Annotated in this window: 52 protein-coding genes and 1 riboswitch (1 of these 53 running past the window's edge); of the genes, 31 read left to right on the plus strand and 21 right to left on the minus strand. The window is 62.7% G+C overall.

The features are described 5' to 3' along the window. From ACFVSI_RS16400 to ACFVSI_RS16430, 7 genes are all read left to right on the plus strand, one after another. Positions 1-381 (plus strand): 3-oxoacid CoA-transferase subunit A (locus ACFVSI_RS16400; RefSeq protein ID WP_387825828.1); only part of this gene is annotated, 381 nt, incomplete at its 5' end. A gap of 2 nt (positions 382-383) precedes the next feature. Continuing rightward, positions 384-1,052 carry a 3-oxoacid CoA-transferase subunit B gene (locus ACFVSI_RS16405; RefSeq protein WP_387825831.1) on the plus strand — a complete coding sequence of 223 codons (669 nt, stop codon included), beginning with the start codon at positions 384-386 and terminating at the stop codon, positions 1,050-1,052. 527 nt (positions 1,053-1,579) lie between these two features. Then, a riboswitch (SAM riboswitch) is annotated at positions 1,580-1,690 on the plus strand. A 39-nt stretch (positions 1,691-1,729) separates the two neighbouring features. After that, positions 1,730-2,851 (plus strand): NADH:flavin oxidoreductase/NADH oxidase, encoded by a 1,122-nt coding sequence (locus ACFVSI_RS16410; protein WP_387825834.1) that lies wholly within the window; start codon positions 1,730-1,732, stop codon positions 2,849-2,851. Between the two features lie 9 nt (positions 2,852-2,860). Further along, the gene (locus ACFVSI_RS16415; protein ID WP_387825836.1) at positions 2,861-3,952 is read left to right on the plus strand and encodes an LLM class flavin-dependent oxidoreductase; all 1,092 of its coding nucleotides are present in this window, start codon (positions 2,861-2,863) and stop codon (positions 3,950-3,952) included. Then, positions 3,949-5,340 (plus strand): NtaA/DmoA family FMN-dependent monooxygenase, encoded by a 1,392-nt coding sequence (locus ACFVSI_RS16420; protein ID WP_387825838.1) that lies wholly within the window; start codon positions 3,949-3,951, stop codon positions 5,338-5,340. Before ACFVSI_RS16415 ends, ACFVSI_RS16420 begins: the two co-directional genes overlap by 4 nt. Beyond that, a complete protein-coding gene (locus ACFVSI_RS16425; RefSeq protein ID WP_387825841.1) occupies positions 5,337-6,377 on the plus strand; it encodes an LLM class flavin-dependent oxidoreductase in 1,041 nt (346 codons plus the stop codon). Before ACFVSI_RS16420 ends, ACFVSI_RS16425 begins: the two co-directional genes overlap by 4 nt. Before the next feature lie 24 nt (positions 6,378-6,401). Beyond that, entirely contained in the window at positions 6,402-7,199 is a 798-nt protein-coding gene (locus ACFVSI_RS16430; protein WP_387825844.1) for an IclR family transcriptional regulator C-terminal domain-containing protein, read from the plus strand. Positions 7,200-7,219: 20 nt separating this feature from the next. Here the strand turns inward: ACFVSI_RS16430 and ACFVSI_RS16435 are convergent, their stop codons facing one another. Further along, entirely contained in the window at positions 7,220-7,564 is a 345-nt protein-coding gene (locus tag ACFVSI_RS16435) for an iron chaperone (RefSeq protein ID WP_387825847.1), read from the minus strand. Positions 7,565-7,604: 40 nt separating this feature from the next. Further along, positions 7,605-8,003 (minus strand): RidA family protein, encoded by a 399-nt coding sequence (locus ACFVSI_RS16440; RefSeq protein WP_144660636.1) that lies wholly within the window; start codon positions 8,001-8,003, stop codon positions 7,605-7,607. Positions 8,004-8,140: 137 nt separating this feature from the next. On the opposite strand from ACFVSI_RS16440, the gene ACFVSI_RS16445 reads away from it, so the two are divergent. Genes ACFVSI_RS16445 through ACFVSI_RS16475 form a run of 7 tightly spaced genes read left to right on the plus strand, consistent with a single transcriptional unit; the run spans position 8,141 to position 16,259 of the window. After that, positions 8,141-8,971 (plus strand): fumarylacetoacetate hydrolase family protein, encoded by an 831-nt coding sequence (locus ACFVSI_RS16445; protein ID WP_387825850.1) that lies wholly within the window; start codon positions 8,141-8,143, stop codon positions 8,969-8,971. Between the two features lie 30 nt (positions 8,972-9,001). Continuing rightward, positions 9,002-9,484 (plus strand): cupin domain-containing protein, encoded by a 483-nt coding sequence (locus tag ACFVSI_RS16450; RefSeq protein WP_387825853.1) that lies wholly within the window; start codon positions 9,002-9,004, stop codon positions 9,482-9,484. Positions 9,485-9,486: 2 nt separating this feature from the next. After that, positions 9,487-10,353 carry an acyl-CoA thioesterase gene (locus tag ACFVSI_RS16455; RefSeq protein WP_387825856.1) on the plus strand — a complete coding sequence of 289 codons (867 nt, stop codon included), beginning with the start codon at positions 9,487-9,489 and terminating at the stop codon, positions 10,351-10,353. Positions 10,354-10,399: 46 nt separating this feature from the next. Continuing rightward, entirely contained in the window at positions 10,400-12,070 is a 1,671-nt protein-coding gene (locus ACFVSI_RS16460; protein ID WP_387825859.1) for an AMP-binding protein, read from the plus strand. A 13-nt stretch (positions 12,071-12,083) separates the two neighbouring features. Then, a complete protein-coding gene (locus ACFVSI_RS16465; RefSeq protein ID WP_387825862.1) occupies positions 12,084-14,489 on the plus strand; it encodes a bifunctional salicylyl-CoA 5-hydroxylase/oxidoreductase in 2,406 nt (801 codons plus the stop codon). A gap of 2 nt (positions 14,490-14,491) precedes the next feature. Continuing rightward, the gene (locus tag ACFVSI_RS16470) at positions 14,492-15,850 is read left to right on the plus strand and encodes an MFS transporter (protein ID WP_387825865.1); all 1,359 of its coding nucleotides are present in this window, start codon (positions 14,492-14,494) and stop codon (positions 15,848-15,850) included. Between the two features lie 7 nt (positions 15,851-15,857). Further along, positions 15,858-16,259 (plus strand): acyl-CoA thioesterase, encoded by a 402-nt coding sequence (locus ACFVSI_RS16475; RefSeq protein WP_387825868.1) that lies wholly within the window; start codon positions 15,858-15,860, stop codon positions 16,257-16,259. Positions 16,260-16,316: 57 nt separating this feature from the next. On the opposite strand, the gene ACFVSI_RS16480 is transcribed toward ACFVSI_RS16475, so the two are convergent. Continuing rightward, complete coding sequence (locus ACFVSI_RS16480) at positions 16,317-16,850, minus strand: hypothetical protein (protein ID WP_387825871.1); 534 nt, start codon at positions 16,848-16,850, stop codon at positions 16,317-16,319. Between the two features lie 188 nt (positions 16,851-17,038). Between ACFVSI_RS16480 and ACFVSI_RS16485 the strand changes: the two genes are divergently transcribed. Next, positions 17,039-17,938, plus strand: coding sequence for a PaaX family transcriptional regulator C-terminal domain-containing protein (locus ACFVSI_RS16485; protein ID WP_387825873.1), 900 nt, complete (start codon positions 17,039-17,041; stop codon positions 17,936-17,938). Here ACFVSI_RS16485 and ACFVSI_RS16490 read toward each other — a convergent pair. The 3 genes from ACFVSI_RS16490 to ACFVSI_RS16500 form a co-directional block, all read right to left on the minus strand. Continuing rightward, the gene (locus ACFVSI_RS16490; RefSeq protein WP_387825876.1) at positions 17,935-18,717 is read right to left on the minus strand and encodes a VOC family protein; all 783 of its coding nucleotides are present in this window, start codon (positions 18,715-18,717) and stop codon (positions 17,935-17,937) included. The two genes, ACFVSI_RS16485 and ACFVSI_RS16490, sit on opposite strands and share 4 nt — an antisense overlap. 130 nt (positions 18,718-18,847) lie before the next feature. After that, on the minus strand, positions 18,848-20,425 hold the full coding sequence (locus tag ACFVSI_RS16495) for a phytoene desaturase family protein (RefSeq protein WP_387825879.1): 1,578 nt from the start codon (positions 20,423-20,425) through the stop codon (positions 18,848-18,850). Between the two features lie 120 nt (positions 20,426-20,545). Beyond that, complete coding sequence (locus tag ACFVSI_RS16500) at positions 20,546-21,190, minus strand: NADPH-dependent F420 reductase (protein WP_387825882.1); 645 nt, start codon at positions 21,188-21,190, stop codon at positions 20,546-20,548. 115 nt (positions 21,191-21,305) lie between these two features. Here ACFVSI_RS16500 and ACFVSI_RS16505 point away from each other — a divergent pair, with 115 nt between their 5' ends. Beyond that, positions 21,306-21,587, plus strand: a complete 282-nt coding sequence (locus ACFVSI_RS16505; protein WP_387825885.1) for a hypothetical protein — start codon at positions 21,306-21,308, stop codon at positions 21,585-21,587. Next, positions 21,577-22,260, plus strand: coding sequence for an HAD family hydrolase (locus tag ACFVSI_RS16510; RefSeq protein WP_387825887.1), 684 nt, complete (start codon positions 21,577-21,579; stop codon positions 22,258-22,260). Before ACFVSI_RS16505 ends, ACFVSI_RS16510 begins: the two co-directional genes overlap by 11 nt. Here ACFVSI_RS16510 and ACFVSI_RS16515 read toward each other — a convergent pair. The 6 genes from ACFVSI_RS16515 to ACFVSI_RS16540 form a co-directional block, all read right to left on the minus strand. Next, positions 22,257-22,664, minus strand: a complete 408-nt coding sequence (locus ACFVSI_RS16515; RefSeq protein ID WP_387825890.1) for a hypothetical protein — start codon at positions 22,662-22,664, stop codon at positions 22,257-22,259. The two genes, ACFVSI_RS16510 and ACFVSI_RS16515, sit on opposite strands and share 4 nt — an antisense overlap. Positions 22,665-22,785: 121 nt before the next feature. Further along, on the minus strand, positions 22,786-23,397 hold the full coding sequence (locus ACFVSI_RS16520; protein ID WP_387825892.1) for an NADPH-dependent FMN reductase: 612 nt from the start codon (positions 23,395-23,397) through the stop codon (positions 22,786-22,788). Positions 23,398-23,533: 136 nt separating this feature from the next. Continuing rightward, on the minus strand, positions 23,534-24,547 hold the full coding sequence (locus tag ACFVSI_RS16525; protein ID WP_387825895.1) for a hydroxyacid dehydrogenase: 1,014 nt from the start codon (positions 24,545-24,547) through the stop codon (positions 23,534-23,536). After that, positions 24,544-25,458, minus strand: a complete 915-nt coding sequence (locus ACFVSI_RS16530) for a carbohydrate ABC transporter permease (protein ID WP_387825898.1) — start codon at positions 25,456-25,458, stop codon at positions 24,544-24,546. The genes ACFVSI_RS16525 and ACFVSI_RS16530 overlap by 4 nt, the downstream gene beginning before the upstream one ends. Further along, positions 25,455-26,381: a carbohydrate ABC transporter permease gene (locus tag ACFVSI_RS16535; RefSeq protein WP_387825901.1), complete on the minus strand. Its 927-nt coding sequence runs from the start codon at positions 26,379-26,381 to the stop codon at positions 25,455-25,457. Before ACFVSI_RS16535 ends, ACFVSI_RS16530 begins: the two co-directional genes overlap by 4 nt. A 54-nt stretch (positions 26,382-26,435) precedes the next feature. Beyond that, on the minus strand, positions 26,436-27,749 hold the full coding sequence (locus ACFVSI_RS16540; protein ID WP_387825903.1) for an ABC transporter substrate-binding protein: 1,314 nt from the start codon (positions 27,747-27,749) through the stop codon (positions 26,436-26,438). Positions 27,750-27,960: 211 nt separating this feature from the next. On the opposite strand from ACFVSI_RS16540, the gene ACFVSI_RS16545 reads away from it, so the two are divergent. Together ACFVSI_RS16545 and ACFVSI_RS16550 are read left to right on the plus strand one after the other, a co-directional pair. After that, entirely contained in the window at positions 27,961-30,042 is a 2,082-nt protein-coding gene (locus ACFVSI_RS16545; RefSeq protein ID WP_387825906.1) for a PQQ-binding-like beta-propeller repeat protein, read from the plus strand. Positions 30,043-30,181: 139 nt separating this feature from the next. Beyond that, entirely contained in the window at positions 30,182-31,252 is a 1,071-nt protein-coding gene (locus ACFVSI_RS16550; RefSeq protein WP_387825909.1) for a substrate-binding domain-containing protein, read from the plus strand. Between the two features lie 53 nt (positions 31,253-31,305). On the opposite strand, the gene hisC is transcribed toward ACFVSI_RS16550, so the two are convergent. Then, entirely contained in the window at positions 31,306-32,430 is a 1,125-nt protein-coding gene (hisC, locus tag ACFVSI_RS16555; protein WP_387825912.1) for a histidinol-phosphate transaminase, read from the minus strand. Positions 32,431-32,522: 92 nt separating this feature from the next. Here hisC and ACFVSI_RS16560 point away from each other — a divergent pair, with 92 nt between their 5' ends. After that, positions 32,523-33,038, plus strand: a complete 516-nt coding sequence (locus ACFVSI_RS16560; protein ID WP_387825915.1) for an Lrp/AsnC family transcriptional regulator — start codon at positions 32,523-32,525, stop codon at positions 33,036-33,038. A 94-nt stretch (positions 33,039-33,132) separates the two neighbouring features. Continuing rightward, on the plus strand, positions 33,133-34,797 hold the full coding sequence (locus tag ACFVSI_RS16565) for a thiamine pyrophosphate-binding protein (RefSeq protein WP_387825918.1): 1,665 nt from the start codon (positions 33,133-33,135) through the stop codon (positions 34,795-34,797). A 215-nt stretch (positions 34,798-35,012) separates the two neighbouring features. Here ACFVSI_RS16565 and ACFVSI_RS16570 read toward each other — a convergent pair whose 3' ends face one another. From ACFVSI_RS16570 to ACFVSI_RS16585, 4 genes are read right to left on the minus strand one after another with little or no spacing between them, the layout of a single operon-like run. Further along, complete coding sequence (locus ACFVSI_RS16570) at positions 35,013-36,575, minus strand: ABC transporter substrate-binding protein (protein WP_387825920.1); 1,563 nt, start codon at positions 36,573-36,575, stop codon at positions 35,013-35,015. A gap of 21 nt (positions 36,576-36,596) precedes the next feature. Further along, entirely contained in the window at positions 36,597-37,445 is an 849-nt protein-coding gene (locus ACFVSI_RS16575; RefSeq protein WP_387825923.1) for an ABC transporter ATP-binding protein, read from the minus strand. Then, positions 37,433-39,325 carry a dipeptide/oligopeptide/nickel ABC transporter permease/ATP-binding protein gene (locus ACFVSI_RS16580; protein WP_387825926.1) on the minus strand — a complete coding sequence of 631 codons (1,893 nt, stop codon included), beginning with the start codon at positions 39,323-39,325 and terminating at the stop codon, positions 37,433-37,435. The genes ACFVSI_RS16575 and ACFVSI_RS16580 overlap by 13 nt, the downstream gene beginning before the upstream one ends. A gap of 4 nt (positions 39,326-39,329) precedes the next feature. Beyond that, on the minus strand, positions 39,330-40,334 hold the full coding sequence (locus ACFVSI_RS16585; RefSeq protein WP_387825929.1) for an ABC transporter permease: 1,005 nt from the start codon (positions 40,332-40,334) through the stop codon (positions 39,330-39,332). 191 nt (positions 40,335-40,525) lie between these two features. Between ACFVSI_RS16585 and ACFVSI_RS16590 the strand changes: the two genes are divergently transcribed. Together ACFVSI_RS16590 and ACFVSI_RS16595 are read left to right on the plus strand one after the other, a co-directional pair. Beyond that, a complete protein-coding gene (locus ACFVSI_RS16590; protein WP_387825932.1) occupies positions 40,526-41,653 on the plus strand; it encodes a mandelate racemase/muconate lactonizing enzyme family protein in 1,128 nt (375 codons plus the stop codon). A gap of 11 nt (positions 41,654-41,664) precedes the next feature. Then, positions 41,665-42,849, plus strand: coding sequence for an amidohydrolase family protein (locus ACFVSI_RS16595; protein ID WP_387825935.1), 1,185 nt, complete (start codon positions 41,665-41,667; stop codon positions 42,847-42,849). 47 nt (positions 42,850-42,896) lie between these two features. Here ACFVSI_RS16595 and ACFVSI_RS16600 read toward each other — a convergent pair whose 3' ends face one another. Further along, a complete protein-coding gene (locus ACFVSI_RS16600) occupies positions 42,897-43,634 on the minus strand; it encodes a transcriptional regulator (protein ID WP_387825938.1) in 738 nt (245 codons plus the stop codon). A 184-nt stretch (positions 43,635-43,818) separates the two neighbouring features. Between ACFVSI_RS16600 and ACFVSI_RS16605 the strand changes: the two genes are divergently transcribed. The 4 genes from ACFVSI_RS16605 to ACFVSI_RS16620 all read left to right on the plus strand — a co-directional run bounded on the left by ACFVSI_RS16605 (position 43,819) and on the right by ACFVSI_RS16620 (position 48,073). Beyond that, complete coding sequence (locus tag ACFVSI_RS16605) at positions 43,819-44,166, plus strand: RidA family protein (RefSeq protein ID WP_387825940.1); 348 nt, start codon at positions 43,819-43,821, stop codon at positions 44,164-44,166. Between the two features lie 122 nt (positions 44,167-44,288). Next, positions 44,289-45,641, plus strand: a complete 1,353-nt coding sequence (locus ACFVSI_RS16610) for a hypothetical protein (protein ID WP_387825943.1) — start codon at positions 44,289-44,291, stop codon at positions 45,639-45,641. A 146-nt stretch (positions 45,642-45,787) separates the two neighbouring features. After that, the gene (locus ACFVSI_RS16615; RefSeq protein ID WP_387825946.1) at positions 45,788-46,939 is read left to right on the plus strand and encodes an aromatic ring-hydroxylating dioxygenase subunit alpha; all 1,152 of its coding nucleotides are present in this window, start codon (positions 45,788-45,790) and stop codon (positions 46,937-46,939) included. A gap of 39 nt (positions 46,940-46,978) precedes the next feature. Further along, positions 46,979-48,073, plus strand: a complete 1,095-nt coding sequence (locus ACFVSI_RS16620; RefSeq protein WP_387825948.1) for a 2Fe-2S iron-sulfur cluster-binding protein — start codon at positions 46,979-46,981, stop codon at positions 48,071-48,073. Positions 48,074-48,147: 74 nt separating this feature from the next. On the opposite strand, the gene ACFVSI_RS16625 is transcribed toward ACFVSI_RS16620, so the two are convergent. The 3 genes from ACFVSI_RS16625 to ACFVSI_RS16635 are packed head-to-tail and all read right to left on the minus strand — an operon-like array spanning position 48,148 to position 51,841. After that, a complete protein-coding gene (locus ACFVSI_RS16625; protein WP_387825951.1) occupies positions 48,148-48,969 on the minus strand; it encodes a CPBP family intramembrane glutamic endopeptidase in 822 nt (273 codons plus the stop codon). Between the two features lie 53 nt (positions 48,970-49,022). Next, a complete protein-coding gene (locus tag ACFVSI_RS16630; protein WP_387825954.1) occupies positions 49,023-49,802 on the minus strand; it encodes a glucosamine-6-phosphate deaminase in 780 nt (259 codons plus the stop codon). A 23-nt stretch (positions 49,803-49,825) separates the two neighbouring features. Then, on the minus strand, positions 49,826-51,841 hold the full coding sequence (locus ACFVSI_RS16635) for a hypothetical protein (protein ID WP_387825957.1): 2,016 nt from the start codon (positions 51,839-51,841) through the stop codon (positions 49,826-49,828). Between the two features lie 219 nt (positions 51,842-52,060). On the opposite strand from ACFVSI_RS16635, the gene ACFVSI_RS16640 reads away from it, so the two are divergent. From ACFVSI_RS16640 to ACFVSI_RS16655, 4 genes are all read left to right on the plus strand, one after another. Then, positions 52,061-53,278: a Re/Si-specific NAD(P)(+) transhydrogenase subunit alpha gene (locus ACFVSI_RS16640; protein ID WP_387825959.1), complete on the plus strand. Its 1,218-nt coding sequence runs from the start codon at positions 52,061-52,063 to the stop codon at positions 53,276-53,278. An 11-nt stretch (positions 53,279-53,289) separates the two neighbouring features. Further along, positions 53,290-53,631: an NAD(P) transhydrogenase subunit alpha gene (locus ACFVSI_RS16645; protein WP_387825962.1), complete on the plus strand. Its 342-nt coding sequence runs from the start codon at positions 53,290-53,292 to the stop codon at positions 53,629-53,631. Next, positions 53,628-55,001, plus strand: a complete 1,374-nt coding sequence (locus ACFVSI_RS16650) for an NAD(P)(+) transhydrogenase (Re/Si-specific) subunit beta (protein ID WP_387825965.1) — start codon at positions 53,628-53,630, stop codon at positions 54,999-55,001. The genes ACFVSI_RS16645 and ACFVSI_RS16650 overlap by 4 nt, the downstream gene beginning before the upstream one ends. 172 nt (positions 55,002-55,173) lie before the next feature. After that, a protein-coding gene (locus ACFVSI_RS16655; protein WP_387825967.1) for a hypothetical protein crosses the window boundary here: on the plus strand, positions 55,174-55,178 show its 5' end (the start). It continues 187 nt past the right edge of the window; the window shows 5 of its 192 coding nt (coding positions 1-5); the start codon lies at positions 55,174-55,176; the stop codon falls past the right edge of the window.

Below are 55,178 nucleotides of genomic sequence, written 5' to 3' on the forward strand. Positions count from 1 at the left end.
CTGGCCGAACGCATCCGTGCTGCCGGGGCCGGTATCGGTGGCTTCTTCACTCCCACCGGGTATGGCACGACGCTGGCCGAGGGCAAGGAAACCCGCTTTCTGGACGGGAAGTGGCAGGTGTTCGAGACTCCGATCCACGCCGACGTCGCGCTGATCAAGGCGTTGAAGGCTGACGGCAAGGGCAACCTCGTGTACCGCAAGACCGCCCGGAACTTTGGCCCGATTATGGCCGCCGCGGCGAAGCGCACCGTTGTGCAGGTCTCAGAGATCGTGCCCACGGGTTCGCTGGATCCGGAGAACGTGGTGACTCCGGGGATTTACGTGAATTCGGTGGTCCGGGTTGGTTCAGCTGCTGGTTCTTCGAACGGAAAGGTGGCCTGAGCATGGGCACGCAAACAAGCACCCAAACGTCCGAAAAGCCGCTCGGCCGCGATGAACTGGCCCAGTTGGTGGCCCGCGATATCGCCCCGGGCTCGTTCGTGAACCTGGGCATCGGGCAGCCGACGCTGGTTTCGAACTACCTCACCGAGGACCAGAACATCACCCTCCACACGGAGAACGGGATGCTCGGCATGGGCCCTGTCGCCGAAGGGGATGCCGTTGATGGTGACTTGATCAACGCAGGGAAGATCCCCGTCACGGAACTGCCTGGAGCGTCCTACTTCCACCACGCCGACTCGTTCGCGATCATGCGCGGCGGGCACCTGGACATCTGCGTCCTCGGTGCGTTCCAGGTCTCCGCCACCGGTGACCTCGCGAACTGGCACACCGGCGCACCCGACGCGATTCCCGCCGTCGGAGGCGCCATGGACCTGGCCACCGGCGCGAAGGACGTGTTCGTGATGATGACCCTGCTGACCCGTGACGGCGCCTCAAAGCTGGTGGAACACTGCACCTACCCGCTGACCGGCGTCGGCTGCGTCACCCGCGTGTACACCGACAAAGCCGTGTTCCTCACCGGCCCCGAAGGCGTCACCGTCCGCGAAACGTTTGGCTGCACCTTCGAGGAGATCCAGGAACTCGTACCGCTGCCCCTCAAAAAGGCAGAGTAGGCCTCACAATGAGGTCCCTCCCGTTGTGAGGCCCGCTCTGCGCGTTATTTCCCCGGGAGAGCCCGCAGAGTAGGCCTCGCAATGAGGTCCCTCCCGTTGTGAGGCCCGTTCTGCGTCCCCACCGCCTCCCTAACCTCGCAAGCTCGGTCAGGGAACCCGGGCGGCGTGGGCCCAGTCATGGGAGAGCCCGCAGAGTAGGCCTCACAATGAGGTCCCTCCCGTTGTGAGGCCCGTTCTGCGCGTTATTTCCCCGGGAGAGCCCGCAGAGTAGGCCTCGCAATGAGGTCCCTCCCGTTGTGAGGCCCGCTCTGCGTCCCCACCGCCTCCCTAACCTCGCAAGCTCGGTCAGGGAACCCGGGCGGCGTGGGCCCTGTCATGGAAGAGCCCGCAGAGTAGGCCTCGCAACGGAGGATTCAACGACGCATCGTTACGCAATGCGCCCTCCTTTGACGCGCCGTTTCGCCCGGTAACGCCGCAAGACAACCCGTTTGTCCGCACGCAATGTACCGCCCTAGATTCGAGCCATAGGTCAAGAGTCAGCACACCAAGGACCGGCTCGTGCTGCGGCAACCCTCAGGCATTGAAGTGGCGGGGTGCTCCGGAAACAGACCTGGCCGCGCCTGCGGCAAGCGAATGTCGAGCCGGCTGTCTGCGGCCCCTGAAGCGGGAGGAACCGCGTGAGCGCGCCGCAAACAGCAGGAGAACCAGCAGCAGAACCAACCAACGTCAGCCTTTTCCAGCCCATCACCCTGGGCTCCCGCACGTTCAGGAACAGGCTTTGGCTTTCCCCGATGTGCCAGTACTCCGCGGAAGATGGCGTACCCGGCCAGTGGCATGTCGTTCATCTCGGCGCCAGGGCAAAGGGCGGTTTCGGCCTGATCTTCGCCGAAGCTACGGCGATCTCCCCTGAGGCTCGGATCTCGTTGGGCGATACCGGCCTCTGGAATGACTCCCAGGAGCAGGCCTGGCAGGACATTGTCGATTTCGTCCATGAACGCGGCGCCAGGATCGGCATCCAACTTTCCCACGCCGGCCGGAAAGCCTCCCTGCGCACTCCATGGCATACCGAACCCGGCGCCCTTCCGATCGAGGACGGCGGCTGGACTCCGCTCTCTGCCTCGCCCATAGCCTTCCCTGGGTCAACCGAGCCAACGCAGGCTACAGGCGCGCAACTGCAAAGAATCGTTGAAGATTTCGCCGCCAGTGCCGTGCGCGCCCGTGGTGCCGGGTTCGACGTCGTCGAAATCCAGGCCGGGCACGGCTTCCTCCTGCACTCCTTCCTCTCGCCGCTCTCCAACGAGCGCACGGACCACTACGGCGGTTCGCTCCCGAACCGGGCACGGCTGCTCCTGGACGTAGTGGACGCGGTGAAAGAGGTCCTGGGCGCCACGGGTCCGTCGTTGTTCGTCCGGCTCTCCGCCACGGATTGGCTGGAGCACGGCCTGACCGTCCATGACAGCGCCGAGATCAGCCAATGGTTGCGGGAGCGCGGCGTGGATCTGGTGGATGTTTCCAGCGGTGGGCTCCTTCCCGCCGAGATTCCATTGGGTTCCGGATATCAGGTCCCGCTCGCCCAGCACCTGCGCGCCAAAGCGGAAGTACCGGTCGCCGCCGTCGGACTCATCACGTCGCCGCAGGAAGCGGAAGAAATCGTCGCCTCGGGAACTGCCGACGCGGTTTTCGTCGGACGGGCGGGGCTGGCGGACCCCAGTTTTGGGCTGCGGGCCGCGCACGAACTCGGGCACCAAGCGGCAGAGCAGCTCTGGCAGAAGCAGTACGTACGCGCGATCTGGAAGTAGGGGATTTCCATGAGCAAGTTTGCACTCGGCATTGAACTGGACGGCGACGGGGCCCATCCCGCCGCGTGGCGCCAGGCCAAGCACCCACCGACGGAGCTGCTAACGCCCCGGCGGTTCGCCGCCGTCGCGTCCGCGGCAGAAGCTGCGGGTTTCACGTTCGCCACGTTCCGGGATGGCGCCGGGGCAGGCAGCCCGAACGTGACAGGCCGCCTGGACACTGTGGAAGTGGCGGCGTTCGTCGCAGCGTCGACGGACCGGCTCGGTCTGGTTCCCGCCGTCAACACCATCCACGCTGAGCCTTACCACCTCGCCAATCAGCTCAGCAGCCTGGATTGGGCGTCCAGGGGTCGCTCGGGCTGGCTGGCTGAAGCGCGTGAGTCGTCGGCGATTGCCGCAAGCTACGGTTCGGAGCCGGTCCTGGACCAGAGCGCGGTCCAGCGCGAGGGCGCCGAAGTGGTGGCCGCTACGCGCAGGCTGTGGGACACCTGGGAAGACGGCGTGTTCATTGCCGACGCCGCGAACAACCGCTTCCTTGACCTGGACAAGTTCCACTACGCCGACTTCAAGGGCGAGTTCTTCTCCATCAAAGGCCCGTCGATCACGCCCCGCCCACCGCAGGGCCAGCCCGTGGTGTTCGGCCGCCCTGGCGAGCTGGCCGAGGAACTGCCGGACGCCGTCGTCGTCAGTGCGGACAGCGTGGCGGGCATCGCCGCCGTTGCAAGGGAAGAACGACGGCGGGGCGTCCGTCGCGTCGTCGCGGACCTGGAGGTAGTGCTCGACGCCGGCGGCCCACCCGCGCAGCAGCGTCTCCACGCGTTGGACGCAGCTTCGCCGTGGCCGGCATCGCCGGACTTCTTGCGCTTTGTGGGGGACGCAGCGGAGTTGCGCGCCCTGCTGACTGAACTGTCCGGCGTCGTCGACGGGGTCAGGCTGCTTCCGGCGGTACTGGACGTCGAACTCGAAGTATTTGCGGAAGAGGTGATCCCGGGCCTTGTATCTGCCGGAGTGTTCGTCCCGCCGGCGCCCGGAAGCACACTGCGGGAATCCCTGGGCCTGCCCGCGCCCGTGAACGCCATCGCGACCAGCAAGGAGCCAGCATGAGCAGCAACGAGTACCCCCGTCCGGATGCCCGGATCCACCTGGCACTTTTCCAGCCCTTCAGCCCCAACTATGACTGGAGCACCACGGATCGCCTGGAGGACTATTACGACTTCGACAAGTACGCCGAGCTGGTCCAGAGCGCTGAGCGGGGTCTCTTCTCCACCGTCTTCCTCGGGGAAAGCCTGCGGCTGCGCGAGCACCTCGGGAAGCTGAACGACATCGCGATCACCGGCAGGCCTGACGCCCTGGTGCTTTACTCCTACCTGGCTGCGAAGACCAAGAACATCGGGCTGGTAGCAACGTTGAACACGACGTACTCGGACCCGGTGGACCTGGCGCGGCGCCTTGCGAGCGTCGACGTGCTGACCGCAGGCAGGGCCGGGTGGAACATCGTGACGACAGACAACGCCTGGACCGGGGAGAACTTCCGCCGCGGGGGCTTCCTGCCGAACACGGAGCGCTATACGCACGCCGAGGATTACGTCGCCGCAGTGCAGGATCTCTGGGACGGATTCGGTCCCATCGCCGGGAGCCGTGACGCCGAGTCCTGGTCCGCGGAGCCTCGTCAGGTCCGCCGCCAAGGGAAATTCCGCAGCATCGATGCCACGCCCCAGGTGCCCGGGAGCCCGCAAGGCCAGCCGGTGTATTTCCAGGCCGGGGATTCCGCTGAAGGCCGCGACTTCGCCGCACGGAGGGCCGAAGGAATCTTCACCCACCACATAGAATTCGACGACGCCGTGGCGTTCACGGCGGACATCCGTCGCCGCGCCCGTTCATACGGAAGGCCCGGGGACGACATCAAGATCTTCCCCGGCGCCAACCTCGTCGTGGCGGAAACGGACGCCGAAGCTGCCGAGAAGGCCGCGTATTACAAGGAGTTCGCCCTCAATGACCGCGCAGTGCGGCAAGCCATCGAGAGTGTGTGGGGCACCGACCTCTCGGCCGTTGACCTGGATGGTCCCCTGCCTTCCTTCGAGCCCGTAGCTTCCCGGCAAAGCCACACCCACGGCATTGTCCACACCGGCCACGAGCCCACGGTCAAGTCGCGGCAATGGCGTGCGCTGGCCGGCGAGCACAACTACAGCGTCCGGGAGCTGGTCCACCACCTGTCCGAACGGCGCGGGTTCATCGGCTCTGCATCCACAGTTGCGGATCAGTTGGCCCACTACGTCCGCTCGGATGCCTTCGACGGCCTCAATGTCACCCCGCATGCTTTCCCCGACGGGCTGGACGACGTCGTGGAACTGCTTGTCCCGGCGTTGCAGGAACGGGGGATTTACCCGTCCGAATATCCGGGAAGCACCTTGCGTGAAAACCTCGGCCTGCCCGAAACCGTGGCCCACCGCGTCCCCGAAGCCGCCGCCCTCAACCTGGAAGAAGCCTCATGAGCACCCTCAAATCCATCAGCTTCCTCACGCCCGGAAACTACCCGGACAACGATCCCCACCGCGGCCTGGAAGAAACCCTCCAACTCTTCGAACTCGGTGAGCGGCTCGGCTACAACGGAGGCTGGGTCCGGCAGCGCCATCTGGAACACGGCATCTCCTCGGCCACGGTCTTCCTCGCGGCAGCCTCACAGCGCACCTCACGGCTGGAGCTCGGCACAGGCGTCATTCCGATCGGCTACGAGAGCCCCTTCCGGCTGGCCGAGGACATCTCCACCGCTGATGTCCTCTCCGGCGGCCGCCTCCAGATCGGTCTGAGCGCCGGAACGCCGCCTCACGCGGAGCTTCTGGGGGACAAAGTGTTCGACGGCGACTGGCGCACCTTTGATTTGTCGCATCGCAGGATCGAACGCTTGCTGGAGAACCTGGAGGGCAACTTCCTGGGCGACCCGGACACCGTGATCCACTCACCAGGCAACGTCCAGCGTCCCCGTTTGCAGCCGTACAGCCCGGGCCTGCGGAGCAGGATCTGGTACGGATCGGGATCGGCCAAGTCCACCGAATGGGCCGCGGCGCAGGGTGTGAACCTGGTGGTGGGCAACATCGTGTCCGGGGAAGCCAGCGATGTGTTCACCGAAGCCCAAGGTGCGAATATCTCCCGGTACCTGGCCGGCTATCGTGGCACCCAGGCGCCGCGCGTCGTCGTCGGGCGTGTAGTAGTTTCGTTGGACGGAGCGGACGTCGCAACCCGGGAGCGCTACCGCGCCTATGGTGCGGGCCGCTTCGAACGAACCCTCAAACCGCACGGAGAACGCCGGACCCTCTTCGCGCCGGACCTGGTAGGCACGAGCCAGCAGATTGTCGAAGCACTCCTGGCCGACCCCGTGGTCGCCGAGGCCACCGAGCTTCAGATCAACCTGCCCTACGAGTTCTCCATTGAGGACTACGGGCAGATCATCACGGACTTTGCCAACAAGATTGCCCCCGAATTGGGTTGGCTTCCGCAATTCAAGGCTCCCGCCCTGGGGGTCAACGCCTGACTGCGGCCACTACGATTGGTAACCATGAGCGAACCCGCAACGACCCCGCAGGCCAGCGACCAGTACGTCCAGTCGTTGGCCCGGGGTCTTGCTGTGATCCGGGCCTTCGACGCGAACAACCCGGTCATGACCCTCAGCGAAGTCGCGGCCCGCACGGACCTGACCCGCGCCACGGCTCGACGCTTCCTGCACACGCTGGTGGAACTCGGCTACGTACGGACCGATGGCAAGACCTTCGCGCTCACGGCCAAGGTGCTGCAGTTGGGCTACTCGTACCTTTCGGCGCTGTCCTTGCCGCAGTTGGCGCAGCCGCACCTTGAGGAGCTGTCGCTGAAGCTGGGGGAGTCGACGTCGGCTGCGGTGTTGGACGGGCAGGACATCTTCTACGTTGCCCGGGTAGCCACCAAACGCATCATGAATGTCGGCATCACGGTGGGCACCCGTTTCCCCGCCTACGCCACCTCCATGGGCCGCGTCCTGCTGGCAGGCCTGCCGCCGGCAAAGCTGGATGCTTACCTTGAATGGGTCGAACTCAAGCCGCTTACCCCGCGGACTGTCACCAGCGTGCCCGACTTGAGGACCGCCGTCGAGCGTGTCCGGAAACAGGGTTGGTGCCTGCTGGACCAGGAACTGGAACTCGGTCTCATGTCCGTCGCGGCGCCGGTGCACAATCGCAACAACGGCGACACCGTCGCTGCGATCAACGTATCCCTGCAGGCACAGGCAGTCGCTGCGCAGCCGGAGGGGTATGTGGACTCAGTGCGGGAAGCCGTCGTGGCAACCGCGGACGCGATCTCCCAGGACGTCTCCGCCAAGCACTGAGTTTTTGTACTGTACAAAAACTACTTGCGGATCGCCGCCAGCCGCGTCTCCAGGATCCGGCGCACCATGGAGTCGGGCACGGGATTGTCCACGGAGAACCGCAGAGTCCCCGGCGACCACGAATATCCGCCCAGCTCTTCCGACATTTCAGGCAGGATCTGGCCGCTGAAAGGGTACAAGGCAAGGTGCTTCTTGGTTTCGAGCACGCTCACCAAGCCCTTGCCCTCCACCAGCAACGCAGGCATCCCGTAGCTGGTGCCTTCTTCGGCCTCGGGCGCCAGTTCCCGGGCAATCTCCACGATCCGCTCCAGGACGGGTCGGCTGGTGGCGCTGACGTTCTCCAAGTACTCCGTGACGGTTCCCATGGGCCAATGCTGCCGCACGCCCGTCCGGGAGGCCAGTAACTCAGCGCTCCGGAATCACCGCGATGCCCTGGATTTCGATCATGGCTTCCTTCTGCCAGAGGCGCGTGACTCCGATGCCCGCCATGGCCGGGTACTGGGAGCCGGCCATCTCACGCCAGATACGCCCGATCTCGCGGCCATTGGCCATGTAGTCGTCCACGTCGGTGAGGTAGATGGTCACGTTGACCAGGTCCTCGGGTTGTCCGCCGGCTTCGCGCAGCGTGGTGAGGACGTTGGAAAACGCCTGCGTGAACTGCTCCACGATGCCGCCGGGAACGATGTTCATGTCCTTGTCCAGCGCTGTCTGCCCGCCCAGGAACACGGTGTTTCCGGCGAGCATTCCGTGGGCAAATCCGGACGGCTTGGGCAGCGATTCCGGGTTGATGGTCTTGTGGCTCATGGTGGTCCTCCTCGGTTGTGGCAGTTGCGAAAACTTTTGAAAAGCCCCTATGCAGATCATTCCCGCCCTGCTACGTTGAGCATATGTGACGATCGTAAAAAAGTCGACACATCGAATAACTCGAAGGGAACCCAGCGATGAAACTAGCCACCCTGCGCACCTCGGGCGGACGTACGACGGCGGCACTCGCCACGGGCGACGGTACTTACGTCGCGCTTCCGGCCACTGATGTGGGCGCGTTCCTGCGCCAAGACAATTGGCGGGCCGTGGCTGAGGCAGCCGACGGCGGGGTCATCAGCAACCCGGACTTCGCACCCCTGCTGCCCAGTGCAGGCAAAGTAATCTGCTGTGGCCTGAACTACGGAGACCACATCCAGGAGATGGGCCGGGACCTCCCCGAATATCCGACACTGTTCGCCAAGTACGCGGATACCTTGGTCGGCGCGAACGATCCTGTAGAAGTCCACGGCAGCGGCCGCGTCGACTGGGAAGCCGAGCTGGCCGTCGTCGTGGGTTCCGAGCTGTACCAAGCGGACGAGAACCAGGCGCGCGAGGCAATAGCCGGCTACACCGTTGCCAACGACGTCTCCATGCGCGACTGGCAAAACCGGACGCTGCAGTGGTTCCAGGGCAAAGCCTGGGACCGGACCACTCCGGTAGGCCCGGTGCTGGTCACCGCGGACGAGGCTGGCGAGCATTTCCAGGTCAAGGGCTACGTGAACGGCGAGCTCGTCCAGAACGGCAACACCCGCACGCTCGTGTTCGGACCGGCCCAGCTGTTGTCCTACATCTCGCAGTTCACCATCCTGCGCCCTGGCGACCTCGTTCTCACCGGAACACCCGGGGGAGTGGGCATGGGCATGACCCCGCCACGTTTCCTGCGGGACGGCGACACGCTGGTCACCGAAATCGAAGGGATCGGCCGGTTGGAAAACCGCTTCGCGATCCACGCACCCGTCCACGCCTAAGAAGACAGCCTAAACAAGAGGAGAAACCCCATGAGCCAGGCCACCACCGAATACCGCCTCGAAGGCGACAACTCCATCTACGCCCAGCCGGACGGCAAGGTCGTCCCCGTCGTCACCCGGGCCGGCGCAGAGGACAGCAACACGGCACAGTCCGGCGACTGCATCCGAGTCTCCGGCGTCAGCATCCAGCACACCCCGGCAACCAAGATCTGGTTCGGCCAGGTCTCCAACACCCCCGGCTACCGCTCGCTCCCGCACCACCACGGCGAAGCAGAAACCGGCGGCTACGTTCTCCGCGGCCACGGACGCATCTACTTCGGCGAGAACTACAGCGAGTTCATCGACATGAAGGCCGGTGACTGGGTGTTCGTGCCCCCGTTCATGCCGCACGTTGAAGCGAACATGTCCGTCACCGAGGAACTTGTCTGGCTGACAGCCCGCACGCCGGAGAATCTCGTGGTCAACCTCGAGGACGTCCCGGACGAGACCCTCGCCGATTACCGCCGGGCGTAGCCATGATCACGGGAACCCTGACGTCGGAGACCTTCCTCCGGGCGGTTGAGCTGACGGAGACGGAACCCCAGGTCTTCGACGAAGCCTATGAGGCCACCACCCAGTACGTTCCGTGGCCCAAGGCTTACGGTGGAGACATGGTGGCCCAGGCCGCAGCAGCGATGATGCGCTCAGTGGATGCCGACCGGCAGCTCCACTCGATGCACAGCTACTTCATGCGCCCCGTCGATATCGGTTCCACGGTCCGCTATGAAGTCGAGCGCCTGCGCGATGGCCGCGGTTACTCCACCCGCACCGTCCGGGGGTTTCAGAACGGCAAGCCTGTGTATGCCGCGATGGGTTCTTTCCAGGTTCCCGAAGGCGGTCCAGACTTCCAGCCCAAGGCGCCTGCCGCCGTCGAGCCTGAATCGCTGCGTTCCGCAGCGGAGGCGCTCACTGAAAGCCAAGGCGCAGCCGCCGACTACTGGGCCACCGGCCGTAGTTTCGATATGCGGCATATTCCCGGCCCGTTATATGTCGAGCTGGAGGGTGGAACGGCCCCACAGCAGGCAATCTGGGTCAAAGCCTTCGACACCCTGCCTGATGACGCCAACCTGCAACGCACCGCACTGGCCTACGTGTGCGACTACACCATCCTCGAACCGCTGCTGCGGGTCAACGGTCTTAACTGGTCCAGCCCCGGGCTCGCCACCGCCAGCCTGGACCACTCCATGTGGTTCCACCGCGACGGCCGGGTGGACGACTGGGTGCTGTACGCCCAGGAAGCCATCTCCGGCCAAAGCAACCGCGGCCTCGCCATGGGCCGCTTCTTCGACCGTCAGGGAAGACTCCTCGCGACCGTCGCCCAAGAGGGCATGATCCGCGCCTGACACCATCATCCCCAGCCCCAACGACGCACCACTGAAAGGAACGGCCATGAGCATGTTGCCATCGGCCCACGTGGACACGTTCACTCGAGACCACCTGCCGTCCACCGATACCTGGCCGGCGTTCGAATTCACCCTCCCCGAACTGAACTACCCGGACCGGCTCAACGCCGCCGCCGTGCTGATCGACGACGCTGTCGCCCGGCACGGCACCGACCGCCCCGCCCTCCGCACCCCAGACGGCGTTGTCTGGACGTACGGCGAGCTCCAGACCCGCTCCAACCAGGTTGCCCAAGTACTCACCGAGGACCTTGGCGTGGTGCCCGGCAACCGCGTCCTGCTTCGCGGCCCGAACAACCCGTGGATCGTCGCGGCTTGGCTGGGCGTCCTGAAAGCCGGCGCCGTTGTGGTCACCACCATGCCCATGCTGCGCTCCACCGAAGTCTCCACGATCATCCAGCTCACCAAGCCGGTGGTCGCCATTTCGGACCACCGCTTCGTGGACGAGCTCGCGGTCGCGGCCGGTGATGACGTGACGGTCCTGACGTACGGAAAGAACGACGACGGCGACCTCACCACCCGCTGTTCCCGCAAGAGCGGCGAATTCACGGCAGTGGACACGTCCTCGGACGACGTTGCCCTGCTGGGACCCACGTCCGGAACCACGGGCGTGCCCAAGGTGACCATGCATTTCCACCGGGACATCCTGGCCAACGCGGACACCTTTGCGCGGTACATTTTGAAGCCCACCGCCGACGACGTCTTCGCGGGATCTCCTCCGCTGGCCTTCACCTTCGGCCTCGGCGGACTGGTGGTCTTCCCGTTGCGGTTCGGTGCGTCGGCTTTGCTGACAGAAAAAGCCGGTCCCGTGGAACTGGCCGAACGAGCAGCAGAGGCAGGAGCCACGGTGCTCTTCACTGCACCCACGGCCTACCGGGCCATCCTGAAGGAGAAGCGCGGCGACCTGCTTAGCGGCCTCCGGGTCGCCGTCTCTGCCGGCGAGCACCTGTCCAAGGAAACATGGGAAGCCGTCCACGAAGCTACTGGCCAGCGATTGGTCAACGGCATCGGGGCCACGGAAATGCTGCACGTGTTCATCTCGGCGGCCGGGGACGATATCCGTCCGGGTACCACGGGCAAGGCCGTGCCGGGCTACCGTGCCACGATTCTTGACGCCCAGGGCAACGAACTCGGGGCAGGACAAACCGGACGCCTCGCCATCATTGGGCCCACGGGCTGCCGGTACCTCGACGATCCCCGGCAGGCGAACTACGTGGTGAACGGCTGGAACGTCACGGGGGACACATTCTCCATGGACGAGGACGGCTACTTCACCTACCAGGCACGCTCGGACAACATGATCGTCTCCTCCGGGTACAACATCGGCGGACCCGAGGTTGAGGCGGCCATCGACCAGCACCCGGACGTGGTGGAAAACGCGGTCATCGGCATCCCGGACGAGGAACGCGGCAGCATCGTGTGCGCGTTCGTGGTCCTGCGCGAGGGCGTCACCGGAGACGCTGCCAAGCGCAAGGAGATCCAGGACTTCGTGAAGCAAACCATCGCCCCGTACAAATACCCCCGCGATGTCCGCTTCGTCACCGAACTTCCACGCAATCCCAGCGGCAAACTGCAGCACTTCAAGCTGCGCGACCGCGTCCTCGCGCAGGACATCCCCAGCACCAACGAACTTACCGCCGCAGGCCAGAGCCAGGCGTAGAAGGAGCAACACCATGAAGATCGCAATCGTCGGAGGTGGCCCGGGCGGCCTGTACTTCGCAGCACTGATGAAGCAGCTCGATCCGTCCCACGACATCACCCTCTGGGAACGCAACGCTGCCAGCGATACCTTCGGGTTCGGCGTCGTGTTTTCCGATGAGACGCTCGGGGGCATCGGCAACGCCGACCCGGTGGTGGCCGAGTACATGAGCCGCCGCTTCGCCCGCTGGTCCGACATCGACATCCACTTCCGCGGGGAAACCATCACCGTGGGTGGCCAGGGTTTCGCTGCCATGAGCCGCAAGGAATTGCTGGAACTGCTGCAGCGCCGCTGCATCGAACTGAACGTGGATGTACGGTTCAGCACCCTGGCCCCTGCCATCGAGGAACTGGAGGCCAACTACGATCTGGTACTTGCCGCAGATGGCATCAACTCGCAGATCCGCGCCAAGTACGCAGACTCCTTCAAGCCCAACCTGGACCCACGGACCAACAAGTTCATGTGGCTCGGCACCAACCAGGTTTTTGAAGCCTTCAAGTTCTTCGTGAAGGAAACCGAGTGGGGCGTCATGCAGATCCACGGCTACCCGTACTCGGATGAGGGTTCCACGTTCATCGTGGAAATGCACCAGGACGTCTGGCACGCTGCAGGCTTCGACGAGACCGCCAATGAAGTCTTCCCTCCGGGCGTCTCCGACGAGAAGTCGATCGCCAAGATCCGTGAGATTTTCGCCGAGGAACTGGACGGCTACGAGGTCCTCACCAACAACTCCAAGTGGATCAACTTCACCACGGTCCGCAACCAGAGCTGGCGCAAGGGCAACGTGGTCCTGCTGGGCGACGCCGCCCACACGGCCCACTTCTCGATCGGCTCCGGCACCAAGCTGGCCATGGAGGATTCCCTGGCGTTGGCAGCCTGCCTTCACGAGCACCCCACGGTGGAGGCCGCACTGGAGGCTTACGAAACCGAGCGCCGTCCTGTGGTCGCGTCCACCCAGCGTGCCGCTCAGGCCTCGCTGGAGTGGTTCGAGCGCATCGGCCAGTACAAGGACCAGGACCCGACCCAGTTCGCGTTCAACCTGCTCACCCGCAGCCGCCGCATCACCCAGGAAAACCTTCGCCTGCGCGACCCCGAATTCGCGGATGCAGTGGACAGGAACTTCGCCGAATCCCAGGGTCTCACCGAAGTTGCGCCGGCGATGTTCCAGCCCTTCAGCATCGGCGAACTCGAGCTCAAGAACCGCATCATCGTCTCGCCCATGGACATGTACTCCGCCACGGACGGCGTCCCCGGCGACTTCCACAAGGTCAACCTCGGTTCCAAGGCACTTGGCGGTGCCGGGCTGGTCATGACGGAAATGGTGTGTGTTTCCGAAACGGGCCGCATCACCCCCGGTTGCAGCGGCCTCTACACCGACGAGCAGCGGGACAGCTGGAAGGAAATCGTCGACTTCGTCCACGCCCGCTCCACGGCCAAGATCGGCGCCCAGCTGGGCCACTCAGGCCGCAAGGGCTCCACCAAGCTCATGTGGGAAGGCATCGACCAGCCCCTCGACTCCGGCAACTGGACCGCCGTCGGGCCTTCCGCCCTGCCGTACAGCGCCGAAAACCAGACCCCTGTGGAACTGGACCGCTCCGGGATGGATGCCATCAAGGCCGAGTTTGTCGCAGCAACAAAGCGCGCGGACGAAGCAGGCTTCGACCTCCTGGAAATCCACGCCGCCCACGGCTACCTGCTCTCCTCCTTCCTTTCGCCGGTTTCCAACCAGCGCACGGACGAGTATGGTGGCAGCCTGGAGAACCGGTTGCGGTTCCCGTTGGAAGTGTTCGACGCCGTCCGCGCGGTTTGGCCGGCCGGCAAGCCGGTGACGGTACGCATCTCCGCGACGGACTGGATCGACGGCGGCAACACCTCCGATGATTCGGTTCAGATCGCGAAGGCGTTTGTGGAGCACGGCGCAGCGGGCCTGGACATCTCCACCGGCCAGGTCGCCAAGGAAGAAAAGCCCGCTTTCGGACGCAGCTACCAGACCCCGTTCGCGGACCGGATCCGGCAGGAAGTCGCCGCTCCCGCAGGCGTGGCCGTCATCGCCGTCGGCGCCATCTCAAGCTACGACGACGTGAACTCCATCCTCCTCGCTGGACGAGCCGACCTGATCGCCTTGGGCCGCACCCACCTGTACGATCCCCAGTGGACCCTTCACGCAGCAGCCGAGCAGGAATACCAAGGCCCGGGCGCCCAGTGGATTCCGCAGTTCCGTGCCGGACGCCGCAAGCCACCAAGCTCACGCACCGACGCCATCCGCCCGCGCTTGTCCCTTCTGAAGGAGCCCGATGTCGAAGAAGCCACCAACCACCTGCGCTGGACCCCGGCCGCAACGGCCGCATCAGCCCGTTCAGCATCGGTCCTGGTGAAGTAGCCGTGGCCGCCGCACCCGTCAACACCTGGAACGTGCCCAAGCGCACCACAGGTGTGGTGCTCCTCTGCTGCTGGCTGGCGATCCTCGCCGAAGGTTACGACGTCGGCGTGCTGGGAGCCGTCCTCCCCGCACTCGCCGAGTACAAGGAATGGAACCTCTCGCCGCTGGCTCTGGGTGGCCTTGGCTCATATGCCCTGATCGGCATGCTTATAGGCGCCCTGTTCATCGGCACCCTGAGCGACCTCGTGGGCCGCAAGAAGATGCTCCTGGCCTCCATGATCATCTTCACGCTCACCCAGGCCGGCGCTGCCTGGGCTCCGACTCCGGAGCTTTTCGGACTCTTCCGCCTGATCGGTGGGCTCGGCATGGGCGGCGTGATTCCCGTTGCTGCCGCACTGACCATCGAGTACTCCGCCCCGAACAAGCGCTCGTATAACTACGGACTCATGTATTCCGGCTACTCCCTGGGCATTGTTGCTGCGGCGCTGGCAGCTTTGTTCGTCCTGCCGCTGGGTGGGTGGCGTGCGGTGATTGCGATCGGTGCCGCTCCCGTGGTCCTGCTGCCAGTGATCTGGAAGTTCCTGCCCGAATCGCTGGAGTACCTGGAGTCCAAGGGGCGGAGTGCCGAAGCCACGTCGCTCGCAGCAAAGCTGGGAATCACGGATTACCGGCCGGTGGTCGTTGCGAAGCCGGCGGCCGGTGTTCAAGTCGATCCGTGGTGGAAGACCATCACCACCATGTTCTCCTTGCAGTACCTGCGCTCCACGGTCTTTTTCTGGATCTCGCTGTTCTGCGGCCTGCTCCTGGTCTACGGGCTGAACACTTGGCTGCCGAGCATCATGAAGAAGGCCGGATACGACCTCGGCTCCTCGCTGACCTTCCTCCTGGTCTTCAGCCTCGCCTCGGCCATCGGCGGCCTGCTCCTGGGCCGTGCGGCGGACAAGTATGGCAAGAAGCTGATCCTGGTGGTCTTCTACATCCTGGGCGGCCTGGGCATCATGCTCCTGGTCTTCCCGAACACCATGGTGGTCAACCTGCTGTTCGTGGCCTTCGCCGGCGTCGGCTCCATCTCCACCTCACTGGTCCTCACGGGCTACATCGCCGACTACTACCCGGCGAAGGTGCGCGGCACGGCAACGGGCTGGGCTCTTAGCTTCGCCCGGCTTGGCGCCATCTCGGGCCCGTTGATCGGTGGGTGGATCGCCGGTTCGAAGCTCCCGTTTGAGGCGAACTTCGGGATCTTCGCCGGCATCGCGGTCCTGGCTGCTGTCGCCGTCGCACTCATTCCGAAACCGCATCCCGAGGTGCCGGTGGCCGCCGTCGACGTTGATACTGACGACGCCGCAATCGGCGCACGGTAGGAGAGCCATGTTTCCGGAGGCGTGCGTCGAGCGAACCGTCGAATGGGTGGACACGGACGCCTCCGGGCACCAGCACAACTCCGCGATCATGCGCTGGGTGGAGGCCGCAGAGGCTGAACTGTTCCGCCGCCTCGAGCTGCCGGATTACTTCCCCAGCGCGCCACGCGTGCAGCAGGTGATTAACTACAAAGCCAAGCTGTGGTTCGGCCAGCGCATTACTGCGACCGTGAAGGTGCACGCGCTCGGCCGGACCTCACTGACCCTGGCTTTCGAAATAACGTCCGACGCCGGTGAGGTCGCCGCATACGGGACGGTCACCACAGCGCACGTCCCCCAAGGGGCCAGCACAGCACAGCCCTGGCCCGAACATCTGGCCAGGGCTGTCTCGCCCCCGCGAGTTGGCAATTAATGACAATGCGGGACTCCGGGATTGTCATTAAGTGCCAACTCGGCGGAGGGTTTTTGCTTAGCGCAGGCCCTTCAGGACGTTCTTGGGGCGCTGCATTTCACCGTGCTTTGCCCCGAGGATGATGACCCAGGCAGCGAAGGCCGGGATGGCCCACTGCAGGGCTTTCAGCTGGGTCTGGGCCGACTTCAGTTCATCGGAGGCGCCCGGGCGTGGTTCCGTCGCTCCTTCGGCACCTTCGCCGGAGAGCTGGTCCACTTTCTTGCCCACAATGCCCGCGTACAGGGTCACGGCTGCTCCGGCCAAGGTGACCACACTCTTGTAGACGGTGTTGGCGGCAACGCTGTCCTGCTTGGCGATACGGCCCTTGTTCTCCCAGGCGATAGCGAGATCGGAGGCGAGGTGGCCTGCGAAGGCTGCTGTTTGGATCGGAGCCCATTTGCCCCAGCCCTTGCTGGACAAGCGGGTGCGCTCAGTGGGGTCCTTGGCTTCTGCCGCAGCGCCGTTAAGCCCAATGGCCCCCATCAAAGAGCCGCCAAACCATGCCGCAGCGGTAAGGTCGTGAATGGAACGGGCTACAAGATTTCCTGCCATGATGTGCTTCCTATCGTCGATGCGGAAAGTACTGGGTGTGGCTTCTTGATCCTGACGCGGAGTTCAAGCGTGCCTCTATAGTAAGCACCCTTAGTATGTACCCGCCAGCTCACTGCGGTTTGTTGAGGGATCAGTGCCGTGCCCACACCTATGATGAAGTGGACTGGCGCCTGAACTGTGGCGCGGAAATGAGGATGTTTTCGATGTTCGCCGTCCCGGCACCCCCGGTGCGCCACCAGCAACTCCTCGTCACGATCTTCGGCCTCTACGGCAGGAACGCAGGCGATGCATTGCCGGTCTCCGCACTGATCTCCATGCTGGGTTCCCTGGGCTATGACGCGCCTGGTGTGCGGTCGTCAGTTTCACGGCTCAAGGCCAAAGGCGTGCTGAAAAGCGTCCGTGAGGGCGGCATCGCCAAGTACAAAATTTCGGAGTCAATCAGCGACGTGTTCCGCGAAGGAGACCGGCGGATCTTCGCTCCCCAACAGCCTGCCCCGGTGGACACCTGGGTGCTGGCAGTGTTCTCCGTGCCGGAATCGCTGCGCAACCGCAGGCACCAGCTGCGGTCCGCGCTGTCCGGCCTGGGTTTCGGCTCCGTAGCGAACGGTGTGTGGATCGCGCCCGCCCACAAGCTGGATCAGGCCCGGGAGCGCCTCACTGCGGACGGGCTGATCGAATTCGTTGACCTGTTCAGGAGCGACTACGTTTTTGACGGTCCCATGCGCCCCAAGATCTCCGAATGGTGGGATCTCAAGGAACTCGATGAGCAGTTCACCGAGTTCCTTGAGCTGTATTCAGGCGCGGAGCAGCAGTGGATCGAACGCGTGGGTGATGACCCGCGCACTGCTTTGGCTGAGTCCACGGAGGAGTTGCGGCGTGACGCTTTCCGCTACTACATCCCCATGCTCACCATGTGGCGCAAGTTTCCGTACCGGGACCCGAATCTTCCGGCGGATTACCTTCCGCCGGAGTGGCATGGACCCGCGGTTCGCCGGACTTTCCAGGCGGTACACCGCTTGGCGGCACCCCTGGCCGCAGCGCATGCGCACGAGGTCATTGCGGAGGCGCTGGATCCGGCTGCTGCCTAGTCGCTGGTGCGGGGCGCGTCGATGATTCCGAACACCTCACCTTGGGGTGCCTGGATTATCGCCATGCGTCCCAACGGGCTGTCCATGACCGGCATGACCAGGCTGGCACCAAGCACTGTCGCCTCCGTGGCCGTCCGCTGGACGTTGTCGCTGGCGAACCACGCAAGCCAGTGATCCGGCGCGCCAAGGGCAAGCTCAGTGTCGTAGTGGATTCCGCCGACTTCCCGTCCATCCTGCGGGCGCTTGATGGTGAAATAGACGAATTCGTCTTTGGTGACGTCCTGATAGCCAAGGCCAAAGACGTCCGAATAGAAGGACTGGGCGGCCTCGTAGTCGCTGGTGTGGAGCTCGTTCCAGCACAGGGCGCCGTGCTCGTTGACGCGTTCAGCGCCGATGTGGTTTCCCGCTTGCCAGATGCCGAACACGGCACCGGCGCAGTCCATGGCCAGTGCCATCCGCCCCGAATCCATGACGTCGAAGGGCGGCGCGATCACTTGGCCGCCGGAAGCAGCCACTTTCTTCGCGGTGACATCGACGTCGTCCGCGGCGAAGTAGGTGGTCCAAACGTTGGGAGCGGCGGGGTCTTGCTTGGGTCCGATTCCGGCAACGGCGCGGCCCTGAACCTGGGCCAGGAGGTAGCCACCTGAATCTTCGCCTCCGGAGAGGTACTCCCAGCCGAAAAGCCCGGAATAAAAGCCCTTGGCGGCTTCAGGATCTTCCACTCCAAGGTCCACCCACATGGGGGTGCCTTCGGGCCAGCTCGAGATTTTGGTGGACATGGGACTCCTTGGATAGGGCTGATGGGCACAGCAGCCTCCCCGGTTGCCCCATGCGCTGGGCTTCCGGGGAGGCAGCCACTCATAAAGTGCGTCAGCTACCCAATTCGTGACACGGAAATCGCCGTACGGTTCAGACTTCCAGATCCTCCAGGACGGCCATTGCTGCATTGTGTCCACCGAGCCCACTGACGCCCCCGCCGCGACGTGCACCTGCGCCGCACAGGAAGACCCTGGCGTGCCCTGTGGCCACTCCCCACCGCTCGGCAGGCGAAGTGCGGGGCTCGTTGTCCTCCAGGAAGGGCCACTGCAGGCTTCCGTGGAAGATGTTTCCTCCGGACATGTTCAGTGCGTGTTCCAGGTCCAGGGTGGTCTTTGCCTCGACGCAGGGATTTCCGTCGGCGTCTGTGAGCAGCAGATCCTCAATGGGTTCGGCGAGGACGGAGTTGAGCGAGGTCAAGACCGCGGCCAGCAGCTCAGCCCGCAACTGCTCATTGTTCTCCTCGGTAACCAGTCGGTGGGGAGTGTGCAGCCCAAAAATGGTGAGCGTCTGTGCGCCGGCCTGGACGAGTTCCTCGGAAAGGATGCCGGGGTCGGTGAGGGAGTGGCAGTAGATCTCGCAGGGTAGGGGGTTTGGTATCTCACCCTTCAATGCCGCTTGGTAGGCATCTTCGAGTTGCCCGTATTCCTCGTTGATATGGAACGTGCCCCCGAAAGCCGCTTCCGGGGCCACCGACCCGTCGCGAAGCTTCGGCAGGCGGCTGAGGAGCAGGTTGACCTTGATTTGCGCGCCTTCCGGGGCGCTACCTGCAGCAGGGGAGCCATTCATAAGGCCTTGCAGAACCCACGGTGACACATTGGACAGCACGCGCTCGCCGCCGAAAGCATGCGAATCGCCGCCGCGCTGGAACCGCACCGTCCCGTCGTCGGATATGGCGGTGACTGTCGCGCCGGACAGCAGGGTGGCGCCTGCCTCACGGGCCACCCGCTCAAGCTCCTTGGAAACCGAGCCCATTCCGCCGAGGGGGATGTCCCAATCGCCGGTTCCGTTGCCGATCACGTGGTACAGGAAGCAGCGGTTGGCGTCGAGCGATGGGTCATCCAGTGACGTGAAGGTTCCGATGAGCGCATCGGTTGCCACCAGGCCCTTGACCAGCGGGTGGTTCAAGCGTTCCGAGATGGCCTGGCCCAGGGGGTTTTCGATGTAGGCGTTCCACAGTTCGTCGTCGCCAACGAGTTCCCGGGCTTCCGAGCGGGTGGGAAGGGGATCGCAGACCGTGGGGAAGAGGGCTTGGGCCAGTTTTCCCGTCTCGGCGTAGAGGCCTTCGAGCGCATCAAAGTCTGAGGCAGCGTCATCGGAGACGCGGGCAAAGGAGGCGCGGCTTGCCACGGGATCGGCCCCATCGATGAGCAGCCCGGTTCCGGGGTTTGCCGGGTTGGGCGTGTAGGACGAGTAGCGCCTGCGGGCCAGATCAATCTGGAGCCCCAGTTCGCCGATGATCCGGTGTGGAAACAGGCTGACCAGGTAGGAGTAGCGGGAGAGGCGGGCATCCACGCCCTTGAAAGCGGCCGCGGAAACAGCGGCCCCGCCGAAGTGGTCTTCGCGTTCCAGGGCGGCGACGCTCTTGCCGGCGCGGGCGAGGTAGGCCGCGGCTGTCAGGCCGTTGTGGCCACCGCCGACAATGACGACATCAAACTGTGTTTTTTCCATGGCACGAGGGTAGCCATGCATTGCCATTGCTTACTGAAACTGATTTTTGAAGTAAGCAATGCTTGGGCTAGTGCCACAAGGGCGGCGGGCAAGCGTAAGCCGCCTGCCCGCCGTCGTGCATTACTGGATGGTGCGCGTCGCTTTGGCGAGGTTCTCCCGAAGTTCGTCGGCGTTCTGCCGGATGACATAGGCCGGGCGGTCGCGCTCGACGCGCCAGCTGTCCGCCAGGGGGCCGATGTTGACGGTGTCGAAGCCGAATTCGTCGTAAAGCCTGGTGACGAGTTCGGCGGCCTCCGGGAAGTCGCTCGCGGTGGCCAGGGCGCGTCGGTTGTCGGTTCCGGCGGGGGTGCCGTCCGTGGTGATGTCCTTCGCGTAGATGTGGTTGAAGCCCTTGGCCACCTTGGAGGTGGGGAGGTGCTTCTGGAGCAGTCCGGACGTGGTGGCTTCGCCGTTGTCGAGCTCGGGAATGCGGCCGTCACGCTCCCAGTAATAATTGTTCGTGTCGATGACCACTTTGCCCTCAAGTGGTTCTGCCGGGATGTCGCGATAGTTCTTGAGGGGTACGGTGACGACGGCGAAATCGCCCGCCGCTGCCGCCTCGACCGCCGTCGCGGCGCGGGCCCGCGGCCCCAGTTCCGCTACCAAGTCGCCAAGGGTTTCGGGACCTCGTGAGTTGCTGATCACGACGTCGTAGCCAAGTTCCACTGCCTTGCGTGCAACCTGGCTGCCAATGTGTCCTGCACCGATAATTCCGATTGTTGTCATATCCACACCAACCAGAAGTTGCAGGCGCCTATTTCCCGCGTTACTGGATTATTTCCAGGGGCTTATACTAAGTAGTCTTACTAAGCTGTTTTTCATCGAACACGAGGAGGTAGTGATGGCCGGGCGCTTGGAACTGGTGGAAACGCCTGATGGGGGATACCGGGTTTTGATGGTGGACGGCGCAGATACCTTGATGGGTCTGTCCAAGCGGTTTTCCTCAGTGGATGAGGCCGTGGGAGGGGTGGCTGCCATCCGCGAAGTAGCAGGCACTGGCCTCCTTCAGACCGGCTCCGCAGAGCGGTACGCCGTGTTGATGCTGGAAGAGCCCGCAATCGATTCCGCGCTGGCGGACCAGGGTGTACGGAAGCAATCGAAGGTGGTCAGCTGTGAGCAGTGAACCGACAGCAAAGACGCGCGGCGTTCTGTTCGACGTGGACGGCACGCTGATTGACTCAAGCTATTTTCACGCCATGGCGTGGTGGCAGGCCTTCCGGCGCGAGGGGTTCGACGTCGAAATGTCGGCAATCCACCGCTGCGTAGGCATGGGCGGCGACCGGCTCATCCAGAGCCTGGTTCCTGACTCCACGGAGGAGCTTCAGGAAGCCTTGAAATCCTCTCACAGTGCAGTCTTCTCGACGTTCTGGCCCGCTTTGCGGACTTTCGACGCCGCCCGGGACCTTTTGGCTGCATGCTCGGAAGCCGGCTTGGCCGTCGGGCTGGCGTCCTCGGCGCAGGACCGCGACCTGGAGGTCAGTCGAAAGCTGCTCGACGCCGGTTCCTCCATTGATGCGTGGACCAGCTCCAACGATGCCAAGGAGAGCAAGCCCGCCCCCGACATCCTGGAGGCGTGCCTGGAGAAGCTCAAGCTGACGCCGAGGGACGTGGTGTTTGTTGGCGACGCGGTCTGGGATGTCAAAGCCGGCGCCGCAATTGGAATTCCCGTGATTGCCCTGACCTGCGGCGGAATCAGTGAGGCGGAGTTGCGTGACGCAGGTGCCGCGGAGGTCTATGACAACCCGCGGCACCTGCTGGAAAACCTGGAGGACAGCCTTATCGGGAAGCTGGCCTAGCGTTCGTCGCTGATTCCCTTGTCGCGACCGCGACGGTTCCGGAGGGTCCAGATGATCAGCGCGAGGATGATCACGGCTGCGACACCCGCCAAGACCCACGGCACGGCGCTGGTGCGGTTCTGCTCCTGGGGATCGGATTCTCCGGTTCCCGGGTTGGCGGGACCGCTGCCGGCCGGGTTGGGGGTGCTAGGGGCACCCGAGGAGGGGGCGGGGTTGGTGGGCTTCTGCGTTGACGGGCCGGAGGGGTTGCTGGGCTCCGGCGTCGGGGTCGCCGTGGTGGCGCCGACGCGGCCCTGGGCTTGCGCCGCGGCAGGTGTTGCCGCATTGGCTGCGACGGCGGTGGATGCCATGGACCCGGTGAAGAGGGTGAGGGCAAGGGTGGTCGTGGCTAATTTACGAAGCATCGGTATCTCCTGAGTAGGGGGCGCGTTCGCGAATCCTCATACTCGTAAGCATACTGACTAAATTGGCGCAGTGGATGTTCCGGGGGTGCCGCCTTCCCAAAAGGCGGCACCCGTGCCTGGCCTAGCGGTTCAGCTTGTCCGCGTCCGGCTCCTGGTCACCGATGTGACCAGGTGCGTTGGCAGCGAGTACACGCTGGACGAACGCGCTGTACTCCTCCATATAGTGGCGCAGCAACGCAGCGGTGCCTTCGTCCCTGACTGTCCCGTCGGCGTCGTAAGCGTCTGCGACGAAGCGGATGTACGCCTCAGGTGCGTTCAGCTGCGGAGCGTCAAGGAAGCTCAAAACGCTGCGCATGGAGGACTGCATCACCGCCGTGCCGATGCCGCCCGGCGAAGCGCCAATGATCCCGGTGGGTTTGCGGGCGAAAGAATTGGTTCCCCAAGGCCGCGACCCCCAGTCGATCGCGTTTTTCAGTGCGCCCGGGATGGAACGGTTGTACTCCGGGGAGATGAACAAGATGCCGTCCGAGGCTGCGATTGCGTCCTTCAATGCCTTGCCTGCTGGCGGGAAGTCGCCGTCGTAATCGGAGCTGTAGAGAGGGAGGTCCTTGATTTCGATCTCATGGAACTCAAGTTCAGGCGGTGCCACGCTGATCAGCGCTTTGGAGAGGGTCCTGTTGATCGAATTGCTGGCAAGGCTTCCAACGAAGTAACCGATTTTGAAAGTGTCCATAGCGGCGTTCCTTTCCGACGGCACGGCCGGAACCGGCTCGTCGACGGTGTTGTTGCGGGTTGACCCGCTCCAACCGACCCTAGTGGACATGCGCGCGGAGCGCAGCCCCTGCTCCTGCCCGACGACGTCTCCGGAGTTACGCCGTGAAGGCCAGGTCCTTGGCGTGCAGTGGGTGACGGAGCCGCTTGCCGCAGGCAATCCTCAATGCCTCCTCAATGGTGCTTGCAGCCATCCGCTCAAGTTCGGTGCCCAACGAGCCTGCCAAGTGTGGCGTGAGGAGGACGTTGGGGTGCGTGTAGAACGCGGACTCAGGCGGCAACACCCACGGCGTGGTGACGTCCAGGACTGCATAGAGATTGCCCTGCTGGATGCGTGCCAGGAGCGCGGCCTGGTCCACCAGCTCGCCGCGTGAAGTGTTGATGAAGGTAGCGCCCTTTCGCAGTTGGGCGATCAGTCCGGCATGCAGGAGGTTCTCGGTGGACGCCAACGACGGCGCGTGGAGGCTCACGACGTCGGATGTCGCCACGAGCTCGTCCAGGCTGACCCGTTCGACGCCGATGGCTGCTGCCGCGGCATCATCCAGAAAGGGGTCGGAGACAACGACGTCGAGGTCGTAGGGTGCCAGGAGGCGGATGACATGGCGGCCGATCCTTGAGGCGCCGATGATGCCAACGCGCTTGCCGTAGTTGCCCATGTCGGGGAACAGCTGGTCCGGTTCCACTGCCTTCTTTTCCAGGTGCAGCTTTTGGGCCAACTGCAGGATGCGTTTGTTGGCCAGCAGGATCATCGCAACGGTGTACTCGGCCACTGGAATGGCGTTGGCCTCCGCCGCCGTACTGACCTGGATGCCGCGGTCCCAGCAGGCATCTGTGACATGGTGCTTCACCGTGCCGCCGGCGTGCAGGATGTACCGGAGCCGTGGCGCGGCGTTGAGGACGGCTTCATCGATGACCGGGCAATTCCAGCCAGTGATGAGGATGTCCGTGCCCGCCAGGATGCCCCGCGATCCTTGGCTGCTGAACTCTTCCATGGGATTGCGGTTCAGGAGCAGCAGGTCAGGAGCGAGCCGGGCAAGGGTGCTGGGTGGGAAAATCCGCGGTGCAACGCCCGGCCCCATGGCCAAGGCGACATTCAACGGCGTGTGGTTCATTTGGCGCTCCCTGCGGTGAGGCCGGACTTCCAGAAACGCTGCAGGAGGATGAAGGCGAGCAGCAGCGGAATGATGGACAGCAGCGAGCCGGTGATGACCATCGGCGTGAACTCCGGCTGCGGGACCGAGTAGCCCTGCCACATGGAGATGCCGACACTGACGGGAAGCAGTTTCTGGTCCTGCAACATCACCAGGGGCAGCATGAAGTTGTTCCACACGCCGACGAACTGGAACAGGGCGATGGTGATGTAGCCGGGCATCATCATGGGCAGTCCAAGCGAGAAGAAGCTGCGGATTGGTCCGGCACCATCCATGCGCGCGGCTTCCAGGGTCTCTCCGGGCACGTAGGACGCCGAATACACCCTGGCCAGGTAGACGCCGAACGGGTTGCACAGGACCGGGAGGAGGATGGCCCAGATGGTGTTGGTGATCCCGAAAACCGAGGCCAGGAGGTACATCGGCAACACTGTGGCGGTGTTCGGAATGAGCACGCCCACCAGGACGAAGCCGAACAGGGAGTTCTTGCCCCGGAACTGGAACTTGTCGAAAGCGTAGCCGGCCATGACCGAGATCAGCCCGCCGAAAACAGCCCCGACGCCCGCGTAGAGAACCGAGTTGGCAAGCCACCGGAAGAACAGCCCGTTGTCCTGCTGCGCCACCGCCGCGATGTTCTCGAACAGGGAGAAGTCTCCGAAAGCGTAGGCGCTGGTGCCATAGAGGTCCGCTGCGTTCTTCGTTGACGCGAAGACCAGCCACAGGACGGGCACCACCATGTAGGAGGCTCCGATGACCAGGAGGGCGTTGACGGTGAGCTTGCTGGCGAAGCCTGTGCTGTGTGGCCTGCGTTTGCTGTTACGTGGCGTTGATTGCTGTGCCGTACCCCGCAGGCGGGAGAGTGTGGTGGTGCTCATGACTTGTTCATCCTCGAGCTGATGCGCGTGACTATGAGGGAAAGGACTGCGGCGAGAGCGGCGATGATGATGGAGGCAGCTGCCGCCTGGTTCAGGTTGTGCCTGATGAAGGCGGCATCGTAGGCCCAGAGATTAGGGACCCAGGTGCTGGTCACCGATGCCGTGGCCTTGGAGATGATGGACGGCTCCGTGAAGAGCTGCAGGGTGCCGATGATGGTGAAGAGCATGATGACGCTGAGGGCCGGGAGGATCAGCGGGAACTTGATGCTCAGGGCTGCCCGGATCTCGCCTGCGCCGTCGACGCGGGCCGCCTCCAGGATTTCCCGGGGCACGGCCTGCAGCGCGGTGAAGAGAATGATGACGTTGTAGCCCGTCCACTCCCACACGCCGATGTTGACGATGGAAGGCAGCACCAAATGGGCATCCAGGAAGTTGAGTTGAATGCCGCCGCCCTGCAGCACCTGGACCAGGGGGCTGATCCCCGGAGTGTAAAGGTAAGCCCAGATCAGGGCAGCGATCACGCCCGGAACAGCATGCGGAAGGAAGACCAGGAGCTGGAACAGCTTGCGGGCCCGTGCAACGGTCGCATCCAGCAGCAAGGAGAACACCACAGCACCCCCCACCATGGCCGGGATATAGATCAGGCAGTACAGGGCGAGCCGGCCCATGCCCTCCATGAAGGTCTCCGACTGGAACACCTGAAGGTAGTTCTCCAACCCGACAAAGACGGACTTGGGTTCGCTGAACCCGAGTCCGGACTTTTGCTGTGAGTGGAAGCTCAGCACCAGCGAATAGATCACCGGGGCAATCATGGCGAGGGCAAAGACTGCAAAGAACGGGACCAGGAACAACGCTGCGGTCGGGCCGCCGGTTCCGGCCAGTGCGCGGCCGGATCGGTACTTGATGGGGGCCTGGGTGGCCATGGGACTCTCCTAGCTGGCCGGGAGCTTCCTTTGGGGAAGCTCCCGGCGGTTTGGCTACTGGGTAACTGACAGGCCCGATTGCTTGAGGCCGTCGACTGTTGCTGTCTGGGCGGTGTCCACCGCTTCACGGATAGTGCCGCCGGTGGTCAGCTTGCCGTAGGCGTCCTTGAGTGCGGTGTTGGTGGAATCCCAGTTGGGTCCCCACTGCCAGCCCGGTGTGATGGTGCCGTAGGCCTTGTTGAAGACTCCATAAATGTCATTGCCGAAGTAGCTGGCGTCGTAGGCCTGCTGCGCCACGGGGGTGAGACCGGGGAAGGCCAGGAACGCCGAACCCGTGTTTCCGCGGGCCTTGATTGCTTCCGGATTGGTGGTGAGGAACTCGATGAACTTCGCGGCCGCCGCCGGGTTCTTGCTGCTCTTGGTCACGTTGAAACTGGAGCCACCATAGAAGGCGCCGGCTTCCGAGCCCCAGTTGGGGAGCTCCGCTGCGATCCACCGGCCCTTCTGGCCACTGGCTTCCGTGCGCTTCTGGATGCCGGTGGCGCTCCAGTTCGCACCCACCACGCCAACTACCGTGCCGTTGGCAAGGTCCAGGCTCCATTCATCGCTGTACGCCTGGCTGACCTTGACGATTTTCTGGTCGATCAACTTCTGCCAGTACGTGGCTACCTTCTTGGTTGCCTCGTCATTGATGCCGACCTTCCAGCTGTCGCCCTCCGTCCCGAACCAGCTGGCGCCGGCTTGCCAGGCCAGTCCGGCGCTCGCTGCTACCTCGTTGGGGTTGAAGCTGGCCAGGTAGGCGCCCGGCTGCACGGCCTTGAGCTTTTTGCCCGCCTCTTCGAATTCGTCCCAGGTTTTGGGGACCTCGACGCCGGCCTTCGCCAGCATGTCTTTGCGGTACCACATGATCATCGGGGCTGCGTCATAGGGAAGGCCGAAGGTCTTGTCGCCGAACTGGACCAGGGCTTTTGTTTCGTCCGTGAGCTTGTCCACGGTGACTGACTGGTTGATCAGTCCGTCCATGGGGACTACCTGCCCGTTGCTGACGAACTGGGGCAGCTGGGGGTACTCGATGGTGGAAACGTCCGGACCGTTGCCCGCCGTGATGGCGGTGGAGAGCTTGGCATAGCCGCCGTTTGCTCCGTTGGGGATGGTCTCGAAACTGACCTTGATCTTGTCCTGGCTGGCGTTGAATGCTTCTGCCACCTTGTCCATCCCGGCGAGCGATGACCAGAAGGTGATCGACCCGCTGGGGTCCTCAGTGGGTGTTGGCGCGGACGCTGGGGTCGGGCCCGTGCCGCAGGCTGCGAGCAGGAGCGTGCTGGCGGCCAGGCCTGCCACTCCTGCGAAGAGTTGGCGACGCTTCATGGTGTTCTCCTTTGAAGACTTGCGATGCGAACGGCGAATTGTGGTTGGGGCCACATATGAGTCCATGAAAGCTCCTTGGTTCGAACAACTTCAACATTTCAAACATTTTCAAACATGGCGCTGAAGCACTTTTCACGCAGTCTCCACCGGAGGCGAGAGGGGGCTGCTGACAATTTTGTTTGAACGAACAAAAAAACTGGACGCTGTCTCCATGCGGCTGTTAGATCTTTCGGACACGTTCCCAACCCACACCTACGAAATCGGGGCTCCCATGGACACATCGCACATCAGCAGAAGACTGGTCCTGCAGGCAGGCGGAGCAGCGTCGCTCGCTGCTGCGCTTGGACTGGCAGCCGGCCACCCGGCGTCGGCCGCTACCCAAGACAAGCCCGGCGGTAAGGCGACGGAGATACTGGACCTGGGGCCCGCCGTCGTGCAGTTCTCGCTCATGAGCGGTCTGCTGGTGGGCGATACCCTCTACATTGGTTCGCGGAACCTGGACCCTGTGCGGATCATCGCTTTCCACGTCCCCAGCGGCAAGGTGACCGGACAGACAGAACTCAGCAACGGGCATTCCATCCAGACCCTCGCTGCCGAGGCATCGGGCCGGTACCTCTATGCCGGTGTGCTGCAGAAGGACGCAGGCACCAAAGCGAACTTGTTCCGCTGGGACCTGACAAAGCTGTCCACCAAGGCGACGGCGCTCGGCTACATTGGCGATCGCGATGTCCGGGACATCAGCGTCGCACCGAACGGACGCGTCTACGCAGTGGGCGGAGGCAGCCCGACGGCCCCTGCGCTCTGGGAATTCGACCCCGCAACAGGTCAGATCGTCAGCCTGGGAATTCCCGATCCCGGCGCCACCCTTGCCCGTGCCGTGGCAGCAACGGACTCCACCATCTTCTTCGGCGCGGGGAGCACGCTCAATGGCGGCGGTGGAGCGAGCCGGGCATGCCTGTTCGCCTACGACCTTACGGCGCAAACCTTCAAGAACGTCACCCCCAAGGAAATGCTGGTTGACCCAAGCATCCGGGACCTGGGCATTGCGGGAGACAATCTCCTCGTCAGCTCGGCCGGCGCCGTGGAGAACTCCAAGGTCGCGGCACTTAGTGTCGCCGATCCGGCGTCGTACCTTGTGGCGACATCCGAAGGAAAAACCGCCAAAAACTTCGCCGAGCTGGGCGGGAAGGTCTACTTCGCCAATGAAACCGAGGTCCTTGTTTATGAGCCAACGGCAAACACGATCTCCGTGATGCCGTACCAAGGCCCGTCCCTGGGTGAAATCTGGGGCGTCGACGCCCGGGCCGGCAAGCTGCTGGTGACCTCTGGCTATGGCTTCGTCGCTGAGATCGATCCCGTCAGTGGTGCCACGAAAACTACGGACCTTGGCGAGGCAGGCGCCCCGTCCGATCCCCAATCAGTCATGGGCATCGCGGCTGGAGCGGGCTACGTGTATGTGGGCGGCAACGGTGTCATCGCACGTCACGCGCTGGGGTCAGGGCAGGTGACCAATCTGACCGCGCCTGGAGAAGCGAAGGATGCCGTGGTGGTTGACGGCGTCCTGTACACAGGGCAGTACAGCGGGCAGGGCATCTGGAGCTACGATCCGCGAAGCGGCAAGCCGATCTTCCAGGTGGCGTCCTTCCCGAAGGAGCAAAACCGGCCCCTTGATGTGTGCTGGGACGAGGTCAACAAGCTGGTCCTGGTGGCGGCGCAGGCGGACACTGAGGGCGGCGGATCGCTCTGGACGTACGATCCCCGGACCGGCAAGAAGGGCTTCTTCGTAAACCCGATCGACAAGGTCCAATTGCTGCGGGCCGTGGCTTCCCGGGAAGGGGTCGCGTATCTGGGCGGCGGGAATCCCGGACTGGAGGGTGCCGGAACAGTGGTGGCATTCGACCCCGTGGCCGGCAAGGAACTGTGGCGCTTGGACGCCGGGGCCGGTGCCGGCATCTCGGCGCTGGCCGTGCAGGGGAAGTACCTGTACGGCGTGACCCGCAAGGGCGGGCTGTTTGTGGTTGACCTGCCCAAGCGGACGGTTGTGCACCGCTCGGACATCTCCGCCGTCAGTTACGGCTTCGCCGCACTGGTGACCAACCGTGGGGTGGTGTACGGCGTCTCCAACACGCACGTCTTCCGCTTCGATCCCAAGACTTTCGCGGTGACCACGGTCGTGGCGGATATCGACGGCGGCTGGTACAGCGGCTCGCACATCAACAACGACGAGGACGGATATCTCTACACAATGCGTGGCCGGAATCTGGTGCGGATCGACGACCACCCCCGGAAGTAGTTCGTTGCGAGGCCAGCTCTGCATCCCCACCGCCTCGGGATAGCGCGCAAAGCGGGCCTCACAGCGCGTGCATTCGGTCACCTATGCTTGTTTGAACTTCTGTTGTTCGAACTTCACTTCGCTCGGAAAGAGAGTCGGCATGCTCAGCGGAGAACGCCATGGAAAGATCCTGCGCGAGCTGGAACTGCGCGGGACGTTGAGTGTGAACGAGTTTGCCGCCAAGACCGGCCTCTCCACCATGACCATACGCCGGGACCTGACGCAGTTGGCCGGACAGGGCTTGTTGCGTCGGGTCCACGGCGGGGCAGTCAGGAATGCTTCCGAGCGTTCCGGAGAGGGCGAGTACAGGAGGTCCCGGCAGCCCCTTGCGACGCTCGGGCTGATCGTGCCGACCACGGGCTACTACTTTCCGGAGATCATCCGGGGAGCGGAAGTCGCGGCCCGGACCTTGAACGCCCGGCTCATTCTGGGCGTCAGCAACTACTCCGTGGAGGACGAGTACCGGCAACTCCAGCGGGTGGTGGCCAACTCGGTGGACGGCATCCTTCTGGCCTCGGCTGGTCCCGTGGAGCCGGGATCGCCGACGTTCGAGCTGTTGGCAGGGCTCAAGATTCCCGTGGTCCTGGTGGAGCGGTCCAGCCGGGCATTTGAGTCCGTGATGTCTGATCACAGCTATGGCGCAGAGCTGGCCATGGAGCACTTGGCCGCGCAGGGGCACCGAAGGATTGCACTCGCCGTCGCAACGAGCCCTACCGCGCCGTGGCTCAAGGAGAGCCACGCGCGGATGGTCGCCAAGCTGGGACTCGAGGGCGACGCGCCCGTCATGGAATATGACCGGCTTGGCCCGGTTGGTGGAAACAATCAAGCAGAGTTCTCCCGGTTCCTGAAGGACTGCCGGCGGACGGGTACCACCGCCGCCCTGGTGCTCCCGGACGAGGAAGCCATCACGCTGATCCACCTTGCGGAGGAGTCCGGAATGGAGGTGCCGCAGGACTTCGCCATCGTGGCCTACGACGACGAAGTGGCTGAGCTGGCAGCTGTGCCGTTGACCTCGATTGCGCCGCCCAAGCGGGACGTCGGCCATGCCGCTGTCACCATGTGCATGGAGCGCCTGGCTGGCAAACAGGGGGCCGGTCTCTCTCCAGCTCTGCGCCGGGTGAACCTGGCACCGAAGCTCATTGTGCGGGAGTCGTCGGCTGCGGTTGATTGAGGTCAGGATCTGACGGTCAACGTGCCGTGAGTCCGGTCATTGTGGGCGAGGAATCATGTAGTCGCCGGTGCGGGTCGTCGTCCGGGTGCGAGGCTTGAGAGTGTGCTGAGCACCCGGTTGTTGGAGGATGGGCTGGCAATGGTGATCCGAATCCCATCTCCTGCGTAGGCCCGGACGAGGATGCCTGCCTTGGTGAAGGCGTCGACAAGAAGTGCGAGCAGGTCCTTGTCCGCGCGTATCCAGAGGAAGTTTCCTTGGCTTGGGTGGAGTTCCCAGCCCATCTCTTTTAGTTGCGTATACATCCGCTCGCGTTCCTCTTTGATGCCGCCCACGCGGGCTTCCATCTCATCCTTGGCATCCAGCGAAACGATGGCGGCCTTTTGTGCCAGCGCGCTCACGGAGAAGGGGATGGCGGTCCGGCGCAGGCCTTCGGCGATGGCTGGAGCGGCGACGGCGTATCCAACACGCAGTCCGGCCAACCCGTACGCCTTGGAGAAGGTGCGCAATATGGAAACGTTCGGGTACTTTCGGTAGAGCGCGATGGAATCCGGACCTTTGCCCGTTTCGGCGTATTCGACGTAGGCCTCGTCGATTACCACCAGGATGTTGGATGGGACTGAGGAGAGGAACGCCTCGATGTCTTCCTGGCTGATGGGGGTCCCCGTGGGGTTGTTGGGTGTGCACAGCAGAATCAGCCGCGTCCGCTCGGTGACGGCTTCGGCCATGGCTTTGAGGTCGTGGCCTTCGGTGTCATCCAGCGGTATGAGCACTGCTTTCGCGCCCGCAAGCTCAGTCAGAATGGGGTAGGCCTCAAAGGAACGCCAGGCAAACATGACCTCATCACCTGCGTCGCACAATCCAGTGATGACCTGTTGCAAAACGCCAACGCTGCCAGGACCCACTGCGACTTCATCTGCTGTGACGCCGAGGTCTCGGGCGATCCGTTCACGTAGGTCAACCGCGCCCATATCCGGGTAGCGGTTCATCGTTCCTGCTGCTTCAGCCACGGCAGCAGCTGCGGCCGGGAGTGGAGCGTAGTGGCTTTCATTGCTGGCCAGAGCGGCGATGTCCATGCCGGTGCCGCGGCGACCAGGGACGTAAGGAGGAAGCCCTGAAACTGCGATGCGAAGATTGGGCAGAGTTTTGCCATGAGGGCTGGGGATTCGATCGGGAGTCATGGAATTGATCATGAGAGGGACTCCCGGATGTTTGCAAGATACAGTTATTTCATTGGTATTTATGCTCAACTCAATCCTCTCTTGGTGAAAATATGACTGGTGCAAGTCCACATCTTCTCGATCCCCTCGATGCCAGGATCATTCTTGCGCTCGACAAAGACCCGGAAGCCAGCGCGCTGGCCCTGTCGCGGACGCTGGGCGTGGCGCGTAACACGGTTCACGCCAGGCTCGCACGGTTGCAAAACAGCGGCGCCCTTCGTTCATTCAGCCGAAGGCTTGATCCTTCCGCTCTCGGATACTCGCTCATGGCATTCCTGTCACTGTCCATCAGCCAGACACGGGCCGATTCGGTAGAGGGCGGGCTCAGGGCCATTCCAGAGGTTATCGAGGTGCACGCTACGACGGGAGACGCTGACCTGATGGCAAAGGTGGTGGCCCGCGGAACGGCGGACCTCTACCGCATTACCAACCAGATCCTGGAAATCGACGGAATACAGCGCACCAGTACCGCGATCTCCGTCCTTGAGGTCCTTCCGCCCCGATATGACGGGCTGTTGAGGGCCGTGCTGCAGAACTCGCAGCATGTAGAGAAGGAACAGATTAACTAAGCATATTTTCATAATTATTGGTTCAGACTGCCAAATATCCTAGTTGTCGACCGTTGTGTTGCACGCTGGGTTGTCTAGTGGCGACTATTCCTCCATGACCTCATTAACTGTCTCCGGCCGGGTGGCACAAGTCCTCAGCGGCTATACCAGCGATGTGTTCGGCGTCATGGGCAATGGAAACGTTCACTTCCTGGATGCCCTCGAAAAACTCGGGATGCATTTCTCGCCCGTCCGCCACGAAGGTGCCGCCATAGCTGCCGCCGATGCCTACTTCCGGGCATCCGGGCGGCTTGCGGTGGGAACCACCACGTACGGACCCGGCTTTACGAATGCAATAACTGCCCTCGCCGAAGCTGTCCAAGCGCGAATCCCCGTAGTGTTGGTCACCGGGGATGCTCCGAGTACCGGTGCCAGGCCGTGGGACGTGGACCAGGCTTTGATCGCCGCGGGTCTGGGTGCGGCAACCTTCACAGTCTCGCGTGAGACGGTGTGGACGGTAACGCAGCAAGCTGTCGAGCATGCCATCAACCACCGCACCGCCGTGGTAATCGCTATTCCGCATGATCTGGCAGGCCTCGATGTTGAAGAAGATGAGCTCACCCACCACATCGAAAATCCGGTGACGGGTGCTGCCGTCATCACCGGCCTCGAAGAGGTCGTCGGAATGCTGAGCGGAGCAAAGCGTCCGCTGATCCTCGCCGGGAGGGGTGCCCATCTGTCTGGAGCCGGCCCGGAGCTTCGCGAGCTGGCGGACAAACTCGGTGCATTGACCGCAGGAACCGCCTTGGCACTGAACCTGCTTCAGGGCGAGGGATACGTCGGCGTCGCGGGTGGTTTTGGCACCGACACTGCGGCAGAGGTAATGAGCGAGGCCGATGTCGTTTTGGTAGTGGGGGCGAGTCTGAGTCCGTTCACCATGCGTTTCGGGCACTTGCTCGGGCCGGACAGCACGGTAATCCAAATCGATGCAGCCCTCCAGCCGACCCATCCTCGCGTAGACACCTTCGTCAGTTCGGACGCAAAGGCTGCGGCGAGGGATTTGATTCGGATGCTGGATGCTCCGCCTTCGTCCGGGACATGGCGCGCCGACACCTATCGCCGGATTGCTGGCGGCCCTTCCCACCACCCTGGCCTGCAAGAAACGGTGGACGGGCGGTTGGATCCTCGCTCGTTGGCCATCGCGCTGGATACCGTCCTGCCCCAACGGCGCACCGTGGTTCAGGACGGAGGCCATTTCATGGGGTGGGCGCCCATGTACTGGCATATTCCGCGGCCACAGGACCTCATCATGGTCGGCACTGCGTTCCAGTCGATAGGACTTGGCCTTGCCAGTGCGGTTGGAGCCGCCAGGGCCATGGAAGACGGGCGGACATTAGTGCTTGCCTCCGGCGACGGTGGCTTCCTGATGGGCTTGTCCGACCTTGAATCCCTCATAGGCGTTGCCAGGAGCGCCATTGTTGTAATTTATAACGATGCTGCGTACGGGGCCGAAATTCATCAGTACGGCTCCCAAGGGTTGACTGAAAAACCGATGCTGATCCCCGAAGTTGATTTTGGCGGCATCGCGAAGGCGTTGGGCGCCGAATCGGCCATCGTCCGCTCGAAGTCAGACCTTGCGGCACTTCGGGACTGGATCGAGGCCGGGGCCAACGGAACATTCGTCGCCGACTGCCGCATCACGGCCACTGTCCGCGCCCCATGGCTAAGCGAGTGGATGAAGGCCACCCAGGCTGCGAAGACGCTCACTGGCCAGAAATAGGGCCGTCACCGAACTGCTTCGTTCAGGTCGCTGGGCGAGGCGTGGGGGTGTCTTTCCAACCCCGGTTCTCGATGCATCAACGGTGCGGTGGCACCAGACATCTGAGCAAAAAGGCCTGAGCCTGGTATCAAATATCAGGCTCAGGCCCTTTCCCGGCTTCGGTTCGTCTGCGGGTCGGCAGGAACCGGCACAGCGGGTGATGGACGCTGCTGTCGTCAGCGCGGCGAGATGGATGTTGGGTTGATGAGGATGCTGTTGTTGTTGAAGTCGAACTTCGAGCTCACCCAGCTGAGATTCTGGGTGACAAGGGGCACCCAGTGGGATTCCTTGAGCATGATCTCTTCCGCTGACTGATAGGAGGGGCAGGAATCCTGGCCTGTTTTCTGATTGGCCTGTGTCAGCATCGAGTCATAGTCACTGCTGGTGATTGCGCTGAAGTTCAGGCCACCGGCCTCGGGCGCGGCTCCAGTGAACAGCGATGTGTAAGGCACGTCCCGGCCCAAACCAATGAACGCTGCATCCCACTCGCTGCCCGCGAAAAGTACGGTAGCTGCGTCGCCTTCCGGTCGTGAGTCTATGACGGCATCGATGCCAAAGGTTGCCAGCTGGGACCTGACGAGTTCACCGCCGGCTGGGGAAGTCCCGTAAAGCAACACCCGCAGTGAGAGCTTCTTCCCGTTCTTCTCGAAAATACCACTGGCGTTACGGGACCATCCGGCTTTTCCGAGTGTGGATTCCGCGGCTTTGACGCCACCTGCGGGCACAGATGATGCGAGGTCTGGTGTGAAGCAGATGGTCTTGGACTGCGAGATGGAGTCGGCTCGTTTACCAAGCCCGTCTGAGGCGACGGAAGCGTATTCGTCGCGGTTCAGAGCCTGCGAAACTGCGGATCGGACGGATTCGTCGGCACCCGGGAAGCCTGGTCGTTCATTGAACATCAGCCCTACCGAGAGCTCGGTGGCAACGTGCTCGGTGGCTTGCGCGGATGAAATGACCCGGTTCAAGGGTGCCCCGGTCAGCAGGCCTGCGTCCGCTTCACCGGTAACCAAAAGGTTCGCTGCCGAATCGGAGTCTTCAACTGCCTTGAACTCAACCGTGGGTGGCAGGTCCGCGTTCTTGGCGCCGTCGGCTCCCCAGTCGTATCCGTCCCGCCTCTCAAGGATCAGGGATCCGCCGCCGCCGGCACTCTTTACCTTATATGGTCCCGTTCCAGCCGATCCCGTCTTCAGGGAACCAGGGTTGTCCAGTCCTGAATCACAGACCATGAACGGACCATTGACGATGGTTTGTTCCAGGAAGGACGTGGGCCGGTTCAGGGAGAGTTTAACGGTGTTGCTGCTTTCGTCGGTGCTCACCGTGTAATCGGTTGTACCGATGTAGCTCGATGTCAGTGGCGCGGCCGTAGCCGGGAGCTTTATGTGTTCAAGGTTGCGGGCTACGGTCTTGGCCGTCATTGGGGTGCCATCGCTGCACGTGATGCCATCGCGAATGGTGAACGTCGCGGACGTATTGGTGATTTCCCACTTCGAAGCGAGCCCTGAGACGGTTTTCCCGTCCACGCGATTGATAAGGGGGTCGTAGAGGAACCGAGCGGCTGCCCTGGTGTGGTCGGCGAGTAGTGCCGGATCCAGTGTTGAGGGAAGTACCGACAGGACAAATGTTGCTTTTTCGGGCTGGTTCTTTGCTGGTTGTGCAGCAGGTGTGCAGGAGGTGAGCGACAGCGCGAAAGCTGCCGTGAGCCCTACGGCCACGGTATTTCTATGGCGAGCTTTGAACATCGTTGTTTTCCTTTGCTGGGATCATAGCTGTGCTGTGTAGTCAGTGCTTTGTGGGGTTGGAACTTCTTGTGCAATACCGTCACTTTGCAGATCGGCCCCCCGGAACGGCGGGAAGCGGAAGCGAGGCACTGCATCAAGGAGTTGTCGGGTATAGGAGGATTGCGGGTCGCCGAAAACCTGGGCGGTGGGCCCGCTTTCGATGACATCGCCGCTCTGCATGACGACGACGTCGTCGCAGAGGTACCGGACGACCTCCAGGTTGTGGGTGATAACCAGGAGGCCTGTCTGCATTTCCTGACGAACTGCGCGGAGCAGATTCAATATCGCCGCCTGGACGCTGACGTCCAGGGCGCTCGTCATCTCATCACAGACCAGAATCTTGGGACGGGGTGCCAGCGCCCGAGCAATGGCGATACGTTGCTTTTGGCCCCCTGAGAACTGGAATGGATACTTGGCCGCATCTGCGGGGTGGAGGCCGACCATTGTCAGCAGACGGCGGGCTTCTTCCTGGACGTCGACGTCAATGTGGTTGACGCGCAAAGCTTCAGAGATCGTGGCTCCGACCGTCATGCGCGGGTTCAGCGAGGACGTGGGGTCCTGAAAGACCATCTGCACTGTCCTGGGGAGGGACTGGGCGCCGGTGCGTGGCAAATCCGCAAGGCGGGTGCCGTTCCAGGTTATTTCCCCTTCATCCGGGGCAAGCAACCCGATAAGCATCCGAGCCAGCGTCGACTTCCCGCAGCCGGATTCGCCGGCAATGCCGATGGAACCCTGCGGTGACAGTTTGAGGTTAACTCCCCGAACGGCGTCGACCTTTCGTCGACCGTGCCCGTAACTGGCACGAACGTTGGTAGCTTCTAGGCCTTCCATGTGCTGTGTTCCTCTCCGGAGGTTCGTGTCGTTGCCGGGTCTCCGAGGAGAACGGTCGCTGGGTGTCCGTCGATGTCGGACGCGGCCAGGTCACCCTCCACGGCCTGCAGCCATGAGTAATCGGTAATGGTCAGGAGAGGCAGAGAGATATCACGGGTCGGATCGGGGACCGCGCCCAACAGGAGCCGCGTGTATGGGTGCCGTGGGGCAGTGAGAATTTGCTCCGTGGGGCCTTCCTCTACGATCCTGCCCCCGTACATCACGACGATTCGGTCGCAGAGTTGGCTGACCAGAGCCAGATCATGGGAGACCATGACTACAGCGGTGCCATGCTGACGGCTGACGCGTGCCAGGAGCTCAATGATCTGGGCTTGCACGGAGACATCCAGTGCAGTGGTTGGCTCGTCGGCAAGAATTACCTTGGTCTCCGTAAGCAGGGCCAGGGCAATCATCACACGCTGCCGTTGTCCCCCTGAGAGCTGGTGCGGAAAGCGCCGGTAGATCAGCTCAGGGTAGGGGAGCCCGACTTCGCCCAGAGCACCAATGATCCTCGCCTTGCGTTCCGTGCGGGTGAAGTCCGTATGTGTTCGCAACTTGTCGTTCAGCTGGGACCCGATCCGGAGCGCGGGATTCAGGCTGGACATAGGATCTTGGAAGACCATGGCCAGACCCGAGCCCAAGGCTGCCCTGCGTTTCACAGGGGAGATGTCCAGCAGATCCACCCCGTCAAACTGATGTGTTCGGGCAGTCACTTCAAGGGCTGGTGGCAGCAGTTTTGCGGCCGCTGCCAGCGTTACGCTCTTGCCCGAACCCGACTCTCCTACAAGTCCCACGCATTCACCGGGCGAGACAGCCAAAGTGACGCCTTCGACAAGCTCGACTTCCTCCCCATTGTGGATGGTGGTGATCCGCAAGTCCTCTATGGCCAAGACGGCATCTGCCGGCACACGGGAATCCGTCGAGGCATCGGAGCTCACCGCAAGGGACGATTCGGCCGGAGCCGGGCCGCTCCTTCTCGAGTTGCGCAGACGCTGTCGGGAGCGCGGGTCGATACCTTCTGCCAATGCTTCGCCAAGCAAGCTGAAGGAGACACCTGCCAGGACTATCGCCAGGCCGGGGCCGATAATGGATGTGGGATTCGCATAGATCGTCTTCATGGCCGCGCCGATCATCTGTCCCCAGTCCCATTCCGGAGGCTGAACGCCAAGCCCGAGGAAGCTCAGTGAAGAGATCACGAGCAGATACGAGGACATGGACAAGATGGTCATGGTTGCGATGGGTTCGAAGACGTTCGGAAGAATGTAGCGGCTCAGCAGGCGGGGACCGCGGACGCCAATGACGCGGGATGCGTTCACGTAGTCTGAGCCTGACGCTGCGACCGCCAGGCTCATGGCCAGCCGCGCGACGGACGGGATCCCCGCAATGCCGAGGCCAATCATGGTCGCTACGCCGGAGCGTCCCATGACGGCGGCCAACAGCAGGGCGAGCATGATCGCAGGGAATGCCATGGCAGTTGCTGTCAATTGAAAGAGGATCTGACGGGTTCGAGCACCCAGTGCGGCAGCAACCGTCCCGATCACGAGGCCGCCAACAGTGGCAATGGCCAGGGCTCCGAGCGACAGGGAGAGAGTCAAACGTGTTCCTACGAGTACTCTCAGGAGAACATCCCGGCCCAATTCATCGGTTCCCAGCAGATGGGTGAGCCCGGGTGCCAGCCTGGCTTGGCTGGCGTTAATGGCACTGGCCTGGTCGCCCCAAAGCGGTGGTGCAATGATGGCCATGACGGCATAAAACAGGACCAGTCCGCCACCAATGATTCCGCCGGGGGTTTGCAATGCTGCGATGACCCAACTGCGGGTTTTCTTGTTATCAGGGGACATGTTGTCAGCTCTTTACGATCAGTGATTTGGGGTCGACGAGGGCAAGCAGTACGTCGACGGCGAAGGTCACGAGCAGGGCCATCATGGACACCACCAGGACGATGCCAACGAGTAGGGGATAGTCGAATGACAGCATCGACTTGATGAGCAGGTTTCCAATCCCAGGCCAGCCGAAGACTGTTTCGGTCACTATGCTTCCCCCGAGAAGGCCGGCAACAATAAGACCCGCGTACGTAATGGTGGCTGTGAGCACGTTGGGAAGAACATAGCGGGACAGCACTACCAATGTTGGAAGCTGCATGGATCTGGCGGTGCGAACGTAATCTTCTTTCAATACCCGGCTCGCTTCGGTCTTAACCACCCTGGATATGAAGGCAACCAAGCCAATGCAGATCGTGGTCACGGGCAGGATATAGGCGAGCGGGCCGTTGCCTCCTGCGGCTGGCAGCGCCCTCAATGTCACAGCAAAAACGACGATCAGGGAGACGCCGATGACGAAGTCGGGGGTGGCTGCGATGAGACCTGTGATGCCGTTGAAAGTGGCGTCTGTTCCGCGGCTGCGGCTACCTTCCGTACGCAGTGCAATCAGCATTCCCAAAGGAACCGCGATGATGACGGAGATAACGAACGAGGTCAGAGCCAGTTGGATGGTGAACGGCAGTCGAGCGGCAATCAGGTCTACGACATCGGTGCGAAGAGAGATGGACTCGCCGAGGTTCAGGGTGAACAATCCGCCGAGATACCGTCCGTATTGTTCAAGCAAGGGCGCGTCCAGACCAAGTTCGGCGCGCCGGGCCTGAATGAACTCGGGGGTGGCATTGAGGCCCGCGGAAGCAACTACGGCGTCCCCGCCCAGGAGCCGGGCCAGGAAAAATACGAGGGTGAAAATAACCCAGGTCGCGATGAAGAACGCTCCGATCCGCCGGGCGATAAAGCCAGGCCAGGGTGAGCCCAGCACGGGGCTGCGTCCGGCGAGTGGTGTGGTGCTGGTGTCATCTGTGACCTTCATGGGGCTCCGTCAAGCTACTAGGTGTGTTGGTCAATAGTTACTTCGGTATGTAGATGAAGTCAACAGAAAGTTGCATTATTTTGTGATTCGCGCCACGCTGTTACCGTGACGATATGTTTAGAAGATCAACATCAAGTGGCTTTACGTGAAATCCTCCTCCGTCGGCGTCAAGGCCTGGCGGTGCTCATGCCATGAGGATCGAAACCATCAATGTCTACACCTCCTCCTATCCCTTCGTGGAGCCACTGAGTGCATCCAAGCTGCATCCGGAACTTGCCGGATTCGAGGCTCTCATCGTCGAGCTCATCGCCGAGGACGGTACCCGTGGCTGGGGCGAGTTCGCTCCCTTGGGCTCGTTCTACTCCGAAGCATTCGCGGCCGGAGCGCGTGCAGGCGTCGTCGAAGCCGCTGAGTATTTGGTTGGCCTCGACGCACAGGCCGTACGTCAGAACAGCCGGGAGGTCGGGCTGCGGTTCCGCGGGCACCCATACGTGAAGTCTGCGTTGGACATGGCCAACTGTGATCTCGCGGCCCGGCTGGCCGGGTGTTCGCTGGCTACCTGGTTTGGCGGAGTCTACGGAGACTACGTCGACGTCTACGGTGTTGTCATTGGCAGTGGCGTTGACCAGATGGCAAGCGCGGCGGCGGGAATGACAGACGCCGGCGCCCGCCGCTTGCAGGTCAAAGTAGGGGGCGTAGACGCTCGCGCGGCTGCTGATCGTTTACGCTCAGTGCTTGATGCCTGCCCTCCCGGAACGACAATCTACTGCGACGCCAACGGCAGGTGGACGCAGTTCGAAGCCCTTCGGTTTCTTCAACTCACGCGCGGTCTGGATTACATCCTTGAACAGCCCTGCCCCACGGTCAGGGAATGCGCCGCCTTGCGATTGTCAGCAGAACAGCCAATCGTCCTGGACGAGTCAATTATGGGCGTTCGCGATGTTCTCGAGACAGCGCAGACTTCAGCCGCAGATGGCGTCACCATAAAAATATCCAGGGTGGGCGGGCCTTCCCAAGCGGCCCATCTCAGGGATCTGGCGAATGACCTCGGCTTGATGGTCTCCATCGAAGACACCGGCGGCGCGGCCATCGACACCTCCGTGATGGCCCATCTGTCCATGTCTACACCGGAGGAGATGCGAATGCATACCTCCGCGTGGAATCACTGGCTCGCCCCTGATGCCCTGGTTTCCATGCCCCACGTTGATCGATACCGCCTTTACGCCCCATCCGGTGACGGGTGCGGAGTAGATGGAGGCGCTGTTGTCACTGGTCTGCCCGTCCTCACCACTACCGCCGGCAAGCCCGGAAAACGCTAAGGAGTTCACCCATGATTCTTAGGAACTGCCGGCTGGTACCGGCCCTGGTTGAAGGGTTCGCCCAAACCATGGCTGACGTTGCCATCGAAGACGGTCGCATTAAGTCCATCACCAGTCCCGGGCAGCTACCGTCTGCCTCCGACGATATCGACCTCGCTGGCCGTTGGTTGCTGCCAGGGCTTATCGACCTCCACGTGCATTTGTATCTTCCCAATGGGAACTTCGACACGCTGGAGCGACGTTCCCATGCTGATGTGATTATCGACGTTATTGAGCATGCCCAAGCGCGCCTGAAGTATGGCTACACAACGGTGCGGGATTGTGGTGCATCCGGTTTTGCCAATTCCGCAGTGAGGGATGCTGTAGCGCGAGGCGTAGTGATGGGTCCAAGGATCTTTAGTTCTGGTCGCATCATCAGCCCAACCACCAGGGGCAACAGCGTCACCCAATCGGTGTACGTGGAAGCAGATGGAGTTGAAGCTGTAGTGCGGGCCTGCCGGGAAGAAATTGCACACGGTGCCGACTTCATCAAGTACATGGCCACCGGTTCCATCGCCAACCCCGGGGGCGAACCCGGCATGATGATCACGACGGAGGCTGAACTCACAGCCTTGGTGCAGTCAGCGACGTTGCAGAACAGTTATGTGGCTGCCCACTGTCACGGGAAGGAAGGCATCATCGCGGCAGCCCGGGCAGGTGTCCGGACCATCGAGCACGCGACCTTCCTCGACGATGAAGCCATCAAGGTCCTTCTTGATTACGGGACCGCCATCGTCCCCACAATGTCAGTGGCTCATTCGGCTTTGGCGAGGGCCGCTTCAGATGAAGGCTCACACGGTATCGATGACGAGCAGGTCAATGCGTTCTTCGCAGCCTGCCGTGAGGGTGTGAAGAACGCATATGAAGCCGGCGTTCCGGTGGCCTGGGGAACTGACTTTGGTCTGTCCGGGCTGAGGAAGTTCGGCAACGTCGAATTCACCCTGCGGAGGGCCTTCGGATTCAGCCCCGAGCAGCTGCTACAGCAGGCCACAGTAGACAGTGCGCGGATTCTGGGAATCCAGGATGACGTCGGAACTGTCGCCGTTGGCAAACGGGCGGATCTGATCGTCGTAGGAAAGAATCCTGCAGAAGATCTTGACGTCATGGTTGCGGCGCCGGACATGGTATTCGCCCGCGGCGTCCTCGCGAGTCGTTAGCGGGCAGCTCTGCCCAGGGACGGTCTCTGACGGTCCCTGGGCGGCGGTCAGGAGCTTGAGCTGGATTCCGCACCGTTATTCTTGGCGCGCAGGCCGAGCTCGTTCAGGTAGTTGTAAATCGTGAACCTACTAACATCCAGGTGCTCCGCAGCGAGTTCCACTGCTTCGCGGATGTTGAAGAATCCGCGGTCGTCGAGTTCCTGGACAACTTGCATTTTGTGCGACTTTTTCATGAGTTCGACGGGAACACCGACTGTGCTTGTGGAGTCTTTCAGAATACCCTGAGCAAGTCCGTCCACTGATACCGGGAATGTGTCCACTGCGTGGGGTGACGGAGGCAAGGGCATGGCCGTCAAAGCGGAAAGGGCGATTTGGGCGCGCTCAAAATCGGTGACGTCGCAATTGAGGGACAGGCAGGCAACCGCCCGTCCGTCAGGCGATCTGAAAAAGATGTTCGAGCAACGCATGCTCATCCCGTTGGTTGTCTCGGTTCGGTAGCCGATCATGTCTTCGAGTTCGTTTGATTCGACAAACCGAAGGCCTACATCAGTGATCGGACCGCCAACCGTTCGGCCGCTCACGGGGTTCGCGATTGCCACAATACTGCTCGGAACTTCGCAAAGATTGTGCAGAACGACCTCTGTGTTCTCGCCGAGGGCCAATCCCAGGGCAGGAACCACCGGCGCGACGATCGATACTACCTGGTCGGCAAACATGACCTGATCGGCGGTGAACGTAACACGGTGCGCAGCCTGTCGCTGGTTCGCGAGCTTCTTGGAAACCATCTAATTACCATTCGTTGAAGGACTGTGCGGGATGCAGTTGCCAAGCTCCAGCATCGCTTCCCGACGGCGGAGGAGTCAACAAACGATTGACATGGTTGATCATTATTCATAAGCCTGCAACAATTTGTTGACTAGCTCTTGGGGACATCCTTTTTCGGATGCCTCCTCCAGGAAAGGACGAGCCATGGCTTTTTCGAAACCCAAGTGTGCGGACTTCGTCGCACTCAGAGACGCGGTTCTGCTGTCCGGCATCGTTGGCGTCACTGATGAATGGGAGTGTTCTGGAGAAGACTTCGACACCCAGGCGCGCCAAGCGTTTGCCAACGCGCAACGCGTTGTCAAGGAGGCGGGGCGCAACTGGGGTGATGTGGCCTTTGTGCGCGCCTTCTTGGCCGACATTAGCCACTACAAGGACTACAGCGCGCTGTTCGATGAAATTTTTCCGTCGGACCCTCCGGCACGCACGACTGTCCAGGCCGGTTTGGTAGGCCCGTTCCTCGTCGAGTTGGAAATTACTGTCACTAACGGCTAGAGCATCGTCGCAGCAGCTCAAACAGAACGGCAGCTGGAGGGATCAGCATGTACACAGTCCAAACAACCACTCGGCTTGGAGGGGGACGGGTTGAAGGAGCTCACGGCACTCTTATCGAAACAGTGGTTTCTTCCTCGACCGTGACGGACCCGGATGATTCAAAGGCAACCTTCGTCACGACGAGTCATTGCCTGGAAGGTTCCGGTCTGCGTGACGACCGTCCGGTCATCTTCGCCTTCAATGGTGGACCGGGGGCTGCGGCAGGTTTTCTGGACATAGGCTTCCTTGGTCCCTACCGCCTGGAGTTTCCCGATGGCATGCGCCCCGGTACGCACCCTCCGTTCAAGATCGGCCCGGCGGCAGAAACCATCCTCGAGACCGCCGACGTAGTACTGATTGATCCTCCCGGGACCGGTCTGGCGAGACTGCAGCCAGGGACGGAGCCGAAGGCCTACTATGGATCCATCCCTGACGCCGCGGCAACCCTGGCCGTCATTATGGACTGGTGCTGTCACAACGGACGGGAGAACTCGCCCCGATACCTGCTCGGAGAAAGCTACGGCAGCGTCCGCGCGGTTGAAGTTCTGGGGCGCGCCTTGGGAGGACCGACCGAAGGCGGGTGGCTCCCGGGCATGAGCTTCAACGGTGCCATCCTCGTTGGCTCGGTGCTCGATCTTGCGCGCACCATGCACGGGGATCTTGGCTATGTGCAGCGGACCACCGCCTACGCCGCCAGCGCGTGGTATCACGGAATAGTCGGCGGGGGCACTCCCTTGAAAGATCACGTAGCCAAAGCCCGCGCCTTTGCAAACCAGGAGTTGGTTGTGGCGATGCATGAGGGGTTGAGGCTGGGCGGAGCCCGACGACGCTCCATCGCCAACCGGCTCTCCGAAGTCATAGGGTTGCCAACCGCGCTCTTGGTGCAGAACAACCTCAGAATCACGGCCGAAAAGTTCTCCGAGGAGCTTCTGCCCTCTGGCCGGGTCGGCCCGTTCGACGCCAGGTACACGGCCGCCCGCCACTCCACCGGAGTCGATGTCGTGGCTGATGACGCAGGGATGGGCCAGTTCTCAGCAGCTTTCGCCTATGCCAGTCGGGCGCGTCTCCGTGATCTCAAAGTAGCCAAGGCCTCGGACTACAAACTCATCGATTTCACTTCCGTCGGCACTCCGTGGGACTGGGGGAGTGGGCCGGGCATCGTCGCGCCTCCGGATCATGTCTCCCGGCTGGCCACCGCGCTGGATCGAGACCCCGGCCTGCGGGTGCTTTTTGCCAACGGCTACTTTGACCTGGTGACCCCTCTGGGATCTGCCGAATATGTCGCGGATCAGGTCGATGCAGACGGCGGCCGCGTGAACGTCATTCCGTTCGCCGCCGGCCACATGCCATACGTGGGTGACGATGCCCGCAGGGCACTCACGGAAAGCGTGCGGGCATTCTTAGCACCGCCGGATGCCATTCCGATCTCAGAATAGTTCAACTTTTCCTTGCTTCTTGCAACATATTGTGGAAGCATTTTCATAGCATCTCAATCGGCAGGCCGTCTGCGCCTACCGCCGGGCATCCCAAACTTCCAGTCACATCATCGGCTGGGGCCTCATTTTAAGGAGTTGATGAATCCGTGACGAACGCAAGCGAGCTCATGCGTCACCAGGTCGCCGAAGGCCTCGGAATCCCTCGTGAGCTGTACCTCTCCGAAGAGGTCTTCGATCAGGAGATCGAGGCCATTTTCGGAGCGTCCTGGATCTACGCTGGACACGTCTCGCAACTGGCCGAACCGGGTTCCTATCTGACGGTGGAGTCCGGACAAGAGAGCGTCATCGTGGCGCGCACGCGTGAAGGCGCATTGGCAGCGAACTTCAATGTATGTCGGCACCGCGGTGCCCGTCTCGTTGACGAGGGCTGCGGCGTCGCCCGGCGTTTTGTGTGCCCCTACCACCAGTGGGGTTATGACCTTGACGGTTCCCTCAAGGGTGCTCCGAAAATGCCTGACACCTTTGATCGAAGCCAGTACGGACTCACTCCCGTTAACGTGAAGGAATGGCAAGGGTTTATTTTCGTGAACCTGGCTGAGCGTCCCTCACGCGACCTGGAGGAAATGCTAAGCATCGGCGAAGAATCCTTGGCACCATTCGATCTTGCCTCAGCCCGGGTTGCCCACACGATCACGTACGAGATCTCCGCCAACTGGAAACTGGTTTGGGAAAATGCCCAGGAGTGCTACCACTGTGGAGCGAACCATCCTGAATTCCTGAGTGCTGTGGATATCCGGGAGATCACCAGCGACGGGCCGGTCGTGTGTGAAATTCCGCCGGGATATGACCCTGTCGTGAAGACCTCACGCTTCCCGCTGAAAGCCGGCGCGACCTCTCTCACTGTCGGCGGTCAGCCAGCGTCGGCGAGGATGCTCGGCAAGTTCGCTGAAGGTCTTGAACCATACACCGCTTCGATCCACATCAAGCCAACGTTTGCCTTGGTTGCATGCCCGGACTACGCAATGGTTCTTCGGGACGAGCCCATCAGTCTGGACAAAACACGGGTTACTGCTTCGTGGCTTGTCCATAAAGAGGCTGAGGAACGGGTCGACTACGACCTCGCAAACCTCATCCGTGTATGGGATGAGACAAACAAGCAGGACTGGGCACTCTGCGAGCGAACTCAAAAGGGAGTGCAGTCCCGGTCGTTTGTCGCTGGGCCGTTGTCCTACGAGGAGACCTCGGTGGTGGATTTCCACCGGGCCTACGAGGGCTGGCTGCAGACGGCCGGCCTGTAACAGAAACACATCCACTGCAAACCCAATGGAGGTGGCACCGTGAAGACAGATCTTAAGAGCGGCCAGCAGGTTGCCTCCGCTGCGTCGTCCTACCATTCGCTCGTAGTTTCGGATGTTGTGCGGCTGACCCAAGACTCAGTCTCGGTAGCTTTCATCGTGCCGGAAGCACTGCGTACGACGTTTTCCTTCGCGCCCGGCCAATCAGTGGCGCTCCGTCGAGTCACCGACACAGTGGAGCATCGGAGGAACTACTCCATCGTTGGTGCTACGAGAGAAGGTTTCCGTGTCGGGGTGCGCGAAGTTGCCGGAGGGCATTTTTCTCCTTGGTTGGTTCGGGATGTGCGTCCCGGAGACTCTATCGATGTGTTCCCGCCTCAGGGCCGGTTCTTCATCCACCCTGAGGACAAGGGGCGTCACCTGTGCATCGCCGCTGGATCCGGCATCACGCCGATACTGGCTATCGCTTCATCAGTGCTGTCATCAGGGGACGGGGATGTCACTCTGGTCTATGGCAACCGGACACCCGCCTCGGTCATGTTCGCCGAGGAACTCGAGGACCTGGCCGCGCGATACCAGCACCGCTTCACGACGTTGCAGACGTTTTCCCGTCAAGGCAGGACCCCGGGCGAGTCACCCTTCCGGCTTGATGCCCCCGGCCTCCAAAAGGCCTTGGGGAGGCTGGCTCCTGCGATCGAGTATGACCACATCTGGATATGTGGACCCTTCGAAATGGCGGTAGGGGCACGGGATCTGCTGCTCGGAAACGGCGTTGCGCCCTCGGCCGTAAGGTTGGAACTCTTCAGTACTGATGGCGCACCCGTAGACACGCCCCCGGTAGGGGAAGAAGGACACACGGGTGAGAGCACTGTCGTTGCAACGTTGGGCGGTCAAAACAACACGTACGTCCAGTCGGGTGATGTCACGCTGCTTCAGGGTCTGGAAGCCGCCCGGGACGACGCTCCGTTCTCCTGCCGCAGCGGAGTCTGCGGCACATGCCGGGTACTTGTCCGGAAAGGACGGGTCGATATGCGCGAAAACTACGCCTTGGATCCGGACGAAATTGAGGACGGCTACGTTCTTGCTTGCCAATCCTATCCAGCGGACAAGGCTATTCAGTTGGACTTCGACAGCTAACCACTGAGGTGCTTCCTCAAGCGCAGAGGTCCTTGCAACGTTTCGCTGACTACGTCGCCCGGCCCAGGGAGCGCTCAGCGCTGGGGCTGCAATTCGGTCTCCATCTCCGGGGCCGCCACCCGCCCACGGATGAAGCACATCGACACCAGACCCACCCCGATCACCACGATGTTCCCCAGCCCGGCAATCGAGGTGAGCGGGCCGTCCACGGCGTGTGCCGTCTGCAGGAAAATGCTGGGATCGGTGCTGGCGTGCAGCAGGATGGGCACAATCAACCGGCCAGTCAGCCTGTACGCCAGATACATGCAGATGCCGAAGGCGAAGGTGTACAGCAACTGGAAGGCTGTGACGAACAAAGACTGCCCGGAGAGCAGGTTGGTGGCGTGCAATCCCGCGAACACGGCCGCGGAGATGACGGCCACTACGATTTCCCGATACCGTGCCCTGCGTAGGAGCCTGATGACGAATCCACGGGTTAGCGTCTCTTCAGCGAAGCCTATAAACAGACCCGCAAGTAGCCATGTGGCGATGACCTCGAAGCCAACGGCGGTGTAGTCGATCGTGGCGAAGCGCAGAAGGTTGAACGCCAGAACTGCGACGACGGCGACCCACATCCACCCGCGGCCACCGATCGGCTGGCGCGCAAAGAGGTCCCGAAGCCAGCCCACGGACCATCCGAAAAGAACCAGCAGGATGCAGCCCACCAGGATTGGCAGTGCGTACACAACAAGAATGAACCCGGCGCCTTCAGGGTGGGAGATTTCACCGAGCAACGGACCGAAGGCCAAGGAACACAGGTTGTAGAGGATGACGTACGCGACAGCGAGCAGGACAGCGCGCCACCATCCGCCTTTTTCCCAAAAAAGCTTCCACCGAGACGTGCCTGAGTACCCCATTTTTGTTGCCCCCTTTTGCGCCGTTCCCTCTGCTGGAAACCGGTCCTCCAAACTTACCGGAGCCCTGCCACACCGGCACGGGCCAGCCGGTGGTAATCGGCGTGCTGCAGCAGGGCAGCCGCTTCCTCGTCAACGATCACCGTTGCACGAGGGTGTAGCTGGACGATGGAACCAGGGACTGACGCCGAAACCGGACCTTCCAGGGCGGCCGCGACGGCCGATGCCTTCGCGGGTCCAAACGCGAGCAGAACCAGCTGCCTGGCACGCTGGATGGTGCCGAGGCCCTGGGTGACGCAGTGGGTGGGCACGTCTTCCGGGGAGCCGAAGAACCTCGCGTTGTCCGCCCGCGTCTGTGCAGCCAATGCTTTGATCCGTGTGGTTGAGGCAAGGGAAGACCCCGGCTCATTGAAGCCCACGTGCCCGTTGGTGCCGATGCCCAGGATCTGGATGTCGATGCCACCGGCCGCGAGGATGGCGGACTCGTATTCGTCCCCGGAGGCCTGGAAGCCCGCCCCGAAACCGCGAGGGGTATGGATCAAGGATGGCGTCAGCCCCAGCGGCACAACCACTTCGGACGTGATGACGGAGCGGTAGCTCTGCGGGTGCTCCGGTGGCACTCCCAGATACTCATCCAAGGCGAAGCCACGCACCTGTGAAATGTCCAGCTCCGTGTCCCGGATTGTCGCGGCCAGAGCAGCATAAGTGGACAGTGGCGTGGAACCCGTGGCCAGTCCCAGGACGGTATCGGGTTTGCGCTGCAGCTGCTCGACGAACAGGGACGCTGCGATGCTTCCCGCCTCTTCCTGGTCACGGACGATGATGACTTCTGCCATGGACTGTTCTCCCTTGTTACTGGTTATCGAGCTTGACGCAGCGTCTGCATCGCCTGCTGGTCATCGATCCGGACGAGGTTGGGTCCTTGCAGCGTGTACAGGAGGCCGTCCTCGTCCGCGGTAATGTGCGGGCCGCTGTACCAGCCGCCGTTGATGCCGGCCACCACCACGGAGACAGCGAACGTCTTGGGATCGATGCGGAAAACGGTGGTGTCCGAGACGCCGTACACAATGCCGCGGCTGACCTGCAGGGCGCCGAAGTCGGTGCACACGCTGCTGAGGTCGCCACGGTGGACCACTTGCCGGGTCTCAAGGTCGACGACGAACAGGCCCGCCGCCCGCCGCGACATGCCGTAGAGGTACTTTCCCTGCACAGCCAAGGCGGCGATGCCCGTGCTCTGGCCGGGATCGAGCCGCCACAATTCCTGGTTGGCCACGGGGTCCCACGCCACCACGGTGCTGCGCGGGCCGTCGGCGTAGATGTTGTCGCCGCCGAGGAATGCCACGCCGTTTCGTGTGGCCACGGCACGGACCATCTGGAGGTTGTCGATTGGGTTCACTTTGGTGATGACCTGCGTGGTGCCCGGGTTGTAAGCGGCGAAGCAGCCACCACCGCCGGTGTCGTTCTGGGCGCCGGCGATGACCAGACCGTTGACTGCATCCCAACAGACATCCAGCGGTCGGTTCTGACCGGTTGGAAGCGCAGCAACCTGGTAGGGGAGTTGGCCGGTGGTGGGATCGTAGGCCAGGATTCCGCGGGAGTTGTACTGCCCTGTGAACAGGACCCCACCCACCACTACGGCGTCCTTCGCTTCACCGGTGGCACGCAGGTAGGAGACGTTGGACGAAGCCAACTGGTGCCTGGCAATCACGCCGGTCCCGCCGACGTAAACGTCCCCCGCTCCCGTAGCCAGGCCCATGCACAGCTGCGGCCCACCCGGCGCTCCGGCCTCGGTGAGGTCGTGCTTCACCGCGGTCTTGGCCGCGGGGTCGATCTCGATCACGTCGTAGGAGGAGACGGTCAGTGCCTTGCCGAGATAGACATCCAGGCCCCACATGGCACCAACATCCTCGGTGAGGATCTGCGTGATCTTCTTGGTGGTCATGTTGTAGGCCCACACGCCGGGTTCCTTGACGAAGAAGACCTGATTCCCCAGCTGCCGGAACATGACTCCGGTCTTGGCGATGATCGTGTACTTGGAGTGGTCCGCGAGGTTGATCAGCACGGACTTCCCCGGCCCCTTCACGCCAACGCCGAGCTGTCCGTCGAGCACACTGAGCGAGGTGACGGACACCCCGGAAGCTACCTCCGCCGGGAGGATGTTGGTGAAGGCCTTCGTGGTCCGGTCGAAGGCGAACAAACGTCCCGGGCTGGATCCGTTGCCTCCGCCAAGGGTGCTGCCGGTGCCGAAATATACGTAGCTGGCCGTGGCAGCAACAGCCTGGGCAATGGTGGCTCCGGGGTCGGGCACGCCCCAACTTGTGGTGGCGTTGGTCTCGGGATCGTATTCCCACAAGGACGGGGCATCCGTCGTGACACCGCCACCGGCCGCGTACACCTTGCCGTCGGGCGCTACTGCAAGGGCACGGATGTCGCGATCGCCCGTTTCGCCGACGCCCACGGCAGGGGAGGCCGGCGTGCTCAAGTCCCAGCGGTAAATGTTCGGTTTGCCATCTACGCCGTCACGCAGCACGCCGGCGTAGAGGTAGCGGCCGCCCGGATCGGCGGCAAGGGCCTGGATGCTGTAACCCGTGCCCAGATCGGTCCGGGACGTCACCCGCCCAGTGGGCAGGTGGTAGCCGATGATCCGCACAGGGTTCAGGTTCCGCGAACCGATGTACACGGTATCGCCCACCAGGAGCGAACTCATCAGCGAGAACTGCACGACGGCGGGTCCGAAGTCAGTGATCTGCGGACCTGAGGCGTTCAAAGGCCGGGCGGCGTTGGCCGTTCCGGAAGACATCGAAGCGAAGGCGGCGGCCAATCCGGCGACTCCGCCGGTCTGCAGCAACTGTCGACGATTCAGGGAAAAGGACATGGAAGGTCTCCTCGTTGAGTATCCCGTTGGGGGTCCAGGGGGTGGTAGCTTCCGAGACGTTCCGGATACGTTCAGGGCACCTGCGAACAATGTTCCAGCCAGCTGCGCGCGAATTCCAGAATTCGAACATTTTCAAACCTCCCTACGCCTATCGCCGCCCCGTCCGCATGCATAAACTCGTGGCAACCACGTTCTGGTCGGTTCCGGAGAGGGGCGGCGTTGAAAGCAGGCATTGCACGCGAGGCGCTCGACGGCGAGCGGCGGGTGGCGGCCACGCCGGAAACGGTCACGCAGCTGACGGGGCTGGGACTCGACGTCGAGGTCGAGTCAGGTGCCGGCGTCGCCTCCGGCCACAGCGACGCCGACTACCAAAACGCCGGTGCCGCCGTCGTCCCTTCCCTGGAGCTCGGTACTCTCGACGTCTACTGCCATGTGCGTCCCATGGATCCGACGACGGCGGGAGCCCTCCACCGCGGCGCCGTCACGGTGGGTTTGGGGTCGCCGTCGTCGGAGTTGCCTACCGTCCGAGCGCTCGCCGCAGGGGGCGTTACGTCGTTCGCGCTTGAGCTGGTGCCCCGCATTTCCCGGGCACAGTCCATGGATGCGCTGACCTCGCAGGCCCTCGTTGCCGGCTACCGATGCGTTCTCGAAGCGGCGATGCGGCTGCCCCGGTTCTTTCCCCTGTACATGACCGCCGCGGGGACCATCCCCCCGGCCCGCGTGCTCGTTTTGGGCGCGGGTGTGGCCGGGCTGCAGGCGATCGGCACTGCCAAGCGCCTCGGGGCCCGCGTCTCGGCCAACGACATCAGACCAGCCTCGGCCGACGAGGTCGCGTCAATGGGTGGCACCTTCATCAAACTCGACCTGGAAACCGCCGAAGCCTCCGGAGGATACGCCCGCGAACTCAGTGCCGATCGGGGTGCGCTGCAACGGGCCCTCCTCGCCCCGCACGTTGCCCAAGCAGACGTCCTCATCACCACTGCCGCAGTTCCTGGCAGGCGCGCGCCGCTGCTGGTGAGCCGGGAAATGGTGCAGGGCATGCGGGCCGGTTCCGTTGTGGTCGACTTGGCTGCCGAGTCCGGTGGCAACGTGGAGGGCGTCATTCCCGGGCAGGACCAGCACATTCCCACCGCCGACGGCCAGGGCACCATCACGCTGGTCGGGCTCAAGGATCCCGCGTCCGCCATGCCCGCCGACGCGTCCCGCCTCTACGCCAAGAACGTCTCCAACCTGCTCGCCCTCATGACAAAGGACGGGACGATCAACCTTGATTTCGACGACGAAGTGGTGGCAGGCACCTGCTTGACCCACGACGGCGTCATCCTGCACGCGCCCACGGCGGAAGCTCTCGCGGCGCTCGCCGGGGAGACGTCTGGCGAAGCACATGGCAGCGGAACCCGCGCACCCGGTCCAACCGCCGCAAGCCACGGAAGTTAAGGAGCGCATTGATGGATGGCCTGAGCTTGCTGACGATCACCGTGCTGGCGGTGTTCGTGGGATTCGAGGTGGTCTCCAAGGTGTCCAGCACCCTGCACACGCCCTTGATGTCCGGGGCCAACGCCATCCACGGAATCATCCTGGTGGGCGCGATCATCGTGGCAGGACAGGCGGCTGACATATGGATCCTGGTCATCGCGCTCTTGGCCGTGGTCCTCGCGACGGCCAACCTCGTCGGTGGCTTCGTGGTGACCGACCGCATGCTGGAGATGTTCCACGGAAGGCAGCGGCCGCCGTCGGACGTCAACCCGGCAGGCAGGGCGGGCCGTGCAGCAGAGGGACGGCGACCGTGACGCTCCTGAACCCGACGTGGACCGCCCTCCTGTATCTTGCGGCGGCTGTATGTTTCATCCTGGCGCTGAAGGGGCTCAGCTCGCCGAAGACCGCGCGCCGCGGCAACCTGATTGGCGCCTTCGGGGCGCTGGTGGCTGTGCTGACAGTCTTCCTGTCCGTGAAGCTGGACAACATTCCGTGGATTTTGGGCGCGATTGTGCTGGGTGCCGGGATCGCAGCGCCGGTGGCACGACGCGTGCAAATGACCCAGATGCCGCAGCTGGTGGCCTTGTTCAACGGCGTCGGTGGCGGTGCGGCCGCATTGGTGGCGCTGCTCGAGCTGCCCCACACGGAGGACTCGTGGGTGCGCTTGGCCATTGTGTTCACGTTGCTGGTAGGCGCGGTGTCGTTCGCGGGTTCGGCGGTCACTTTTGGCAAGCTGCAAGGGATCATGACCACGCGGCCCGTCACCTTCCCGGGGCTTCCGGTGTTGATGGCTGTGGTGCTGCTGGCCGCTGTCGCTGCTGGTGTCGTGGTCATTGCCAGTGGCGCGCCGGGCTGGGCCATTGTGCTGCTGGTGCTCGGGCTCGCTGCCGGTGTCCTGTTGGTCCTTCCGGTCGGTGGTGCGGACGTACCGATTGTCATCTCGCTGCTCAATGCCTTTACCGGCTTGGCCGTCGCGGCTTCGGGCTTGGTGCTGGGGAACGTGCTGTTGGTGGTCGCCGGAACGTTGGTGGGCGCCTCGGGCACCATCCTCACCCGGGCCATGGCGGCGGCAATGGGCCGCAGCGTCGCCGGCATCCTGTTTGGCGCCTTCAAGGGAGGTTCGACGGCGGGATCCACCACGGTGAGCGAGCGTCCAGTGCGCTCGTCCAGCGCAGAGGACGTGGCGGTGCTCCTTGGCTATGCACAACGGGTGATCATCGTGCCCGGCTACGGACTGGCCGTGGCGCAGGGGCAACACACGGCAGCAGAGCTTGCCTTGGCCCTGGAATCCCGCGGAACTGAGGTGGATTTCGCCATCCATCCCGTGGCCGGACGTATGCCCGGGCACATGAATGTACTGCTGGCCGAGGCGAATGTGCCATACGAGTCGTTGAAGGAAATGGGAGACATCAACTCGGAGTTCAAGACCGCCGATGTCGCCTTGGTGGTGGGTGCCAACGATGTCGTGAATCCCGCGGCCAAGACCACGTCGGGCTCTCCCATCTATGGGATGCCCATCCTTGAGGTCGCAGACGCCCGGCAAGTGGTGTTCCTTAAGCGCTCCATGCGCCCCGGCTTCGCGGGCATCGAGAATGATCTGCTGTACGAACCGCAGACCACGCTGTTGTTCGGCGATGCCAAGGACTCCCTGACCAAGGTACTCGGTGCGGTGAAGGCGTTGTAAAGCCCATTAAGTTGTGAACGTAAATTAAATAGATCGCAGAATCGCGTCACAGTTCTCGCATGGGCGGCACACCTTCTGTAAAGGGTTTGTAGACGCGAGGAGTGATCCGTTGCAAGAGGGTGCGAAAAATTCACTGTTCGGGGCGCGCTTTGATCAGGCTACCGGAAAACGGGTGTC

This window comes from Paenarthrobacter sp. NPDC057981 (assembly GCF_042886835.1).
In the GTDB taxonomy this organism is placed as follows: Bacteria; Actinomycetota; Actinomycetes; order Actinomycetales; family Micrococcaceae; genus Arthrobacter.

What these genes read in the sequence shown, in the direction of transcription:
- ACFVSI_RS16455 (WP_387825856.1), top strand. Translation starts at nt 9,487, where the DNA reads ATGATCACGGGAACCCTGACGTCGGAGACCTTCCTCCGGGCGGTTGAG.
- ACFVSI_RS16540 (WP_387825903.1), bottom strand. Translation starts at nt 27,749, where the DNA reads ATGAAGCGTCGCCAACTCTTCGCAGGAGTGGCAGGCCTGGCCGCCAGC.
- ACFVSI_RS16435 (WP_387825847.1), bottom strand. Translation starts at nt 7,564, where the DNA reads ATGGGAACCGTCACGGAGTACTTGGAGAACGTCAGCGCCACCAGCCGA.
- ACFVSI_RS16550 (WP_387825909.1), top strand. Translation starts at nt 30,182, where the DNA reads ATGCTCAGCGGAGAACGCCATGGAAAGATCCTGCGCGAGCTGGAACTG.
- ACFVSI_RS16500 (WP_387825882.1), bottom strand. Translation starts at nt 21,190, where the DNA reads ATGACAACAATCGGAATTATCGGTGCAGGACACATTGGCAGCCAGGTT.
- ACFVSI_RS16605 (WP_387825940.1), top strand. Translation starts at nt 43,819, where the DNA reads ATGGCTTTTTCGAAACCCAAGTGTGCGGACTTCGTCGCACTCAGAGAC.
- ACFVSI_RS16425 (WP_387825841.1), top strand. Translation starts at nt 5,337, where the DNA reads ATGAGCACCCTCAAATCCATCAGCTTCCTCACGCCCGGAAACTACCCG.
- ACFVSI_RS16525 (WP_387825895.1), bottom strand. Translation starts at nt 24,547, where the DNA reads ATGAACCACACGCCGTTGAATGTCGCCTTGGCCATGGGGCCGGGCGTT.
- ACFVSI_RS16465 (WP_387825862.1), top strand. Translation starts at nt 12,084, where the DNA reads ATGAAGATCGCAATCGTCGGAGGTGGCCCGGGCGGCCTGTACTTCGCA.
- ACFVSI_RS16635 (WP_387825957.1), bottom strand. Translation starts at nt 51,841, where the DNA reads ATGTCCTTTTCCCTGAATCGTCGACAGTTGCTGCAGACCGGCGGAGTC.
- ACFVSI_RS16625 (WP_387825951.1), bottom strand. Translation starts at nt 48,969, where the DNA reads ATGGGGTACTCAGGCACGTCTCGGTGGAAGCTTTTTTGGGAAAAAGGC.
- ACFVSI_RS16440 (WP_144660636.1), bottom strand. Translation starts at nt 8,003, where the DNA reads ATGAGCCACAAGACCATCAACCCGGAATCGCTGCCCAAGCCGTCCGGA.
- ACFVSI_RS16645 (WP_387825962.1), top strand. Translation starts at nt 53,290, where the DNA reads ATGGATGGCCTGAGCTTGCTGACGATCACCGTGCTGGCGGTGTTCGTG.
- ACFVSI_RS16495 (WP_387825879.1), bottom strand. Translation starts at nt 20,425, where the DNA reads ATGGAAAAAACACAGTTTGATGTCGTCATTGTCGGCGGTGGCCACAAC.
- ACFVSI_RS16485 (WP_387825873.1), top strand. Translation starts at nt 17,039, where the DNA reads ATGAGGATGTTTTCGATGTTCGCCGTCCCGGCACCCCCGGTGCGCCAC.
- ACFVSI_RS16590 (WP_387825932.1), top strand. Translation starts at nt 40,526, where the DNA reads ATGAGGATCGAAACCATCAATGTCTACACCTCCTCCTATCCCTTCGTG.
- hisC (WP_387825912.1), bottom strand. Translation starts at nt 32,430, where the DNA reads ATGACTCCCGATCGAATCCCCAGCCCTCATGGCAAAACTCTGCCCAAT.
- ACFVSI_RS16545 (WP_387825906.1), top strand. Translation starts at nt 27,961, where the DNA reads ATGCGGCTGTTAGATCTTTCGGACACGTTCCCAACCCACACCTACGAA.
- ACFVSI_RS16505 (WP_387825885.1), top strand. Translation starts at nt 21,306, where the DNA reads ATGGCCGGGCGCTTGGAACTGGTGGAAACGCCTGATGGGGGATACCGG.
- ACFVSI_RS16415 (WP_387825836.1), top strand. Translation starts at nt 2,861, where the DNA reads ATGAGCAAGTTTGCACTCGGCATTGAACTGGACGGCGACGGGGCCCAT.
- ACFVSI_RS16535 (WP_387825901.1), bottom strand. Translation starts at nt 26,381, where the DNA reads ATGGCCACCCAGGCCCCCATCAAGTACCGATCCGGCCGCGCACTGGCC.
- ACFVSI_RS16430 (WP_387825844.1), top strand. Translation starts at nt 6,402, where the DNA reads ATGAGCGAACCCGCAACGACCCCGCAGGCCAGCGACCAGTACGTCCAG.
- ACFVSI_RS16570 (WP_387825920.1), bottom strand. Translation starts at nt 36,575, where the DNA reads ATGTTCAAAGCTCGCCATAGAAATACCGTGGCCGTAGGGCTCACGGCA.
- ACFVSI_RS16480 (WP_387825871.1), bottom strand. Translation starts at nt 16,850, where the DNA reads ATGGCAGGAAATCTTGTAGCCCGTTCCATTCACGACCTTACCGCTGCG.
- ACFVSI_RS16580 (WP_387825926.1), bottom strand. Translation starts at nt 39,325, where the DNA reads ATGTCCCCTGATAACAAGAAAACCCGCAGTTGGGTCATCGCAGCATTG.
- ACFVSI_RS16520 (WP_387825892.1), bottom strand. Translation starts at nt 23,397, where the DNA reads ATGGACACTTTCAAAATCGGTTACTTCGTTGGAAGCCTTGCCAGCAAT.
- ACFVSI_RS16490 (WP_387825876.1), bottom strand. Translation starts at nt 18,717, where the DNA reads ATGTCCACCAAAATCTCGAGCTGGCCCGAAGGCACCCCCATGTGGGTG.
- ACFVSI_RS16515 (WP_387825890.1), bottom strand. Translation starts at nt 22,664, where the DNA reads ATGCTTCGTAAATTAGCCACGACCACCCTTGCCCTCACCCTCTTCACC.
- ACFVSI_RS16475 (WP_387825868.1), top strand. Translation starts at nt 15,858, where the DNA reads ATGTTTCCGGAGGCGTGCGTCGAGCGAACCGTCGAATGGGTGGACACG.
- ACFVSI_RS16565 (WP_387825918.1), top strand. Translation starts at nt 33,133, where the DNA reads ATGACCTCATTAACTGTCTCCGGCCGGGTGGCACAAGTCCTCAGCGGC.
- ACFVSI_RS16530 (WP_387825898.1), bottom strand. Translation starts at nt 25,458, where the DNA reads ATGAGCACCACCACACTCTCCCGCCTGCGGGGTACGGCACAGCAATCA.
- ACFVSI_RS16630 (WP_387825954.1), bottom strand. Translation starts at nt 49,802, where the DNA reads ATGGCAGAAGTCATCATCGTCCGTGACCAGGAAGAGGCGGGAAGCATC.
- ACFVSI_RS16560 (WP_387825915.1), top strand. Translation starts at nt 32,523, where the DNA reads ATGACTGGTGCAAGTCCACATCTTCTCGATCCCCTCGATGCCAGGATC.
- ACFVSI_RS16445 (WP_387825850.1), top strand. Translation starts at nt 8,141, where the DNA reads ATGAAACTAGCCACCCTGCGCACCTCGGGCGGACGTACGACGGCGGCA.
- ACFVSI_RS16575 (WP_387825923.1), bottom strand. Translation starts at nt 37,445, where the DNA reads ATGGAAGGCCTAGAAGCTACCAACGTTCGTGCCAGTTACGGGCACGGT.
- ACFVSI_RS16595 (WP_387825935.1), top strand. Translation starts at nt 41,665, where the DNA reads ATGATTCTTAGGAACTGCCGGCTGGTACCGGCCCTGGTTGAAGGGTTC.
- ACFVSI_RS16450 (WP_387825853.1), top strand. Translation starts at nt 9,002, where the DNA reads ATGAGCCAGGCCACCACCGAATACCGCCTCGAAGGCGACAACTCCATC.
- ACFVSI_RS16460 (WP_387825859.1), top strand. Translation starts at nt 10,400, where the DNA reads ATGAGCATGTTGCCATCGGCCCACGTGGACACGTTCACTCGAGACCAC.
- ACFVSI_RS16585 (WP_387825929.1), bottom strand. Translation starts at nt 40,334, where the DNA reads ATGAAGGTCACAGATGACACCAGCACCACACCACTCGCCGGACGCAGC.
- ACFVSI_RS16600 (WP_387825938.1), bottom strand. Translation starts at nt 43,634, where the DNA reads ATGGTTTCCAAGAAGCTCGCGAACCAGCGACAGGCTGCGCACCGTGTT.
- ACFVSI_RS16420 (WP_387825838.1), top strand. Translation starts at nt 3,949, where the DNA reads ATGAGCAGCAACGAGTACCCCCGTCCGGATGCCCGGATCCACCTGGCA.
- ACFVSI_RS16405 (WP_387825831.1), top strand. Translation starts at nt 384, where the DNA reads ATGGGCACGCAAACAAGCACCCAAACGTCCGAAAAGCCGCTCGGCCGC.